This is a genomic window from Lelliottia wanjuensis (assembly GCF_030238365.1).
GTDB lineage: Bacteria > Pseudomonadota > Gammaproteobacteria > Enterobacterales > Enterobacteriaceae > Enterobacter > Enterobacter wanjuensis.
Genome location: NZ_JASSOT010000001.1, coordinates 400076 through 457746 on the forward strand (window position 1 = coordinate 400076; position 57671 = coordinate 457746).

Here is a 57671-nt window from a genome sequence, read left to right on the forward strand (position 1 = left end):
CTTACCGCAATAGCGCAGCACGGTAAACTCTGTGCCTGATAGCTGATGGTAGGATTTGATACCCAGGCGTTGATACATGACCTGTTTATCGCACTCGAAATAGGGGTACTGAGTGACCATCATGATCTTTTCCAGTTTCGCATTAATCTCGCTAAGGTTGAGGGTGTTGCAGACAAACGGGATATCCAGGGTATTCAATGTCAGTTCAGGGCCTGGATAGATTATGCTAGCAATATTTTGTCTAAAAAGGATACTTACCTGCCCTTGCACCTTTTTAATTCCTGGGGTTGGTTTTTCGAACTGATAGATGTGTGCGAGCATCTGATAAAGTCCAAATTTATAATAATAGTTATCACTGTCAATTTTAACATTTGCTATCGCGCTTTTCATAATAAGCAAAGACCTTCAAAAAAATCCATTTTAGATAATTCCAATATAACTGCCATACTGCATCCAGACCATACCAGATAACAATTATATTTTATAAATGTTAAACACTCACATTATCCGAATGTGTTGAATACCTCGTCACCTTGCGGTTACGCCTAAATAGATCTCAGACTTTTCTTGCCTGGCACTATCGCCACTGTGAAGCGATGTTTGCAGTTATATATACCATGATGTATTAATCTATCAGCATTGACTCAAAGCCAGCAAAAATATTATTTTTGACATAATAAATTAAGAATAATGCCCAAACCTATATCCTAAAATAGGTATCTCCGAAACAAGAAGTTACAGAAGTAAGCAGTAATAAATAATTACATCAATAGTCCATTCGGGGAAAACATTGCGCAGAGTGATTATCGTATTTTTGAAATTTAGTCTGCTGAACTGCACACCAGAGAAACGCCTGGAGTGAGCGAAGTCATGGATGCAAGGTGGGATAACTTTCAACAGGGAAATGAATACGAGCTATTTGAGGATGATACGTGTATGGTAGCAGGCCAATTACACAGGAAATGCCTATGTCCGATCGCAAAGATGGAAAAGCCCGCCGTAACTTTCTGATTAAATGCCCTTGCCCAAACTGCTCTAAAGACTCTGAACACAGCTATACGCGCGTTCAAAAAGGGTCACTGCTGGTTTGTCCTTACTGCAGCACGATGTTCAAATCCAACCAAAAAGTCTGATTTGTTGATCCTCTGCGATTCTGACTACTCAGGCTTACGCCCTCATCGTGGTTGCAGACTCGCAGAGATCAAAGCAGGTTAGTCGCGCAGAATCACGTTGGCAGCAGCCGGGCCTTTTGCGCCCGCTTCAATCACGAATTCCACTTTCTGGCCTTCAAACAAGGTTTTGAAATTATCGCCCTGCAATGCAGAGAAATGCACAAAAACATCTTTGCTGCCATCTACCGGAGAAATAAAGCCAAAGCCTTTATCTTCGTTAAACCACTTCACTAAACCAATAATTTTTGCAGACATATAAGGCTCCTTTTTTTTGGCCTTTCGGCTGGCAAAATTTTTTGCATTGTAAACGCTGGGCATTAATGCACGGCCACCCATATTTAGCAATGTTTATTTTTACCGCACATGTCAACAGTGGCTGAATTAATTGACGAAATAATTCTGCACTGACGCAAATATACAAATTTATTTTGTCTGCGACGATTTCGGTCGCAAATTCTCGTCAAACACCAGACGCGTTCTGCCCGGCTCCACTTCCCGCAGCGGCTCGACCTGATGCATCGTCATTTTGCAGCGTTCGACCAGCACCTGATATTCACGCGTCCCCTGCTTTTTCCACTCGAGTTCCTGATCGCTCAACTGACGAATGGCTTTTGCCGGGCTGCCGATAATCAGATAATTCGCTGGCATTTCTGCTTTGGCTTTCACAAACGCCGCCGCGCCGACGATGCTGTTTTCGCCGATCACCGCCCCGTCCATCACCACCGCATTCATCCCGACCAGGGCGTTTTTACGGATCACGCAGCCGTGCAAAATGGCGCTGTGACCGATATGGCCGTGCTCTTCCACCACCGTATCCTGCTCAGGAAAGCCGTGCATCACGCAGTTATCCTGAATGTTCGCCCCGTCTTTCACCACGATTCGGCCAAAGTCGCCACGCAGGCTGGCATTCGGCCCGACGAACACGCCTTTCCCTAAAATGACATCGCCAATCAGCACGGCCGTAGGATGGACATAGCTCTCATCGGGCACGACTGGGGTCAGTCCATCTATTTGATATACAGGCATACTTCCTCCGTTATGCGATATTCAGGCCGCCGAAGCGCTGGAAATAGAGCGTCCCCGGCACCGGCAGTTCGCCGACCGAGGTTTCGCCTTTTTCGCTGACAAACGCCAGGGCGCCCGGTGCCACGCGCTGATAGATATTGATGCACAGCTGGCGAGCGGTTTGTCCGGCCCAGTGCGCGGGGAGGAGCTCCTCCGGCAACAGCGGATCTTTCAGCACCACGCGGCGATAAAAATGGATCAGCAACAGCTGTATCTGGAAACAGCGCTCCGGCGTGAGTTCATCCGCGCCCGCCTCTTTCAGCAGCGGCAGCAAGGGCCGGAACGAGTCGATAAAGGTTTCATACATCACGTTCTGCTCGGTCAGCTGCCAGCACTCCTCCACGCGGGAGCGCAGCGCCGCGCGCGACAGCGCCAGCGGGGAGTGGGCTTCGAAGCAGATCACGTTCTCCGCCACGCCCGCCTCATGCAGCAGGGACTGCACATCGGCCATTTTCTGCGACGGCGAGGCCATCAGGCTGGAAGCAAGCGTCCCGAACCCCTGCCAGATCAGCTGTTTTTTCACATCCGCGAGCGTGGTTTTATCCAGCCCTTCCGAGAGCAATAACAGCCATTTTCCGTCCCACGCCGGTAACTCTGCGCGGTAAATTTTGTTCTCTGCGCGACGGGTCAGACGCAAACCTTTGTCGCTCAGGCGGTAGAAGCTGCGCCTGCCGATGCGGGAGACATCCAGCCACCCCTCTTTGTTGAGGCGGAACAGCGCGGTACGCACAAAACGCTCGCCAAATCCCATCCCTTCGAGCAGCGCCGCCAGGCTCCCGAGCCAGATTTCACCGCCGCGATGGGAGAGCGAATCGCCATACAGGGATGAAATCAGCGAGGTTCCGCTGATCGGCACAGAGCTAACGGCGTGCTGAATAAAAGTATCGAGTTTACTCATCTGATTCATTCTGTTGTGGTTTTTGTCCTGGATGAATCATAGCATAGAATTTTTGTGCGCCCATTACCCCTCACCCCGGCCCTCTCCCCTGGGGAGAGGGAGAAAACCGGACAATCCCCTCTCCCTTTGGGAGAGGGTTAGGGTGAGGGGAACAAATCGCACCCCACCTACCCGTTCGCCGCCACCTTCCGCAAATCAAACACCCGACACGCCTTACCTTCGGAGCGCGGAATGCTGCCGCAGTTGACGATCGTCACGTCGGTCGAGATCCCGACCATCGACTTAATGCGGTGGCGCAGCTGATGACACACCTGGCAGCGCTGCTCGTGGCTCAGCACCAGGCTGCTCTCTTTCAGCTCCACTTTCACCGAAAGTGAATCAAGATGTCCGCGACGGTTCACTTCCAGCTGGTAGTGCGGCGACAGATGTTCAAATTTGACGATCTCCTCTTCCAACTGGGACGGGAAGACGTTCACGCCGCGAATGATCAGCATGTCATCGCTGCGCCCGCTGATGCGGTCCATACGGCGCATAGTGCGCGCAGTCCCAGGCAGGAGACGCGTCAGATCGCGGGTGCGATAGCGGATCACCGGCAGCGCCTCTTTGGTGAGCGTGGTGAACAGCAGTTCGCCCTGCTGGCCGTCGGCCAGCGGTGTGCCGTCGTTCGGGTTGACGATCTCCGGGTAGAAATGATCTTCCCAGATGGTCGGGCCGTCGGCGGTTTCGATGCACTCCATCGCCACGCCCGGCCCCATCACTTCTGACAGGCCGTAGATGTCCAGGGCGGTGATCCCGAGGCGACGCTCGATCTCGTGGCGCATCGCCAGGGTCCAGGGTTCTGCGCCAAACACGCCGACGCGCAGGGAGCACTGGCTGGCGTCGCCGCCCATCTGGCGCTCCAGCTCTTCAATCAGGTTCAGGCAGTAGGACGGCGTCACCATGATCATATCCGGCTGGAAATCGCGGATCAGCTGCGCCTGTTTCTCGGTCTGGCCACCGGACATCGGGATCACCGTCGCACCCAAACGCTCGGCACCGTAGTGCGCACCCAGCCCGCCGGTAAAGAGTCCGTAACCATAAGCCACGTGAATTTTATCCTTGCGCGTGCCACCGGCGGCGCGCAGGGAACGGGCCACGATGTTGGCCCAGTTGTCGATATCGTTTTGCGTGTAGCCGACTACCGTCGGTTTACCGGTGGTTCCGGAGGACGCATGAATGCGCACCACTTGCTCCATCGGCACCGCGAAGGTGTCAAACGGGTAGTTATCCCGCAGATCCTGCTTGGTCGTGCAGGGGAATTTGTTGAGATCGGACAGCTCTTTAAAATCGTCAGGATGTACGCCCGCCGCGTCGAACTTACGCTTATACATCGGCACGTTGTTGTAAGCATGCTCTAGCGTCCACTTCAGGCGTTCGGTTTGTAGCGCCTGTAATTCGTCCACGGAGGCCGTTTCAATCGCATCAAGTTGTGTTGTTGTCGTTGTCATTTTGTAGGGTACTCGCAGGTAGTTTTGCTCAAACACGCTCCAGGATCAGGGCAATGCCCTGGCCCACACCGATGCACATCGTACAAAGCGCGTAGCGCCCGTTGCGTCGATGCAATTCATTGCTGGCCGCCAGCACCAGTCGTGCCCCGCTCATCCCCAGCGGATGGCCCAGAGCGATCGCGCCGCCGTTCGGGTTTACATGCGCGGCATTATCCGCTAACCCGAGCTGGCGCAGCACGCCCAGTGCCTGTGACGCGAAAGCTTCATTCAGCTCAATCACGTCCATATCGTTGATGCTCAGACCCGCGCGCTCCAGCACTTTGCGTGTTGCCGGAACCGGGCCAAGCCCCATCAGTCGTGGCTCGACGCCCGCGCTTGCCATCGCCACAATGCGTGCCCGCGGGGTTAATCCCTGCTGTTCGGCCATCTCACGGCTGGCGATAATCAGCGCCGCCGCGCCGTCGTTGACGCCGGAAGCGTTCCCCGCCGTCACCACGCCGTTTTTACGGAACGGCGTTTTCAGGGCGGAGAGCTGTTCAAGGGTGGTGTCGGCGCGCGGATGTTCGTCAATCAGCACTTCCGTGATGGCGCCCTTCTTGCCCGCCACGCTCACCGGCACGATCTCCTGCGCCAGGATCCCGTTCTGCTGGGCTATCGCCGTCCGCTGCTGGCTGCGCAGCGCGAAGGCATCCTGATCGGCACGGCTGATATTTAACAATTCAGCTACATTCTCTGCCGTTTCGGGCATGCTGTCAGTTCCGTATTGCTGATGCATGAGCGGATTCACAAAACGCCAGCCGATGGTGGTATCAAACATCTCCGCCTGGCGCTGGAACGGCGTGGTGGCTTTGCCCATCACAAACGGCGCGCGGGACATGGACTCCACGCCACCGGCGATCAGCAGATCCGCATCGCCCGCTTTAATCGCCCGAGCGGCAAAACCGACGGCATCAAGTCCAGATCCGCACAAACGGTTGATCGTCGTACCAGAAACCGTCTGCGGGAACCCAGCCAGCAGCGCCGCCATGCGCGCCACGTTGCGGTTATCTTCCCCGGCCTGGTTGGCACAGCCGAAGATCACATCGTCAATACGTTCTGCATCCAGTTGCGGATAACGCGCCAGCAGCGCGCGCAGCGGCACGGCTGCCAGATCGTCGGCGCGCATGCCCGACAATGCGCCGCCATAACGCCCCACCGGGGTACGAACACCATCACAGATAAATGCATCACGCATCAGGCTTCTCCTGTCACACTGCCGCCAATGCGGTGCGATTTACCGCGGAACAAGGCGACTGTTTTTTGTTGTTGGTTAGTTATTTCGATGTCGTACACGCCGGTCAGTTTGCCCTGGTGTTTTACCCTGGCGCTGGCCGTAAGCTTGTCTCCGGCAAAGCCAGGACGCAGAAAATCAATGGTGCAGGCCGAGGCCACCGCCGCCAACCCCTGGCTGTTGCAGGCGTAGGCAAACGCCGTATCGGCCAGGGAAAACAGCTGTCCGCCGTGGCAGGTTTTATGGCCGTTGAGCATCTGCGGGGTGATGGTCATCGTCACCACTGCGTAACCCTCGTCCATCTCGACGATGTCGATGCCCAGCGCCTGGGCGCAGGCGTCGTTTTCATACATGGTGCGGGCGTTGTGCCAGGCGTTATGACTCATAGCTACTCTCCAGAAGCGCACGCTGGCGCAGCAGGGAACAGGGGCGATAACGTTCTTCGCCGTAGTGACGTTGCAGGTTTTCCAGCAGGATCAGCAGGCGCTGCCAGCCGAGGCGTTCACCCCAGGCGATCGGCCCAACCGGGTAGTTCACGCCGAGGCGCATGGCGGTGTCGATATCCTGTTCGCTGGCGACCCCTTTTTGCAGGGCATCCAGCGCTTCGTTGATGATCATCGCCACGGTTCGCCAGAGAAGCAGGCCGGGATAATCGCTGATCTGCAGGACGCGTTTTCCCTGCTGCTGCAGGTGATAAATCGCTTTTTGGGTGGCGGAGTGTGGATTACCGGCCGCAGCGGCGATCACCACCGCGTCGCCGTCCATGCGGTCGACCACCACTACCGGGCGGTTATGGCGCAGAGCGAGGCTTTGCGCCGTTTCACCGGTGGTTTCTACCAGCAAGACATCATCTAATTCAGTGACACCGTCACTTCTCTTATTCGCGATAACCGGGCTAAAGGTCGCGCCAACGGCTGCAAGCCACTGGGCGGCAGGACGTTCCCTGTGCCAGTCGTACACCCCCTGCCCGGTTTTTTTGCCGAAACGACCGCCGAGCACCAGCTCCTGCTGGACCAGCGACGGCAGAAAACGGCGCTCCTGCCAGAAGGCGTTAAACACGGAACAGGTCACGACAAAGTTGACGTCCTGACCGATCAGATCCGTCAGTTCCAGCGGCCCCATCGGGAAACCGCCCCCTTCGCGCAGGGCGGCGTCAATGTCCTGCGCCGGAGCGACGTTCTCTTCCAGCGCGCGCCAGGCTTCGGAGTAGAACGGACGCGCGACGCGGTTGACGATAAACCCTGGCGTGGACTGGCAGCGCACCGGCTGTTTGCCCCAGTTCACCGCCAGCTCGCACAGCAGATCCGCCACTTCCGTGGAGGTCGCCAGCCCGCTTACCACTTCCACCAGTTTCATCACCGGCGCCGGGTTGAAGAAATGCAGCCCGGCGACGCGCTCCGGATGGCGCACGTCGGCCGCCACCGCGGTGATCGAAATCGACGAGGTGTTGCTGGTAAGTAAAGTCTGCGGCGGGCAGATCTCGCCCAGCTGTTTGAACAGCGCTTTTTTGACTTCAAGGCGCTCGGAGGCCGCTTCAATCACCAGATCGGCGGCGGCGAGAGCATGAATATCGTTGACCGGGAGCAGACGCGCGACGATTTTCTCGCAGGCCTCGGCGGTCAGTTTTCCGCGCGCCACGCGGGAGTCCAGTCGCGAGCGAATACCGTCGATGGCGCGGGCCACCACGTCAGCGGCGATGTCGTACACCAGCACCTGATGCCCGCTGCTGGCGGCCACTTCGGCGATCCCGGCCCCCATGGTGCCGCTGCCGATCACTGCGACGGTGTGAATTCTCATCGTCATCTTATTTCCCCGTGAAGTTCGGCGTGCGTTTGGCGAGGAACGCGCTGACGCCCTCGCGGTAGTCGTCGCTGCGACCGGCCATGCGCTGGTAATCGCGCTCCAGATCGAGCTGCTCGTCCAGCGTATTGGTTTCAGCGGCGTTCATCGCCTGCTTAATCAGACCCAGACCAAAGGTCGGCTGAGAGGCAAAATGGGTCGCCAGTTTCTGCGCCGTGGCGGAGAGCTCTTCGTCATCGACCACCTGCCAGATCATCCCCCAGGCGTGGGCCTGTTCGGCGCTGAGTTTATCGCCGAGCAGCGCCAGCCCCATCGCCCGCGCCCGTCCGGCGACGCGCGGCAGCAGCCAGGTGCCGCCGCAGTCAGGCACCAGACCCAGCTTGCTAAAGGCCATCATAAAGTTCACCGAACGGGCGGCGATCACCATGTCGCAGCCCAGCGCCAGCGTCGCGCCGGCTCCGGCGGCCACGCCGTTGACGGCGGCAATCACCGGTTTCGGTAGTTTCGCCAGACGACGCACCAGCGGGTTGTAGAAGGTTTCCACGGAGTAGCCCAGATCCGGCGCAGGGCCGTTCGGGTCAACGTTACGGTCGTTCAGATCCTGCCCGGCGCAGAACCCGCGCCCGGCCCCGGTGATCAGCAGACAGCGGATGGTGTCGTCCCGCTCAGCCTGTTTCAGGCATTCGGCAAGCTGCTGGTGCATCACATCGTTAAAGCTGTTCAGACGCTCCGGGCGGTTCAGGGTAATGGTCATCACGCCCTGCTCAACATGACTCAGAATAAATTCCACAATTAGCGTCCTTTAAAGTCGGGGGTGCGTTTTTGTAAGAAAGCGGCGATGCCTTCCCGGCGATCTTCCGTGGCAGAGAGCAGCGTAAACAGCTGGCGCTCCTGCGCCAGCCCGGCCTGCAATGGCACTTCCTGCGACTGGCGCAGCGCCTGTTTCGCGGCCTGCAGTGCCAGCGGCGAGTGGCGCGCCATCAGCGCGGCCTGTTTCAGGGCATATTCCAGCACCAGCGCCGACGGGAACACGTCGCTCACCAGCCCCGCCGCCTGCGCCTGCTGGGCGGTAATGCTTTCGCCCGTCAGCACCATTTTGCTGGCGAGAGATTTCCCGACGCAGCGGATCAAACGCTGGGTCCCGCCCGCCCCCGGCATGATGCCGAGCGTAATTTCCGGCAGACCGAAACGGGCGTTATCGCCTGCGATCACCACGTCGCACAGCAGCGCCAGCTCGCAGCCAGCGCCGAGCGCATAGCCGTTCACGGCGGCGATCAGCGGCTTGTTGAAGTTGTTGATGCGCGCCCAGAGCTGCGGGCGAACATCGTTCAGAGTGGCGGGCAGATCTTTCTCCGCCATCTCGTTGAGATCGGCTCCGGCAGCGAAGCAGCGCTCGTTGCCGTAAATTACGCAGGCGGAGATTTCGCCGTCCTGCGCCGCGCTTTCCAGCTCATCCGCGATGCCTGAGAGCAGCGCGTTGTTAAGGGCATTGCGCGCCGCCGAACGATTGAGCGTCAGGAGCAGCACGCGGCCATGACGGGTGACAATCAGCTCGCTCATGCCATCCCCTTCGCGTCAAAATCGACCACCACGTCGGCGGTCAGCGGGAGCGCCTGACAGCTCAACACGTATCCCGCGGCCAGTTCGTCCGGCTCGAGGCTGTAGTTGGTCGCCATATCTACTTTCCCGCGCAGCACCTTGCATTTGCAGGTGGCGCACACGCCGCCCTTGCAGGCATACGGCAGATCCGCGCCCTGACGCAGAGCCGCGTCGAGAATGCTTTCGTCGTCGGCGGTGAGCGTGATTTCGCGATCGCGCCCGTCCTGACGCACGGTGACTTTTTGCCCCTGAGCCTGCACCGTCGAGGCGCGTTTCACGGCGCTACCCGGCGTGTTAAAGCGCTCCAGATGAATGGTTTTCTCCGGCATCCCCAGCGCTTTCAGCGCCAGCTCGGCGTCGTCCATCATCGCCGACGGGCCGCAGATAAAGGCTTCGTCGAACAGGCTGAAATCGATCAGGGTTTTCCCCATCTGATGCAGTTTTTCGCCGTCGATACGCCCGTGCAGCAGCTCACTGTCGAGGGTCTCCTGGCTGAAAATATTCACCAGCTGCAGGCGCTGCGGGTATTTATCTTTTAGATCCGTCAGGGCCTGGCGGAACATCATGCTCTGGCTGCTGCGGTTGCCGTAGATCAGGGTGAAGTGGCTCTGCGGCTCGACCAGCAGCGTACTGGAGACAATCGCCAGCATCGGCGTAATGCCGGACCCGGCAGCGATCGCCAGATAGCGCCCGGCGCGCTCGGCCTGCGGCTGATAGCCGAAGTGGCCCTGCGGGACCATCACTTCCAGCGCCATGCCCTGTTTGATCTCATCCCGGGCATAGCGTGAGAAACGCCCGCCGTCGATGGCTTTTACCGCCACGCTGATTTCGCCCGGCGTCACGCTTCGGCAAATCGAATAGCAGCGGCGTAACTCTTCCCCCGCCAGCCGCGCCTTGAGCGTCAGATGCTGGCCAGGGCGGAAACGGTAGGCGTCCTGCAAAGTCTGTGGGATCGCGAAAGTGATGGTCACCGCATCGCGGGTTTCGGGTTCCACTTTTGCCACCGTTAAGGAATGAAACGTTGTCATGGCAACCTCAGATACATTTGAAATAGTCGAAAGGTTCACGGCAGGCGTTGCAGCGATAGAGCGCTTTGCAGGCCGTCGAACCAAATTCACTGATAACCGACGTGTTGGTGCTCGCGCAGCGCGGGCAGGTCACTTCGGCAGGCGCGTGGGCGTGACAGCTGTGGCCGACCGGCGGGCTGATGCCGTATTCACGCAGCCTTGCGCGGGCGTCGTCGGTCATCCAGTCGGTGGTCCAGGCCGGGTCGAGCTGCAGGACGATATGCACCGGGGTAAACCCGTGGGCGGTCATCGTCTCGCGAATGGCACCCAGCAGATGCTCCGTCGCCGGGCAGCCGGAGTACGTAGGCGTGAAGCCAATCACCCAGCCGCCCGCCTGCGCCGAAACGCTGCGTACCATGCCTAAATCGGTGATGGTGAGCACCGGCACTTCCGGGTCCGGGATCTGGCTTAACAGGGACCAGATTTGCGGAATTTCCGCCGGGGCGATCTCAGCGAGACGTTGCATAGGGACCTCCTGTTACCACTGCTGGCCGGGATACATGCGCTGGAGATACTGCATCTCCGCCAGCATCGGCCCCAGATGTTCGGTGTGCAGCCCTTTTTTGCCGCCGGTGCGGTACGCCGCTTCTTGCGGAACGCTCAGGCAGGCCTGCTCGAAACCGGCGAACACTTCCGCTTCCCACTCGGCGCGCAGCTCGCGCGGGTCAACGGCGATCCCTTCGGCGATCAGCTGTTGCTCCAGCGCATCGGCCTCGAACAGTTCGGCGGTGAAGCGCCACAGGGAATCAATCGCCTGCTGCATTTTGTGCGCCGAAACCTCGGTGCCGTTACCCAGACGCTCCAGCCAGCCGCGGCTAAAGCGCAGGTGGTAGCGCGCCTCTTTGATCGCTTTCGCGGCAATCGCCGCAATTTGCGCGTCGCGGCTTTGGGTCAGACGGGTAAAGAGCGCCACGTGCCAGGCGTCGATGAAATACTGACGCACCAGGGTGTCGGCGAAGTTGCCATTCGGCTGTTCTACCAGCAGCAGGTTGCTGAACTGGCGCTCGTCGCGGCCAAAGGCCAGCGTGTCTTCGTCGCCCTGACCTTCCAGCTCGGCGGCGTAGGTTAAGAAATTGCGCGCCTGGCCGAGCAGATCGAGGCCGATATTGGCCAGCGCCAGGTCGATCTCCAGCTCCGGCGCATGGCCGCACCACGCGCCGAGGCGCTGGGAGAGGACCAGACAGTTATCGCCCAGACGCAGGGCATATTGGGTAGTCGGTTTCATCGCCATCCTCACATGTGCTCGATGCCATCGGGGATGGTGTAGAACGTCGGGTGGCGGTAGACCTTGCTCTCCGCCGGGTCGAAAAACTCGCCGCGATCTTCCGGCTGCGAGGCGACGATTTCGCTCGCCTTCACCACCCAGATCGAACAGCCTTCGCTGCGGCGGGTGTAGGCATCGCGCGCGTTTTCCAGCGCCATGCGGTCATCGGCGGCGTGCAGGCTGCCGACGTGACGGTGGGATAACCCCTGTTTGCTGCGGACAAACACTTCATATAACGGCCAGTAGACATTGCTCATCTTGACTTCCTCTTACGCGGCGGTGCGGGCGTGTTGTTTTTCTGCGTGCGCCAGTGCGGCTTCGCGCACCCACGCCCCTTCTTCCCAGGCTTTGTTTTTTGCGGCGAGGCGTTCGTGGTTGCACACCCCGCGTCCGTTAATCACTTCTTCAAATTCCTGCCAGTCGATTTCGCCGAAACGGTAGTGACCGCTCTCTTCGTCGAAGTGCAGATCCGCATCCGGGACGGTCATGCCGAGCATTTCGACCTGCGAGACGGTGTTGTCGACGAAGCGCTGGCGCAGTTCGTCGTTGCCAAAACGTTTGATCTTCCACGCCAGGCTGCGGGCGCTGTTCGGGGAGTTGTCGTCGTTCGGGCCGAACATCATCAGCGCCGGCCACCAGAAACGGTTGATGGCATCCTGCAACATCTGGCGCTGGGATTCGCTGCCCTGCGCCAGCGCCATGCAGGCTTCAAAACCCTGGCGCTGATGGAAGCTCTCTTCTTTACAGATTTTCACCATCGCGCGGGCATACGGCCCGTAAGAGGTGCGGCACAGGGCCACCTGGTTAACGATGGCCGCGCCGTCTACCAGCCAGCCAATCACGCCGATGTCGGCCCAGCTCAGGGTCGGGTAGTTGAAGATCGAGGAGTATTTCATCTTGCCGTCGAGCATCTTCTGGTAGATGTCTTCCCGCGCGCAGCCCAGGGTTTCCGCCGCGCTGTAGAGATACAGCCCGTGCCCCGCCTCGTCCTGCACCTTCGCCAGCAGAATCGCTTTGCGGCGCAGGGTTGGCGCGCGGGTGATCCAGTTGCCTTCCGGGAGCATGCCGACAATTTCGGAGTGCGCATGCTGACCAATCTGGCGGATCAGAGTTTTGCGGTAGGCGTCCGGCATCCAGTCTTGCGGCTCGATGGCTGTCTCCTGTGCGATGCGCTGCTCAAAGCGTTGTTCTTCCGTCACGTCGTCACCTTTATGATTCGTTAAATCGCTAATCATCGTTTAATGATGAATCACTTCGTTTCTTAAAAGTTACACAAAGGTTAAATATAACCCCAAGGAGTGTTTGTCTATTTTGTGATGTCGCTCGCAAGGCTTTTGCATCAGGCCGCTGATGGCGGGCGCTGCTCGCCTGCGGATTCATCCGACAAGATCACATTGTTAACAAATCATTAAAACATCACTTGCTTTTTATGATTCATAATCAAACTATCTATAGTGAAATTACGTAACATTTGGAGAAGAGAGATGCAGCAGTTAGCCAGCTTCTTGTCCGGCACCTGGCAGTCTGGCCGGGGCCGTGAGCGCCACATTCATCACGCCATCAGCGGCGAAGCCCTGTGGGAAGTCACAAGCGAAGGTCTGGATATGGCGGCGGCGCGTCGCTTCGCCATCGAGCGCGGGGGTGAATCACTTCACGCCATGACCTTTATCGAACGCGCGGCGATGCTGAAAGCGGTCGCGAAACATCTGCTGAGTCAGAAAGAGCAGTTTTACGCCCTGTCGGCAGAAACCGGCGCGACCCGCGCGGACAGCTGGGTGGATATCGAAGGCGGGATCGGCACCCTGTTTACCTACGCCAGCCTCGGCAGCCGCGAGCTGCCGGACGACACCCTGTGGCCGGAAGACGAGCTGATACCCCTGTCGAAGGAAGGCGGATTTGCCGCGCGCCACGTGCTGACCTCGAAATCCGGCGTGGCGGTGCATATCAACGCTTTCAACTTCCCGTGCTGGGGAATGCTGGAGAAACTGGCCCCGACCTGGCTTGCCGGGATGCCTGCCATTATCAAACCGGCGACTGCCACGGCGCAGGTGACGCAGGCGATGGTGAAATCCATCATCGACAGCGGCCTGGTGCCGGAGGGTGCGATCAGCCTGATCTGCGGCGGCGCGGGCGATCTGCTCAACCATCTGGACAGTCAGGACGTGGTGACCTTTACCGGCTCCGCCTCCACCGGCCAGATGCTGCGCGTGCACCCGAACATCGTTGGCAAATCGATTCCGTTCACCATGGAAGCGGACTCCCTAAACTGCTGCGTGCTGGGCGAAGACGTCACGCCGGAGCAGCCGGAATTCGCGCTGTTTATCCGCGAAGTGGTGCGTGAGATGACCGCCAAAGCCGGGCAAAAATGTACGGCCATCCGCCGCATCATCGTCCCGCAGGGGCAGATTGAGGCGGTCAGCCAGGCGCTGATCGCCCGTCTCGAGAAAGTGGTGGTCGGCGATCCGGCGCAGGAAGGCGTCAAAATGGGCGCGCTGGTGAATGCTGAACAGCGTGCCGATGTGCAGGAAAAAGTGGATCTGCTGGTCGCCGCAGGCTGCCAGATCCGCCTCGGCGGCAAAGCCAGTCTTCAGGCCGCAGGCGCGTTCTTCCCGCCGACGCTGCTGTTCTGCCCGCAGCCGGACGAGTCCCCTGCCGTTCACGCCACCGAAGCCTTCGGCCCGGTTGCGACGCTAATGCCCTATCGCGACGCGGAACACGCCATGACCCTGGCGCGCGCCGGTGAAGGTAGCCTGGCGGGAACCCTGGTGACGGCGGATGCGCGTATCGCCCGGCAGTTTATTTCCGGTGCGGCGCGGGCGCACGGGCGTATTCAGATCCTCAACCAAGAGTCGGCGAAAGAGTCCACCGGCCACGGCTCCCCGCTGCCGCAGCTGGTTCACGGCGGGCCGGGTCGTGCGGGCGGCGGCGAAGAGCTGGGCGGTCTGCGCGCGGTGAAACACTATCTGCAACGCACGGCGATTCAGGGCAGCCCGTCGATGCTGGCCGCCATCAGCCAGCAGTGGGTGCGCGGCGCGCAGGTGCAGGAAGACCGCGTGCATCCGTTCCGCAAATACTTCGAAGAGTTGCAGCCGGGCGACAGCCTGCTGACCCCGCGTCGCACCCTGACCGAAACAGATATCGTCAATTTTGCCTGCCTGAGCGGGGATCATTTCTATGCCCACATGGACAAAATTGGCGCGGCGGAGTCGATCTTCGGCGAGCGCGTGGTTCACGGTTACTTTGTGATTTCGGCGGCGGCGGGTCTGTTCGTTGATGCGGGCGTCGGGCCGGTGATTGCCAACTACGGCATGGAAAACCTGCGCTTTATCGAGCCGGTGAAACCGGGCGATACCATCCAGGTGCGTCTGACCTGCAAGCGCAAAACCCTCAAGAAACAGCGCACGGCAGAAGAGAAACCGACCGGCGTGGTGGAGTGGGCCGTGGAGGTCTTTAACCAGCACCAGCAGCCTGTCGCGCTGTACTCCATTCTGACGCTCGTCGCTCGCCAGCAGGGCGATTTCACCGACTGATCCGTTCTTTTTACCGGGAAGGTCCCTTCCCGGTTTTTAATTTGGCAAGAGTGACAAATAACCTGGCAGGTGCAGGCAAACAGTTTGCGCCCGCTCCTGCCAGGATAAAGCTGCACGACACTAATAACACAATAATGATGAGGTCAACGATGGGAAGCCCTTCTTCTTTTTCTGCCCGTAAAACGGCACTGGCCATGGCAGTCGCGTTGTTATGCTCCTGGCAGTCACCGGTTTTCGCCCACGGCGGCGAAGCGCATATGGTCCCGATGGACAAAACCCTGGCCGAGTTTGGCGCCGATGTGCAGTGGGATGATTACGCCCAGATGTTCACCCTCAGCAAAGACGGCGCTTTTGTGAAGGTTAAACCGGGCGCGAAAACCGCCATCGTCAACGGCAAGCCGCTCACACTGCAGGTGCCGGTGGTGATGAAAGGTAAAAAAGCCTTTATCTCCGAAACCTTCATCAACGATGTCTTCCAGTCGGGGCTTGATCAGACCTTCCAGGTGGAAAAACGCCCGCACCCGCTGAACGCGTTGACCGCAGACGAAATTAAACAGGCCGTCGAGATCGTCAAAACCTCGGCGGATTTCAAACCCAATACCCGTTTCACCCAGATCGCGCTGGCCGAGCCGGACAAAGCCAAAGTGTGGGATTTTGTGCTGAACGGCACGGCGGTTGACGCTCCGCGCCAGGCGAACGTCACCATGCTCGACGGCAAACACGTGATTGAAAGCGTGGTGGATCTGAAAGACAAAAAAGTCGTGAGCTGGACGCCAGTCAACGATGCCCACGGCATGGTGCTGCTGGATGATTTCACCTCCGTGCAGCAGATTATTATGGCCAGCCCGGAATACGCCGAAGCGCTGAAAAAGCACGGCGTGACCGATCCGAAGAAAGTGATCGGCACCCCGCTGACCGTCGGCTATTTTGACGGCAAAGACGGCCTGAAACAGGAAGACCGCCTGCTGAAAGTGGTCAGCTATCTGGACACCGGCGACGGCAACTACTGGGCGCACCCGATTGAGAACCTGGTGGCGGTGGTCGATCTTGAGCAGAAAAAAATCCTCAAAATTGAGGAAGGTCCAGTGGTGCCGGTGCCGATGCTCGCCCGTCCGTATGATGGCCGTGACCGCATCGCTCCGGTGAAAAAACCGCTGGAGATCGTCGAGCCGGAAGGCAAGAACTACACCATCACCGGGGACATGATCCACTGGCAGAACTGGGACTTTCACCTGAGCCTCGACTCTCGCGTCGGGCCGATCATCTCCACCGTGACCTACAACGACAACGGCAAAAAACGCCAGGTGATGTATCAGGGATCGCTCGGCGGGATGATTGTGCCGTACGGCGACCCGGACGTCGGCTGGTACTTTAAGGCCTATCTCGATTCCGGTGACTACGGCATGGGCACCCTGACCTCTCCGCTGGTGCGCGGCAAAGATGCGCCGTCGAATGCGGTGATGCTCAACGAAACCATTCCGGATTACACCGGTGCGCCGATGGAGATCCCGCGCGCGATTGCCGTCTTTGAACGCTACGCCGGGCCGGAATATAAACATCAGGAGATGGGCCAGCCGAACGTCAGCGCCGAGCGCCGCGAGTTGGTGGTGCGCTGGATCAGCACCGTGGGCAACTACGACTACATCTTTGACTGGATTTTCCACGAAAATGGCACCATTGGCATCGATGCGGGCGCGACCGGTATCGAAGCGGTGAAAGGCGTGCAGGCCAAAACCATGCACGACCCGAGCGCCAAGGACGATACCAAATACGGCACCCTGATCGACCACAACATCGTCGGGACCACCCATCAGCACATCTACAACTTCCGTCTCGATATGGACGTGGATGGCACCAACAACCGTCTGGTGGCGATGGACCCGGAAGTAAAACCCAACACCGCCGGTGGCCCGCGCACCAGTACCATGCAGATCAATCAGTACAACATTGATACGGAACAGCAGGCCGCGCAGAAGTTTGACCCAGGCACCATTCGTCTGCTGAGCAACACCAGCAAAGAGAACCGCATGGGCAACCCGGTGTCGTACCAGATTATCCCTTACGCGGGCGGCACTCATCCGGTCGCCACCGGCGCGAAATTCGCCCCGGACGAGTGGATTTACCACCGCCTGAGCTTTATGGATAAACAGCTGTGGGTGACGCGCTACCACCCGAACGAGCTCTACCCGGAAGGGAAATTCCCGAACCGCTCGATCCACGACAGCGGTCTGGGCAAGTACAGCAAGGATAACGAATCGATTGATAATCAGGATGATGTGGTGTGGATGACCACCGGCACCACCCACGTGGCGCGCGCCGAGGAGTGGCCGATCATGCCGACCGAGTGGGTACACACCCTGCTCAAGCCGTGGAACTTCTTCGACGAGACGCCAACGCTTGGCAAGAAGAAGGACGAGAAGTAAGCAGATGCAGGCCGGGCACTCCCCGGCCTGTTTTATTTCATCCACTTGCCGAATGAGTTAGCCCGATTATAGTTAGTCATGCCTCCCCGCTTTATTTTCATCTCTTGAACCGTTTTTCAGCCAGGACACGAAGTTTCACACGCAACGTCGTACTTACTTCTGAGAGGTTTTAGAATGAGATTGAACGCCATAGCCACCAGCCTCGCGCTGGCGGGACTGTTTATTTCCTTCAGCCCGAACGCCCTGGCGGCAGAAGCGCCTAAGGACGCCACTGCCTCCACCCAACAGGCTAATAACGCACTCTACAGCCAGCTCCCGTTTAACGACAACACTGATTTTACCGATGCGCATAAAGGCTTTATCGCCCCCATTCCTCAGGACGTGATTAAAGGGGAACAAGGGAACGTGGTCTGGAATCCGCAGCAGTACGCCTTTATCAAAGAGGGTGACAAAGCGCCGGATACCGTCAACCCGAGCTTATGGCGTCAGGCGCAGCTGATTAATATCAGCGGTCTCTTCGAAGTCACCGACGGTGTGTATCAGATCCGCAACCTTGACCTGTCGAACATGACCATTATCGAGGGTAAAGAAGGCGTCACCGTTGTCGATCCGCTGGTCTCTGCTGAAACAGCGAAAGTCGGGATGGATCTCTATTTTAAAAATCGCGGCCAAAAACCGGTGGTGGCGGTGATTTATACCCACAGTCACGTTGACCACTACGGCGGCGTGCGCGGCGTCGTTGATGAAGCCGACGTCAAAGCCGGGAAAGTGAAAATTTATGCTCCCGCCGGGTTTATGGAAGCCGCAGTGGCGGAAAATATTATGGCCGGGAACGTGATGAGCCGCCGCGCCAGCTATATGTACGGCAATCTGCTGAAACCGGATCCGAAAGGTCAGGTCGGCGCGGGGCTGGGAACCACCACCTCTGCCGGGAACGTCACGCTGATCGCGCCGACCAATATCATTGAGAAAGACGGCCAGAAAGAGGTGATCGACGGCCTGACCTATGACTTCATGCTGGCGCCGGGATCGGAAGCGCCGTCGGAAATGCTGTGGTATATCGAAGAGAAAAAACTGATCGAATCCGCTGAGGATGTGACCCACACCCTGCACAACACCTACTCCCTGCGCGGGGCCAAAATCCGCGAGCCGCTGCCGTGGTCGAAATACATCAACGAGGCGATTGTGCGCTGGGGTGATAAGGCCGAGATCATCATGGCCCAGCACCACTGGCCGACGTGGGGGAATGACAACGTGGTCAAGCTGCTGAAAAGCCAGCGTGACCTCTATCGTTACATCAACGACCAGACCCTGCGCATGGCCAACGAGGGGCTGACGCGCGACGAAATCGCCGCCAACTTCAAGCTCCCGGATTCCCTGGCCCACACCTGGGCAAACCGCGGCTATTACGGCTCGGTGAGCCACGACGTGAAAGCCACCTACGTGCTCTATCTCGGCTGGTTTGACGGCAACCCGGCAACGCTCGACGAACTGCCGCCGGAAGAAGGCGCGAAGAAATTTGTCGAGTATATGGGCGGTGCCGATGCGATTTTGCAGAAGGCCAAAACCGATTTTGACCAGGGGAACTATCGCTGGGTGGCGCAGGTGGTGAGCAAAGTGGTGTTTGCCGATCCGAATAACCAGGCGGCGCGCAATCTGGAAGCTGACGCGCTGGAACAGCTCGGCTATCAGGCTGAATCTGGCCCGTGGCGTAACTTCTACCTGACTGGCGCGCAGGAGCTGCGTAACGGCGTGCAAAAACTGCCAACCCCGAACACCGCCAGCCCGGATACCGTGCGCGCCATGACGCCAGAAATGTTCTTCGACTATCTGGCGGTGCATATCAACGGGGAAAAAGCCGGGGATGCGAAGTCGGTGTTTAACATCGATCTCGGCAGCGACGGCGGAAAATATAAGCTCGAGCTGGAAAACGGCGTGCTCAACCACACGGCCAATGCCGAAGCCAAAGACGCGGACACCACCATTTCCCTCAACCGCGACACGCTGAATAAAATCATCCTCAAAGAAGTGACGCTGAAACAGGCGCAGGACAGCGGCGACGTGAAAGTGACCGGCGACGGCGCTAAACTCGATCAGATGCTGGGCTATATGGATAAGTTTGAATTCTGGTTCAATATTGTGACACCGTAACTTTACGGCAGACGAGCTGCTCGCCTGCCGCTTTTCTTCATCTGACACAGTGAATGTATGGAAAAACGTCACCCTCTCTCTTCTGTACTGACCTCATGGCCGACCCGCCAGGCGATGGTCTCGCGCGGTTTGACCATCAACTTGCCGTGGCTGGCGTTTGTGCACGTCAGCTTTGCGCTGATGATTTTGCTGCGTAACACGCTGGTGCACAATTTCGACCCCGCCCACGTCACCGGGCAGCCGATTTCATCCCTGGTCGATGCGGCGATGCTCGGGGTGATCGCCCTGTCGGCGGCGCTGATTGTCATGAGCTGGCGGCATATCACCGGGATTAGCCTGGTGCTGTTCACCTCGGGGCTGCTGTGGGCCCTGTGCTGCTACTGGTTTATCGTGGACTGGCAGCTTCCCCACGCCTGGCCTCTGTGCACCATTCTGCTGCTGACCGCCGTCACCGCGCTCTATTTCTATCCCGTGGGACTGCTCGCCTGCGTGCTCCCCCTGTGGTTTACCCTGCCGGTCGCCAGCGTGGTGCTCAATCACGGGTTGAACATGCGTTTTGCGGCGGTGTGGATTGTCTTTACGCTGATCCTTGTCTGCGGGCGTTTTATTCTCCTGCGCTGGTTCGACGAAGCCTGGCAGCGTAACCAGCAAAACCAACTGCTGATCGCCCGTCTCGACGCCCTGGCACATCAGGACCCGCTGACCGAAACCGCCAACCGGCGGGAGATGGAAAACGTGCTGGAGAGCGCGGTGAATCAGGGGAAATCCTTCACGCTTCTGATGCTGGATGTGGATTATTTCAAGCTTTACAACGATGCCTACGGGCATCAGGCGGGCGATGAGTGCCTGGTGCGGGTCGCGCAGGCGCTGAAAGCCTCGGTGCGCACGCCGGAGGATGTGGTGTCGCGCTACGGCGGCGAGGAGTTTTTATTGATCCTCTTCGATTGCCCGCCCGATGCGGCAGAACAAGTGGCGCAGCGCATTCAGGAGAATTTGCGTCAGGCGGCGATTGCACATAAGGCGTCGAAGGTGAGCGAATACGTCACCGCAAGTCAGGGGATTGCAGGAATGACGGCGGGGTTGACCGCCGACGAGACGGTGGCGCAGGCGGATGCGGCGTTGTATCGGGCGAAGGAAGCGGGACGAAACAAATGGTCCCGGTGAACGGTCTTGTCGGGTGGCGGCTTCGCCTTACCCGACCTACAAAACCTGAACGTAGGCCGGATAAGGCGAAGCCGCCATCCGGCAAAAAAACTAGTACCGCACGCACACCGACTTGGTTTCACACCAGCCATCCAGCCAGTCCGGGCCGAAATCACGCCCGGTGCCGGACTGTTTCATGCCGCCAAACGGCAGGTTGGCGTCGATCAGCGTATGGCTGTTCACCCACACCGTTCCAGCCTGCAGTCGGTCCGTATACTCCAGCGCTTTGCTGATGTTCTGCGTCCAGACGCTGGCCGTCAGGCCGTACTCAGTATCGTTCGCCAGTTGCAACGCCTCTTCCCCGTCCGCCACGCGTACCAGGTTAACCACCGGGCCAAACACCTCTTCGCGGGTCAGGCGCAGGCTGGCATCCGGGTTCACCACCAGCGTAGGCGCAACGTAATAGCCCTGTTTATCCGGGCCGCTGTTGCCGGTAATCAGCTCAGCGTGGCTGGACTGCGCTTCGTTGAGGAAAGTCTGCACTTTATCACAGTGGGCGCGGGAGACCAGCGGGTTGATGTGCGCTGTCGGCGACATGCCCGGCCCGACGCTCAGGGATTTCACCGCCTGCTCGAAGTGGCTCACCAGGTTGTCGAACAGCGGCGCTTCGATGTAAATGCGCGAGCTGGCGGCGCACACCTGCCCCTGATTGAGGAAACTGCCGGTCATCAGCCCTTCCACCACCCACGCCGGATCGGCATCTTTCAGCACGATGGCCGGGTTTTTACCGCCCAGCTCCAGGGTCACGCCCGTCAGGGTATCGGCGGCAACACGCGCAATCTGCTTACCCGTCGCCGTCGAGCCGGTAAAGCTCACTTTGGCGATATGCGGATGCGAGGTCAGCGCCGCACCACACACCGCGCCGCTCCCGGTGACGACGTTAAAGACGCCATCGGGCACGCCCGCCTCGCAGGCCAGCTCCGCCACCCGCAGCAGCGTCAGCGGCGTAGTTTCCGACGGTTTGATCACGATGGAACACCCGGCGGCCAGCGCCGGCATCACTTTCCACATGCCGATCATCAGCGGGAAGTTCCACGGCACAATCCCGGCGACCACCCCGACCGGCTCTTTGCGGGTCCACGCCTGATAGCGCGCGCCCTGCGGCAGCGGAATGGACAGATCCAGAGTTTTACCGGCGATTTTGGTGGTTAAACCGGCGGTGTAGCGCATCCAGTTCAGAGTGCAGCCCACTTCAAAGGCGCGGGAGATATTGATCGATTTGCCCTGCTCCAGGGTTTCGAGTTGGGCGAGTTCTTCCGTGTGCTGCTCCACCAGATCGGCAAAGCGCAGCAAAATGCGTTCACGTTCCGCGGGCAGTTTTCCGGCCCAGCTGCGGGAGACAAAGGCACGCCAGCCGGACATCACCGCGCGATCCACATCGTTCACGCTGGCATCAGCCGTGGAGGCAATCACTTCACCCGTTGCCGGATTGAACACGTTCAGGCGCTTTTCGCTGTCAGACGCGGACGGGCGGCCCTCAATCCACAGGCCATGTTGGCGGTCTAAAAACTGCTGCACGCTCGGCAGAATAGCGGTCTGTGACTCAGACATGGGGTGCTCCTTCATTATTATTCGCAGGGTGTCAACGCAGTCTAAGATGGGTTTGCGAAACGCGCTTTTATCTGTGTGACATTCGTTTTGCCACCTGTGACAGCCCCCGCAAATCACGATAATTCCGGCTTATAACACTATTCTCAGCGAGTGTTCTTTCCTATAGTCAGCCCAGACCTCTGACAAAATGCAACACAAATGCAACAATGCAAAAACATTAAGTGCAGCGAGATGAAAGATGGCGTGTGCAAGCGAGCAGGAAAAATATCAGCAGTGGCTGGCGCAAATTAATCAGGTGTGTGGCAGCTTTGCCGCGCGTCCGCTGGCCGGTCCGTTCCTCGGCGAACTGGAAACCAGCTACGCCAGAAGTCTGAAACTCAGCACCGTCACCGCGGCGGGCGTTAACCTGTTCCGCACCCGTCAGGAGATCAAAACCAGCAACGACGCGTGGTTTTACACCGTATTTCAGCTGGAAGGCAACGCCACCCTGGAGCAGGACGATAAGCAGATTGTGATCGAAGCGGGCGACATTACCCTGATCGACGCCTCGCGCCCCTGCTCGATCTACTGGCACGACAAATCGCGCCAGATTTCCCTGTTACTTCCGCGTCAAATTCTGGAGCAGCAGTGCCGTTTTCAGGAGGTGAGCTGCGCGCACAAACTGTCGCGCACCCTGCCGACCGTGCAGCTGAGCTACCGGCTGTTGCAGGAGAGTATGGATAACGCCCAGTTGAGCGATATGGAGAGCGAAGCGGCGCTGGAGGCGATGGTGTGTCTGCTGCGCCCGGCGTTTCAGCAGCGTGAAACCGCGCCGCCGCGCAAAGAGCGTCAGTTCCAGAATGTGCTGTCGCTGATTGACTCCCACATCCAGTCGGAAGCCCTGCGCCCGGAGTGGATCGCCACCGAGAGCGGAATGTCGGTGCGCAGTCTGTATCGCATGTTTGCCGATAAAGGGCTGGTGGTGGCGCAGTACATCAAAAACCGGCGGCTGGACCTGTGCGCGCAGGTGTTACGCGCGACAGGCGATGATGAAAAACTGGCGGGGATTGGCTACAGCTGGGGCTTTGCCGACCATAGCCACTTCTCGACGGCGTTCAAACAGCGCTTCGGCGTGTCGCCAGGCGAGTACCGCAAGCGCTATCGCTGATCACTTCTTCAGCCACTTCCCGTTAATGCCCTTCACGTATTCGCCCGGCTGCGCGCGGGCCACCAGTTTTTGTCCGGCCATTTTCGCCACCTCATCCACCGGCAGGTTATTGCTGTCCGCCAGTTTCTGATAGCTTTCCGTGCGCGCGGCGTTGATTTCGTTCACCAGCGCAAGCGTCTGTTTGTCCTGGCGTAGCGGTGCTATGTAGCCGCTCAAGGTTTCGCCGACCAAGCCCTGCGCGCGGGCTTCATTCAAGGTGATCGCCTGCGCCTGAACGCTTACGCCTAACACCAGCAGACCGATTGCAAGAAGTCGTTTCATGGCATCCTCAGAACAGATCGCTGCGCGATTTCAGCAGGGTTTCGACGTCTTTATCCACTTTGATGTGGATCTCGTGCTCGATTTTGACGTTCATATTGATGGTGATCGGCTCTTTCGGGGCCGCGACTTCAATACGCGGCGTACAGCCCGAGAGCATGGCGACCATGATCACGCCGGCCAAGCCTGCCAGATTTTTCATTGTTGTTCCTCACATTCCTTGCCTGCCTGACAGCGGGCATCCGGTAACGCCGCGTGTTGCTCAAGCCATGCCTGTAAATTATCCCCATAGCGCAGGCTGCGCCACAGGGTAAAAAGATTCTCTTCGTGGGTGTAATTGAGGTGCACGGTGTTGCTTTTTCCGTCGACGCGGCTGATGCCGCTGATGGCCGACTGCATGGTCAACACACCCAAATTATCTACATTGATTTTCGTCCACGAGCGAGAAATTTCCATATAGCGGAGCCAGTTAATCGCTACGCCTGCCGCCATGTTGTCTTTGACGATCGCATCCGCCGTATCTTTGTCGATACGCAGGGTCATCGGACCGGGGTTAGTCAGCCAGCCGTCTTTGATGATCCATTTTTCGTTCTCCAGCCAGAACGGCAGCGCACCGCTCACCGGGCCGGACATGGCAAACTGCTTCGGATTCACGGCGCTGATCAGCTCGCTGGCGGAGATATTCTGCACCCGCAGCAGGGCCGGATCGTGCTGCGGCATCCGCAACTGCTGCATGGTGATTTTCCCGCCCAGCACGTCGGTGCTGACGTTGGTCAGCAGCAGCGGGTTCTGTTCGCTCCACGGATAATCGCCCTGCAGATCCGCGGTGATATTGCGCGCGGTCACCTGATTGACCACCTCGGCGATACGCAGCGTGACCGGGCCGCGAGTGCCCAGCGACCAGGTGCCTTCGCTGAAACGGAACGGCAGGACAAAATCGACGCCGTTGATTTGGTTATCCGGCATCCAGACGCTGCCGCTTTTCAGCACGCCGTGACCGCCCGCTTCAAACCCCTGACCGGCGGCGGCAGAAAACGCCACCTGGGCGTAGAGCTCGCCGTCGCGCAGGTTCATTTTCCAGTCTGGCGGCACCAGCGGCTGGAAGACCGTCAGGGACTGTTTCGGCCACCAGGCCTGACCGCGCAGACGCTCCCCGTCCCAGCGACCGTTCACCTGAACCGGGCCGATGTCTGCCGCGTGCAGATCGCCTTTGAACTGGAAGAAGGTCGGGTCCGTGCCGTCGACGCTGAATTTCAGGGTCGACGGCGGGAGCACGCTGCCGCCGGAGAACGAGGTCTGCTCCGCATCCAGCGAAAGCGCTCCGCTAAAGTGTGGATTGTTTGCGTCGCGCTGCCAGCGCACCGGCTGATCCAGCACCAGGCGCGGCTTGTTCACCAGCATGGTGCCGTACTGCAGTTTGTCGAACCCGGTCGACAGCTGCGTCAGTTCGATGGCGCTGTCGCGCCATTCGCCTTTGCCAGCCACGTCCCAGCGGGCGTTCATCGGCGTGAAATGGCCGTCGCCCCAGTAACGCCACTGCCACAGGCCGCTGTCCGGCAGGAAGTCGTTCGCCTGTCCGTCGAGATGCAGGACAAAATCGCCCATTTCGTTTTCATGGGCTTTGAGAATGGCTTGTAAACGCCCGTCCACGCCCTTCTGCGAGAGTTTGACGCCGGCCAGCGGCCAGCGGATTTCGTCGATATTCAGAGAATCAATCACCCGACCGCGCGAGCGCAGCAGCGCGCCGGGTTCAAAAGAGAGGAGCGGATCGGCGAGGCTGCCCGTCAGCTGCGCAGGAAGAATGGCGTAGAGGATCAGATCGCCCTGCTTGGCTTCGCCCGTCACCTGCAGCGGCATGGCGCTGTTGTCCATGCTCAGCTTGCCCGGCCCGAGGGTCAGCACGGCGTTGCCTTTCCCCGCATCGCCCTGAGTCAGTACGTTCAGACGACCGGTGAAAGTGGCGTTTTCCAGCCCCTGCTGCCAGTTGTCGACTTTCAGCCCTACGCGCCCGCTTAACGGCAGACCGGTGAGATCCCAGTGCCAGCGCCCGTCGCTGATCGTCAGCTGTTCGGCGGTGAGCTTCCACGGCAAATCCAGCAGCGGATCGGGGTTATCGCGGGCGGTCAGGACCAACTGGCCACGGTTTTCTTCCCAGTCGAGATCGGCATCTACCGGAGACGGGATTTGCGGCACGGTCAGGGTCGCTTCCGCGTGGCCTTTCACCGGCACGCCGTCCGGGATCAGCGGCAGCGTGAATTCCCCTGCCAGGCGGATCGGCTGCGGATAATCCGGAAGATGAACTTCGAATTCGCTGACCGTCAGGTCTTGTCCGCGAAGTTTCCCGCGCACTTTCACCTGTTCGCCCTGATAGGTGACTTCCTGGACGGAGGGCGTTAATGAGACCTTGAGTTGGCCCTGCCACTGCTGCCATGGCGAGAGCGTTAAGCGATCGATTGTCAGCCAGGTATTGGGCAGCATCGACTGCCATTCGGCGAGGGTTTTGGGTGCGGTGTTGGCCTGCTCCGCCTGCGGGAGTTTGCTCAGGCAGGCGGTATTGAGATCGAGCGCACCAACGTCCAGCTTCCAGCGGCTGGGGTGCGACAGGGTGGCGTTTTCCACGCGGGCGATTTCGCAGTCCTCCACGAGGTAGCGAAGATCGGGGATCACAATCTGGTTGCGGGTCAGGCGCGGGCTTTTCTCGAAGGCAATGCGCGTCCCCACGGGGAGCCAGATCCCGGCAAGGGTCGGCACCCACTGGGCGAGCGTCATCAGCAGCGTCAGCGGCAACAAAATGATCAACAGCAATAGCGCAATTGCGGCTTTGTATTTACCCCTCATGGGCAGTTAATATCCTGATTTAGCGAAAAAATAAGCCGACAGTGCCCGTCATTGTGGCATGTTTAGCCAGTCAGTTGAAGTCAACGCCAGTTTTAAGGATAGTTGCTCTAGAATTATTGATAGAACTTATTGAATTCAATAAATTTTTATAAATTGTAAGATTATTTTAATCATGCTAACGTGATGGTAAAATCACTGGAGAAAGTCTTATGAAACTCGCGGTATATAGCACAAAACAGTACGATAAAAAGTATCTGCAACATGTTAACGAGGCTTACGGATTCGAGCTCGAATTTTTTGACTTTCTGTTGACCGAAAAAACCGCCAAAACGGCGAACGGATGCGAAGCGGTGTGTATTTTCGTCAACGACGACGGCAGCCGTCCGGTGCTGGAAGAGCTGAAAAAGCACGGCGTGAAGTACATCGCGCTGCGCTGTGCGGGCTTTAACAACGTCGATCTGGACGCGGCGAAAGAGCTGGGTCTGAAAGTGGTGCGCGTCCCGGCCTACTCCCCGGAAGCGGTGGCGGAACATGCCATCGGCATGATGATGTCCCTCAACCGACGTATTCACCGCGCCTATCAGCGCACCCGTGATGCCAACTTCTCTCTCGAAGGGCTTACCGGCTTTACCATGTACGGTAAAACGGCGGGCGTGATCGGCACCGGTAAAATCGGCGTTGCGGCGCTGCGGATCCTGAAAGGTTTCGGGATGCGTCTGCTGGCGTTTGATCCGTACCCAAGCGCAGCGGCCCTGGAGCTGGGCGTGGAGTATGTCGATCTGCCGACCCTGCTTTCCGAATCCGACGTTATCTCCCTGCACTGCCCGCTGACCGCAGAAAACTATCACCTGCTGAATCAAAGCGCGTTTGAGCAGATGAAAGACGGCGTGATGATCATTAACACCAGCCGTGGCGGTCTGATCGATTCGCAGGCGGCGATTGAAGCCCTGAAAACGCAGAAAATCGGCGCGCTGGGGATGGACGTGTACGAGAACGAACGCGATCTGTTCTTTGAAGACAAGTCTAACGACGTGATTCAGGATGACGTGTTCCGCCGTCTGTCCGCCTGCCACAACGTGCTGTTTACCGGGCACCAGGCGTTTTTGACCGCTGAGGCGCTGATCAGTATTTCGGAAACGACGCTCGGGAATCTTAAGCAGCTCGAGAACGGCGAAGATTGTCCGAACGAAGTGGCTTAGGCATTAGCGAGCGCAGTTCCCCCTCACCCTAGCCCTCTCCCTCAAGGGAGAGGGAACCGCTCGGAGTTCTCCCTCAAGTACGGACCGGTTTTCTCCCTCTCCCCGTGGGAGAGGGTCGGGGTGAGGGCACCAGACCGCAGAATGCTACTCGCTCAACCCACGATTCTTCAACATCGGCTCGATCAACGGATCGTGCCCTCGCCAATCGCGGTACAAGGCTTCCAGATCGCTGCTGTTTCCGCGCGACAAAATCGCCTCACGGAATCTCTGCCCGTTTTCACGCGTTAACCCGCCCTGCTCGACAAACCACTGATAGCCGTCGTCGGCCAGCATCTGCGTCCACAGATAGGCGTAGTACCCCGCCGCATAGCCGCCGCCGAAAATGTGCGCGAAATAGCTGCTGCGATAGCGTGGTGGTACGGCAGGCAGGTCCAGCCCCTCTTTTTTCAGCGCCGCGGATTCAAACGTATCAACATCCGCAACATTTTCCTGCGCCCCAATGCCGTGCCAGTTCATGTCCAGCAGCGCGGCGCTCAGCAGCTCCGTCATGTCGTAACCTTTGTTGAACTGCGTCGCGCTGAGCATTTTCTCGCGCAGGGCATCCGGCATCGGCTCGCCGGTCTGATAGTGACGGGCATAGTGGGCGAACACCTGCGGATGGCTGGCCCAGTGCTCGTTAATTTGCGACGGGAATTCCACAAAATCGCGCGGCGTGTTGGTCCCGGAAAGCGTGGCGAAGCGCTGATCGGCAAACAGACCGTGCAGCGTATGGCCGAACTCGTGGAACAGGGTGATCACATCATCCCAGGAGAGCAGCGCCGCCTGGCCCGCGGCGGGTTTCTGGTAGTTGCAGACGTTGTAGATCACCGGACGCGCGGTGAATTCGTGAGATTGCTCGACGAAATTCCCCATCCACGCCCCGCCGCCTTTGGAATCCCGCGCGAAGAAATCACCGTAGAACAGCGCCATGCCTTCCCCGGTGTGGTCGAAGATCTCCCAGACGCGCACGTCCGGGTGGTAAACCGGAATATCGAAACGCTCGACAAAGCGAATGCCGAACAGCTGGCTGGCTGCCCAGAACACACCGTCGCGCAGAGTGGTGTCCAGCGCAAAATAGGGTTTGATCTGCGACTCATCGAGAGCGTATTTCTCCAGACGCACGCGCTCGGCGTAGTACGCCCAGTCCCAGGCCTGAACGCTGAAGCCTCCCTCAATGACTTTCTGGATATCCGCCTGTTCGCGCTCGGCACGCGCCCTTGCGGCCGGAACAATTCCGCGCATAAATTTCAGCGCCGCATCAGGCGTTTTCGCCATTTGATCGGCGGTGCTCCAGCTGGCGTAGCTGTCGAACCCCAGCAGCTCTGCGCGGCGGGCGCGCAGTTGTGCCAGCCTGATCACGATTTCGCGAGTGTCGTTTTCGTCGCCCTTTTGGGTGCGAATCCAGCCTGCTTTGAACAAATTTTCCCGCGTCTGACGATCGTTAAGCGCCGCCAGCGCCGGTTGTTGCGTGGTATTGAGCAACGGAATCAACCAGCGATCGGCCAGCCCTTTTTCAGCGGCGGCACGCGCGGCAGTCGCAATTTCATCCTCGCTTAGGCCGTCAAGCTGATGAACATGATCCACCACCAGACCGCCCGCTTTGTCGGCGGCCAGCAGCCGCTGGTTGAACTGGCTGGTGAGCGACGCCGCTTCGGTGTTTAGCGCTTTGAGCTCCGCTTTTTGTTCATCGGTGAGCTGTGCGCCCGCCAGAATAAAGCGCTGGTGGAGCTCTTCCACCAGCCTGCGCGACTCTGCATCCAGAGAATCGCGCCCTTCCCATACCGACTCCACGCGGGCAAACAGCGTGTTATTGAGCCAGATATCGTTGGACAGCCCCGCCAGCTCGGTGGAGAACGCTTCGTCGAGCTCCTGTAAATAGTCGTTGGTATGCGCCGAGGTCATGGCGAAAAACACGCTGCTGACGCGGGAAAGCATCGCGCCGCTTTTTTCCAGCGCCAGAATGGTATTGGCGAAATCGGGTGAGGCGGCGTTGGCAATAATGGCATCAATTTCTGCGCGCTTCTGGCGCATCGCCTCGTCAAACGCCGGGCGGTAGTGGCTCTCTTCGATGAGATCGAATCGAGGCGCCTGATAAGGCAATACGCTCACTTCAAAAAACGGATTGGAAAACGACATCGTTGACTCCTGGGCACACAATAATCCACCCAGAGTAGGACAGGCCGCGGCGGGCTGCAATGCTTCGCATACGTCAGGTAACAAAAGTCGTCTTAACGCACTCCCCACCAGCATGCTATGGTTACACAACACAAAAAGCGTTGAGGAACAGTGAGATGATCGTATTAGTTACCGGGGCAACGGCGGGTTTTGGTGAAAGCATCACGCGTCGCTTCGTCGCCAACGGACACAAAGTGATTGCAACGGGCCGTCGTCAGGAGCGTTTGCAGGAGCTGAAAGATGAGCTCGGCGACAGCATTTTGACCGCACAGCTTGACGTGCGTAATCGTGCGGCCATTGAAGAGATGCTCGCCAACCTGCCCGCAGAGTGGCGCGCCATTGATATTCTGGTGAACAACGCCGGGCTGGCGCTGGGTCTGGAGCCTGCGCACAAAGCCAGCGTGGAAGACTGGGAAAACATGATCGACACCAACAACAAAGGTCTGGTGTACATGACCCGCGCGGTGCTGCCGGGCATGGTTGAACGTAATCGTGGGCATGTGATCAACATCGGTTCGACCGCAGGAAGCTGGCCTTATGCGGGCGGGAACGTGTACGGGGCGACCAAAGCCTTTGTGCGTCAGTTCAGCCTGAATCTGCGCACCGACCTGCACGGCACGGCGATCCGCGTGACGGATATCGAGCCGGGTCTGGTGGGCGGGACCGAGTTCTCCAACGTGCGTTTCAAAGGTGACGATGCGAAAGCAGGCAAAACCTATGAAAACACCGAGGCCCTGACGCCGGAAGATGTGGCCGAAACCGTCTGGTGGGTCGCGACGCTGCCAAAACGCGTCAACATCAACACCGTGGAAATGATGCCTGTCAGCCAGAGCTTTGCCGGTTTAAGCGTGCATCGCGGCTGATCCTTCCCTGCCCGGCCTGCGGGTCGGGTATGGGATGCCCTGCAAAAGAATGGTAGTATTAGAGCGTTAACTCTTTGAGAAACCACATCCCATGGCCGCCGAATCGCAACTGAACCCTACCCAGCCTGTTAATCAGCAAATTTATCGCATTTTACGGCGTGATATCGTTCATTGCCTGATCCCGCCGGGCACCCCGCTCTCTGAAAAAGAGGTTTCGGTTCGCTTCGACGTATCGCGTCAGCCGGTTCGTGAAGCCTTTATCAAACTGGCCGAAAACGGTCTGATTCAGATCCGCCCCCAGCGCGGCAGCTACGTGAATAAAATTTCCCTCTCGCAGGTGCGCAACGGCTGTTTCGTCCGTCAGGCGATCGAGTGCGCGGTGGTGCGCCGGGCGGCATCGCTGGTTGACGATCATCAGTGCTACCTGCTGGAACAGAATCTCCACCAGCAGCGGATTGCGATTGAACGTAAGCAGCTGAATGACTTTTTCCAGCTCGACGACGAATTCCATCAGAAGCTGGCGCAAATTGCCGACTGTCAGCTGGCGTGGGACACCATTGAAAATATTAAAGCGACGATGGACCGCGTTCGCTATATGAGCCTCGATCACGTCTCGCCGCCGGAAATGCTGCTGCGTCAACACCACGATATATTCGCCGCGCTGGAAAAGCGCGACGGTGACGCAGTCGTTAAAGCGATGACCGTGCATTTGCAGGAAATTGGTGAGTCGGTGCAGCTTATTCGCCAGGAAAATAGTGACTGGTTTTCGGAAGATTAATCATGACCGCACCCCGACTGTATTCCGGGATGCGGCGTAAGAATTAACGCACGACTAAGACCGGTATTTTGGCGTAGCGGATAACAGATTCCGCATTAGAGCCGAGTAAGTGGCTGGATATTCCCGGCGTCTTTGAGCCGATCACAATCACCTCATAATCCTCTTTATTACTGATACTGATAATCTCATCGCGGACATTACCGAAGCGCACTTCGGTGCGAATATTCTCCGGCGCGATATCAAATAACCGTTTTAATTCATTCATCTTTTTCTCTGACTCAGCGATCATATAGGCCTCAAACTTTTTGATGTCAGAGTTGAAGCCGCGCAGCAACGAACGGCTGCTGAGCGGCAGGATATTCAGCAAGGTGATGGTGGCGTTATCCGCCTTCGCGAGGAACTCGGCGTGGCGCACTGCTTTATCGCTGAGGTTCATTTCAAATACATCAACAGGCATTAATATTTTCTTGTACATAAGCCCTTCCTTATCCAAATAAAATAATTACTTATCTGACTTAAGAGTGACATGGCTATTTGAAACAAAGGCTAAACCGTTCACTGGCGGAACTATCAATAAACGAAAACAATTGTCCGTTTTGTCAATTTGCGTCGGCGCGGGTCAGCGCGGATAAAATGCAGACAAAAAAGTGTGAGCTTGATCAAAAACAAAAAAATGTTGTCGCAAGAGGCGTATTTATATTCTCCCGTCAGCGGCTGCAAAAAGAGAGCCGTGATGTGTAGAGAAGAGGAGAAATAACCATGATGACTTACGATCGCAACCGCAACGCTATTACCACCGGCAGCCGAGTGATGATTAACGGCACCGGCCACACCGGAATTATCCGCGCTATCCATGCCGAAGGTCTGGATGCCGCGCAGGTTCGCCGCAGCAAAACGGTTGAAGTGGAAGGTTGTGAAGGCAAGTTCGAACCGATTGAACTGATTCGTCTTGGCATGCACTGAGTGTGCAATGACATGCCGCCGCACGCGGCGGCATGATAAGAGATTACTTCTGAGAAAGTACCTGCGCCACGGTCGCCTTCGCGCCCTGCTCCAGCAACATCTTGTACGCGCTCATGACCGCATCCACAAAGCGGGCTTCCAGCGGCAGTTCATTGCCGAAAATCGCCTCGATACCTAACAGCGCTTTCACGCGGCTTTCGCCCTCTGCGCTACCGTTAACCGCCGCCTGAATGGTGGTCAGCAGCGGATCGCAAACTTCAATCGCGTTTCCGCTTTCATCCACACCGCCGACATAACGCATCCAGCCTGCTACGCCCAGCGCCAGCAGCGGGAAACTGTGCTGATGCGCCAGATGCCAGCGCACAGAATCGAGCATACGTTGCGGTAACTTCTGGCTGCCGTCCATCGCGATTTGCCAGGTGCGATGACGCAGCGCCGGATTGCTGTAGCGCTCGATAAGCAAATCAGCGTAACGGGCCAGATCAACACCCTTCACTTTCAGGGTTGGCGCCTGTTCGTTCAGCATTAACGCATGCGCGGCATGACGATAATTCTCGTCTTCCATACAGTCGTTGATGTGCTGATAGCCCGCCAGGTAGCCGAGATAGGCGAGGAAAGAGTGGCTGCCGTTGAGCATGCGCAGTTTCATCTCTTCGAACGGGATCACGTCTGCCACCAGCTCAGCACCCGCTTTTTCCCACTCAGGACGCCCGGCGACAAAGTTGTCTTCCACCACCCACTGGCGGAAGGGTTCGCAGGCTACGCCAGCCGGGTCGCGCACGCCGGTAATGTGTTCGATTTTATCCAGCGTTTCGGCGGTAACAGCAGGAACAATACGATCCACCATCGTCGACGGGAACGTTACGTTCGCTTCGATCCAGTCTGCCAGTTCAGCGTTGACGGCGCGGGCATAGGCGCAGGTGACGTTACACATCACATGGCCGTTCTCCGGCATGTTGTCGCAGGACATCACGCTGAACGCCGGTAAACCTGCCGCTTTGCGGCGTGCCAGGGCTTCAACCACGACGCCGGGCGCAGATTTTGGCTGATGCGGGTTTTGCAGATCGGCGGCGATCAGCGGGTGATCGAGCATCAGCTGGCCGGTCGCCGGGGCGTGGCAGTAGCCTTTTTCGGTAATGGTGAGCGAGACAATCGCCACCTGCGGCTCGCACATAGCGGCCAGCACGCTTTCCAGACCATCCACCTGCGCGTGAAGCGCCTTTTTCACGACGCCGACCACGCGTGCGGTCCAGGCGTCGGCAGACATTTCTGCCACGGTATAGAGGTTATCCTGGGCCTTAAGATCGGCAATCTGCTGCTCGCCGCCAATCAGGTTCACTTCGGTGTAGCCCCAGTCGCTGCCGTGTTCAGCCGCGAGGATATCGGTATAAACCGCCTGATGGGCACGGTGGAATGCGCCAAAACCAAGGTGCACGATGCGAGGCACCAGGTTGTTACGGTCGTAGGCAGGAAGTGACGCTTTGGCATTCAACAATTTATTATTCATGAGGAGGCTCATTTTAGTGAGGAGTCGTCGAATCTGAGGAGGTAGACCATCTCACGCAATTGGTATGACATCTTTGATTTCCATCAACTACCATACAAGAAGAGAAGAAAAGGCGGGATCGACCTTCCCGCCCTCCTCACACTTACAGATTCACCCTGTGGCCCAGAGGCACCTCGGAAACCGCTTTTTCGGCGGCGTCTTCTGCGAGGCTCAGATCGCGGTCGCGCACTTCCGGCATCAGCACGGCTGACACCAGACCAATGACGGAATAGACCACCATCATCGCCACAATCGGCCACCAGGATCCGGTCATGTTACAGAAAATCCCCGCCAGCACCGGGCCGAAACCGACCGCCACCAGACCGCCGGCCTCTTTCGAAATCGCCATACGGGTAAAGCGATTGCGCGAGCCAAACATCTCCGCCATGGTGATGTTTTCCAGCGCGAACAGCCCCAGCACCGCAAAGTTATGGATAACGATGATCGACAGCATGATCACCCCCGGACTGTAGCTTTTATCGACGATAATCGACAGCATCGGGTACGCCAGGATAATGGCGGAGATGTTGAGCAGAATGTACGGCAAACGGCGCCCGACTTTATCCGACAGCCAGCCCAGCAGCGGGATGGAGATAAACCCGAGAATGGAGCTGATCATCAGCGCGTCGGTCGGGATGCTTTTATTAAACAGCAGCGTCTGCACCAGATAGCCCGCCAGGAAGGTCTGGATCAGACCCGAGTTTCCCGCCTGACCAAAACGCAGCCCCGTCGCCAGCCAGAAGGATTTGCTTTTGAACATCGCGCCAAGGGAGGTTTCTTCCGCCGTCACCACCGGGCTGCTTTCGTCGTTCACCTTCTCAAACACCGGACTCTCTTTGAGGTTCATTCGCAGCCAGATGGCGAAGATCATCACCACCACGCTTGCGAGGAACGGCACGCGCCAGCCCCAGGCCACCAGCTCTTCGCGGTCAAGAGCAAAGAACATCACCGCCCAGATCGCCGTGGCGCTCAGGGTGCCGCAGTTGGTGCCCATCGCCACCAGGGACGAAATAATGCCGCGTTTGCCCTTCGGCGCGTACTCCGCCAGCATGGTTCCCGCGCCGGAAATCTCGGCTCCCGCGCCCAGCCCCTGGATAATACGCAGCGTCACCAGCAGCACCGGGGCAAAAATCCCGATCTGTGCGTAGGTCGGCAGGACGCCAATCAGCGTGGTGCAGATCCCCATCATGGTGATGGTGATAAACAGCACCTTTTTACGCCCGATGCGGTCGCCCATTTTGCCGAAGATAAAGGCCCCGACGATGCGCGCAATATAGCCCGCGCCGTAAGTCCCCATCGCCAGAATCAACGCCATCGCGGCGGACTGCTCCGGGAAGAAGATCTCGTGAAAGACCAGCGCCGCACCCAGCGAATAGAGCTGGAAATCCATGAATTCCAGCGCGGTGCCGAGCCAGCCGGACACCGCGGCTTTCACCAGATCCGACGTCGTTCTTTGAGGTTGTGTCTGAGTCATAATGGCTATCTCTGAATGTAGGTAAGATGCGTACCACTTAGCCGCGTTTGTTGTTATTGGCCGAACGTGAGCAAGACCTTGCAGCACTGCCGCTGGTCTTTCTCAAACAGTTCGATGGCGTCGGTGACGTGGTGATAGTCAAAAGAATGAGTGATCAGTTTATCCGGGTCGATCAGCCCCTTTTCCAGCCAGTCGATGACCACCGGGAATTTGTTGGCGTTGAGGCGCGAGGAGAATATCGACAGCTCTTTGCCGGTGATCCCCTGCTGCGCGACCTGACTCGGTTCGCTGGAGAAGCCCATCAGCACGATGCGCCCGCCCGGCGACGCGAGGGTAATCGCCTCCTGGAGGATCGTCGGATGACAGGCGGCATCAACGATCAAAGTCGGTTTAATCCCCTTCTCCTCCAGCGCCGCCTGCAGCGACTGCTCTGCGTTGTTGAACGTCCAGTCCGCGCCGCTGCGTTTCGCCATCTCCAGCCGCTCGTCAATCCGGTCGACCACGATCACCTGCTTCACCTTGTTGACACCTTTCAGCGCCTGAACGGTGACGAGGCCCATCGGACCGGCACCGTAGATCAGCGCGATATCCTGGTCCGTCGGCTGCGCGTGTCCGGTGACGTTAGCCGCAATGGTGAAGGGCTCCACCATCACCGCGTGGCGGTCGGGAATCGCATCCGGGATCGTCCACGCATTTTTTGCCGGAACGACGGCGTATTCGCTGAACCCGCCGTCACGATGCACGCCCAGCACCATCAGCGAGGTGCAGACGTTGGGTTTGCCGACCGAGCACGGCCAGCAGTGTCCGCAGCTGATCACCGGATCGACGGAGACGCGCTGCCCCAGACGCCCGGCCTCCACGCCTTCACCGGGGGCGTCAATCACGCCGAAGAACTCATGCCCGATGACGCGCGGATATTTGGCGAACGGGTTATGGCCGCGATAGATATGGCTGTCGGAACCGCAGATCCCGGCGAGGCTGATTTTGACCCGCACTTCCCCTGCGGCGGGTGCAGGCAGCGGGCGTTCTTCAATCAGCAGCGCGTTCGGTTTTTGAATCACAATACTTTTCATGGTTGCTCCTGGCGGATCTCACTCATTGTTATAGAGAACTTAATCAATCCGGTGTTTCACAATAAACAGGTAACACATCGCCCCGACAAAGGTGACGCAGGCCGCGACCACCAGGGCGAGATTAAAGGAGTGCGTTTTGTCGACGATCCAGCCGGTGACGATGGGCGCGAAGGAGGCGAAGACAAAACTGCCGAAGTTTTGAATGGCGGCCACGGAGGCGACTTTGCTTTCCGAGACCATCACCTGCACCAGCCCCCACGCCGAGGTACCGGCAAAATGGACGCAGAACAGCGCTAACGAAATAAAGGTGACGGCTTCCGCTGGAGACGAGGATTGCACCACCAGCAGCGTGCCTAACGCCGACAGGATCAAGCCCACCACAATCGCCGTTTTGCGCGTTCTGGCGAGGTCGTAGCCTTTTTTGGCGAGGGCATCGACCACCAGCCCGTTGACCCACATCCCGACGGCGGCCGCGAGGAACGGGATCGCCGAGACCCAGCCGGTCTTCGCCAGGCTAAAGCCCTGCTGTGCCTGCAGATAGCCGGGCAGCCAGGCGATATACAGCCAGCCGGTGTAGTTCACGCCGGAGAAACCTAAGATCATCCCCCAGGTGGTGCGGCGTTTGAACAACGCAATCCACTCGCTGAACTGTAACGTCGGACGCGGTTTGACCGGCGCGGAAAGGTATTCACGTTCGTCGGGCTGGAACGCGAACTGCGCGCGGTTGCGATACCAGGCGTACCAGCAAATCCCGACCGCCACCCCCAGCAGACCGATGATCACGAACATCGCCCGCCAGCCCCAGAGGATTTGCATCGTCACCAGGATTGGCGGGGCAATCGCCTGGCCTAACACCGTGGAAGAGTTAAAAATCCCCAGCGCCGTCCCCCGCTCTTTCTGCACATACCAGTCGGTGATCGATTTCACTCCGGCAGGCATAAAGGGCGCTTCGCCGATGCCTAAGCCGATGCGCAATAAGATGAAATGGCTAAAGGAGTTCACCATGCCCGTCAGGGCCTGCATCAGTGACCAGAAGATCACCCCGGCGCCCAGCACCAGCCGCGGGCCGTAGCGGTCGAGCAAGATCCCTGACGGCAGCTGCGCCAGTCCGTACGAGAGTGAAAATGCGGAAAGCAAAAAGCCAAATTCCGTGGCGGATAGCCCCATCTCGCCGCGAATCGCTTCCCCGGCCACGCTCAGCGAGGAACGGTCGAGAAAATTGACAATCCCGGCCAGAAATAACAGCACCAGCGTGATGGTCTGTATTTTTTTGATTCGGGCAGGCTTGGTTAAGCTTTCAGTATTGATGGTTTCAGTTGTCATACGGACTCCCGATCTCAATTTACCAGTTCCACAGGGTGCCATCTTCCAGGCGCGCGACCGGGAGATACGCCGGGTCATACGGGTATTTCGCAGCCAGTTTTTCGTCGAACTCGATGCCGATCCCCGGTTTGTCGCCCGGATGCATATAGCCTTTATCGAAGGTCCAGCTGTGCGGGAACACTTCCAGCATTTGCTCGGAGTAGCCCATGAACTCCTGAACGCCGAAGTTCGGCACCCACAGGTCGAAATGCAGCGCGGCGGCGTGGCAAATCGGTGACAGATCCGACGGGCCGTGCGAACCGGTGCGGACCTGATACAGGGAGGCGAAATCGGCGATCCGGCGCATCCCGGTGATCCCGCCCGCGTGGGTGATGGTGGTGCGGATGTAATCGATCAGCTGCTCTTCAATCAGCTGTTTGCAGTCCCAGATGCTGTTGAACACCTCCCCGACAGCAATCGGCGTGACCGTGTGCTGGCGGATCAGGCGGAAGCACTCCTGGTTTTCGGCAGGCGTCGGATCTTCCATCCAGAACATGCGGAACTCTTCGATGCTCTTGCCAAAGCGCGCGGCTTCGATCGGGGTCAGGCGGTGGTGCATGTCGTGGAGCAGATGTTCGTTGAAGCCAAACTGGTTGCGCACGGCGTCGAACAGTTTGGGGGTGAAATCGAGGTATTTTTCCGTGGACCAGAGTTGCTCTTCCGGCCAGTGGCCTTTGGTCGCCGGTTCGTAGGCCAGCCCTTTTCCTTTCGCCATCCCGTAGGTGGTTTTCATCCCCGGCACGCCGCACTGCACGCGGATGGCTTTGAACCCCAGCTCTTTGTGACGGGCATAATCTTCCAGCACATCGTCAATGGTATGCCCAGTGGTGTGGCAATAAACCATGACACCTTCGCGCGATGCGCCGCCCAATAACTGATAAAGCGGCATACCGGCGGCTTTGGCTTTGATATCCCACAGGGCCACATCGACGGCAGAAATCGCCGACATGGTGACCGGCCCGCGCCGCCAGTAGGCGCCTTTATAGAAGAACTGCCAGATATCTTCGATGCGGTGCGCATCGCGGCCAATCAGCTGCGGGCAAACGTGATCTTTGAGGTAGGAGGCAACGGAGAGCTCGCGTCCGTTTAAGGTGGCATCACCCAGGCCGACGATCCCGTCGTCGGTGGTGATTTTCAGAGTGACAAAATTACGCCCCGGGCAGGTGACAAAGACTTCGGCCCCGACAATTTTCATGATCCAGTTCCTTACATCGCTCGTTGTGATGCAAGAAACTTACGCAATTACGCGACTACCATACAAGTATAGCGATCAAAAAATCATCCATGGATCACAAATAAAGACGCTTATGCGCGTCCCCAGCCCGCCACGATGATCAACATCCCGCACAACGCAATCAGCGCCCCCGCCCAGTCATAGGCGCTGAGCTTCACGCCATCAACGACCCGCAGCCAGATAAGCGCCGTGCAGACATATACGCCGCCGTAAGCCGCATAGACCCGCCCGCTGGCCGCCGGATGTAAGGTCAGTAGCCAGACAAACAGCGCCAGTGCAATCCCCGCAGGGAGCAGCAACAGCACGGACGCCCCGCGTTTCAGCCACAGCCACGGCAGGAAGCAGCCGATGATTTCGCACAGCGCAGTCGCAAAGAAAAGTAAGGTTGTTTTAATCATTTTGCCGAGTGAGTGAGAATAGGTTTAACCATGATACGCGATAATGGCGCGACCTTTTCCATCCCTGCCGCGTGGGTATGCCACCTTTTCGGATTGGTGTAGAATTGGCAACGGGTACACCCACTACAAGGAACATGCAATGAGTACATTAAGCCAACGCCTCAGCCTGGCGGCGATGCTCACCCTGACGGCGTTTGCCTTCAGCGCGCCAGCGTCTGCCGATACCAGCAAACTGATCATTGAATCCGGTGACAGCGCGCAAAGTCGTCAGAATGCTGCCATGGACAAAGAACAATGGAATGACACCCGCAGCCTGCGTCAGAAAGTGAACAAACGCGCCGAAAAAGAGTGGGACAAAGACGACGTCGCCTTTGATGCGCGCGATAACTGTCAGCAAAGCGCGAACGTGAACGCCTACTGGGAGCCAAACACCCTGCGTTGCCTGGATCGTCGCACCGGCCGCACGGTAGCACCTTAATTTCCACAGCCAGAAAGGATGATTATGGCCAGCCCGTTAACGGTAAAACTCAGACCGCTGGAGCGCGAGGATTTGCGCTTTGTTCACCAGCTCGACAATAACGCCAGCGTGATGCGCTACTGGTTTGAAGAGCCTTACGAGGCGTTTGTCGAGCTGTCAGATCTGTACGATAAGCATATTCACGACCAGAGCGAGCGCCGTTTCGTTGTCGAGTGTGACGGGGAAAAAGCCGGTCTGGTCGAACTGGTTGAGATCAACCACGTCCACCGCCGGGCGGAGTTTCAGATTATTATTTCGCCGGAATACCAGGGCAAAGGCCTTGCGACGCGCGCAGCCAAACTGGCGATGGACTACGGATTTACGGTCCTCAACCTGTATAAGCTGTATTTGATCGTGGATAAAGAGAACGAAAAAGCCATCCATATTTACCGTAAGCTTGGGTTTATGGTGGAAGGCGAACTGATTCATGAGTTCTTTATTAACGGCGAGTACCGCAACACTATTCGTATGTGTATTTTCCAGGACAAATATCTGGCAGAACACAAAGCGGCAGGTTCTCACCTCCTGAAGCCTACGGCACAGTGATACGTTTGTTGCCGGGTGGCGGCTTTGCCTTACCCGGCCTACAAAATCCACACTATATGGCGTTGTAGGCCCGGCAAACGAAGTGCCGCCGGGCGGTTTTACAAACCGCGCATTCGCCGACAATCAATAATATTCAATACTGTTTTTAATCGTGTACTTGTGCTCGATCGCCGGTTTGACGCTGTCGTCCGTCATCTGCAACTCACAGCTCACCGGGTTGTCGTGACGATCGTAATCACAGCTCTGCTTCACCGTGCCCAACGGTTTGTCGTTGAGCAGGCTGATGGCGGAATAATCGAGCTTCTTACGCTTGTCTTTCGACGGCGTGGCCGATACCGACAGATGCTGATCGCCTGACACCGTGGTTTTACCCAGCGGATAACCGTCCGCGTCGTAGCGATACTTCACTTCCATCGCCTTGCCGTGAGCGGTCACGATAAAACCATTATCGTCCGTATCCCAGGTCACGCCTGCGGCCGGGAGTTCAGCCAGCTGGCATTTCCCCTGTAGCTTAATTTTCTGCTGCTGGGTTTCGCCATCAAGATAAAAATTGGCGTCCAGCACCAGCGCCACGCCGGTGTTGGCGTCAAGATCGTGCAGTTCGAGGGTATCGAAACACCCCTCCTGCGAGAGCGATCCCGTGACGCGTTTGCTCACTTCCCCTTTCTCATTGAACAGCGTCTGGGTGAAGTCTTTTACCGGCCCGCGCAGGGGATCAAAATCAAATTCGTTCGAAAAGCTCGCCATTTCCGGCGTAAACGACAGCGGCGCGGAGCTGTTATCGCATCCTGCCAGCACACTTGTCAGCCCAATCATTACTGCTAGTTTCTTCACATTCTCACCGATGCGTGGAAGTTAATCCCAATCATTTTAGCCAATTTAGATGTCAACATTATAGCGAAACCGCACCGGCAATTTATGACTTTACGTGTGACCAGCCTCAGGCCAGAACCGCCTCCACAATCGACAGATAGGACGGTGTATGAATGACCCGATTAATTTTCAGCCCCACTTCCCCTAACATGTGTGCATACTCTTTCTCCGTACGAGCGCGTCCGCCGTCGAAACCCGACAGCAGGATAAGATCCATCTCATACCTCCCTTGTTCGTTATCCTGATCTTTAATCATCGGCTCGAGAATTAATAAACGGGAGCTGGGTTTCATTGCTTTGCGGCAGGTTTTTAATATCTGGCTGGCTTTGTCGTCCGGCCAGTCCATCAAAATATATTTCAGCATATAAATATCCGCGACCGGACAAGCTTCAAAAAAACTCCCGGCCACGGTTTCCCAGCGCGAATCATCCCCCAATAAATGCAGACTATTTTCAGTGAGCACGTTTGGGCGATCGAATAAAATACCGTGCAGCGTTGGATTGCGGCGTAAAACTGTTAACAGAAGATTCCCCAGCCCACCGGCAATATCCACGACCGTGGCATGTTCCGGGAAGGGATAATTATCCACCAGAATATCGTTTTCAACGCTCGACATGGATGCCATCCCGGCGTGAAAACCGTCGTCGCCTGACGGCGTTTTTTTCGTCCCCCAGTATTCGTAAAAAGGCATACCAAATAATTCGTTAAAGACCGGTTTGCCTTTGACGATATCCGTCATTTCGCCTGCGGGCTGCCACATGGTTTTATCCGTCAGCATCAGCACCCCTTCACGCAGGGAGTACGGGGTGTCTGATCGCAGAAACTCGGCGGCGGGCGTGAGGCTGAACAGACCGTCGTCGGTCATTTTAAATACGTCGCGCGAAGCCAGGGTTCGCAACACCCGATATAAAAACCCGGCATCCACGTGCAGCTCCTGCGCAAGCTGTTCGGCGGTTTTCGCTTCCTCTTTAAGATGATCCGCAACCCGTAATAACGCCGCGGTGCGCAGTGCAGCCTGCCAGACAAACCCCATGCTTTGCTCTAAAACATACATACCATCCCGACGTTCTTTATTCGATAAACTTTTTTGGTTTAACATTTTGTTTCTCCTGTGACGATAATTTAAAAGTACAGAATGAAAATGAAACGTCCGCCAACAAGCCTAATGGGATTAAATAATTTAGCCATCAAATAACTTTTATTCTTTTTTATCACCATGGCAATTTAAATCCACGACCTGATGAACCCTGTACAGGAATATGGCCAACAATTAGCTTTATTAGAAGGCTACTCATCGCCGAAATAAATAATCACAGAGCGCACATAATAATGATAAATTGACCTCTCAGATTTTTCAGAAAATTTCTCTGCAATACAGCTATTTACATTATCCCTGCTAAAATAAAGTCCACACACAGAGATAAGGAGCAAGATATGAAACGGTTACCCTGGATTACCGCGCTGCTGTTAACCAGTATTTCTCCTGCGGTGCTGGCCGCCCCCGACTCCTGCGAGCGCGTGAAAAGCGATATTCAACAGCGCATTATTAACAACGGTGTCCCTGAGTCGGGCTTTACTCTGAACATCGTCCCTAACGACCAGGCCGATCAGGCTGATGCCCAGGTGGTAGGCCATTGCGCCAACGATACCTTTAAAATTCTCTATACCCGCACCGGCAGCAGCAGCGCGCCAGCGGGCGGTACCGGCACGCAGGATAACGCTCCGGCCGAACCGCAGTAATTTCTCTGCGGGATTTCCCTTAGCTTGATAAGGATTAAAGTTTATTACCCCTGAATGAGTAACACTCACTCCATCTGTCGCCCGGTTGTATTCGTGGGTCAATCTCATACGTAATGACAAAGATGGAGTGAGTCATGTCCGATGTCGAACATCACGGCGGGATCAGCCGTCGAGCTTTGGTGAAATCCACTGCAATTGGCTCTCTGGCACTCGCTGCCGGAGGGCTCTCTCTCCCCTTCGGCCTGAAAAGCGCCGCCGCTGCCGTGCAACAGGCGGTTCAGCCTGCCGCCGATAAAGTGGTGTGGGGTGCCTGCTCGGTCAACTGCGGGAGCCGCTGCGCCCTGCGACTGCACGTCAAAGACGACGAAGTTTACTGGGTCGAAACCGACAACACCGGCGAAGATATCTACGGCAACCATCAGGTTCGCGCCTGTCTTCGTGGCCGCTCCATCCGCCGCCGTATCAACCACCCCGATCGCCTGAACTATCCGATGAAACGCGTGGGCAAACGCGGCGAAGGCAAGTTCGAGCGCATCTCCTGGGATGAAGCGCTGGATACCATCACCAAAAGCCTGAAAGGCGTGGTCGAGAAATACGGCAACGAAGCCGTGTACATCAACTACTCCTCCGGGATTGTCGGCGGCAACATTACGCGCTCTTCGCCTTACGCCTCGCTGGTGGCGCGCCTGATGAACTGCTACGGCGGCTTCCTCAGCCATTACGGCACCTACAGCACCGCGCAGATCGCCTGCGCCATGCCTTACACCTACGGCACCAACGACGGCAACAGCACCTCGGATATCGAAAACAGCAAACTGGTGGTGATGTTCGGCAACAATCCGGCGGAAACCCGCATGAGCGGCGGCGGGATCACTTACTTCCTCGAGCAGGCGCGTGAACGCTCTAACGCGCGGATGATCGTCATCGATCCGCGCTACACCGACACCGCCGCCGGGCGTGAAGATGAGTGGATCCCTATCCGTCCTGGCACCGATGCCGCGCTGGTCGCCGGTATCGCATGGGTGTTAATCGACGAAAACCTCGTCGATCAGCCGTTCCTCGACAAATACTGCGTCGGCTACGACGAAAAAACGCTGCCTGCCGATGCGCCCGCCAACGGCCACTACAAAGCCTACATTCTTGGTCAGGGCGAAGACGGCACGGCGAAAACGCCTGAGTGGGCGTCGCGCATCACCGGTATTCCCGCCGACAGAATCATCAAACTGGCGCGCGAAATCGGCAGCGCCAAACCCGCTTATATCTGCCAGGGCTGGGGACCGCAGCGCCAGGCCAACGGCGAGCTGACCTCCCGCGCCATCGCCATGCTGCCGATTCTGACCGGCAACGTGGGGATCAACGGCGGTAACAGCGGCGCGCGTGAATCCACCTACACCATCACCATCGAGCGGATGCCGCTCCCGGATAACCCGGTTAAAACCCAGATCTCCTGCTTTAGCTGGACCGATGCCATTGTCCGTGGCCCGGAGATGACCGCCACTCGCGACGGCGTGCGCGGGAAAGATAAGCTGGATGTGCCGATCAAATTCATCTGGAACTACGCCGGGAACACCATCACCAACCAGCACTCCGATATCAACAAAACCCACGACATTTTGCAGGACGAAACCCTGTGCGAAACCATCGTGGTGATCGACAACTTCATGACCTCGTCGGCGAAATACGCCGATATTCTGCTGCCGGATCTGATGACCGTCGAACAGGAAGACATTATTCCGAACGACTACGCGGGCAATATGGGCTATCTGATTTTCCTCCAGCCCGTCACCGCGCCGAAGTTCGAGCGTAAACCGATCTACTGGATCATGAGCGAAGTGGCGAAGCGCCTGGCGCCGGATGTGTATCAGCAGTTCACCGAAGGCCGCACCCAGGAAGAGTGGCTGAAACTCCTGTACGCCAAAATGCTGGAGAAAGACCCGAAACTGCCGTCCTACGAGGCGCTAAAAGAGATGGGGATTTACAAGCGCAAAGATCCGAACGGTCATTTCGTGGCCTATAAAAAATTCCGCGACGACCCGGAAGCCAACCCACTTAAAACCCCGTCGGGCAAAATTGAAATCTACTCCAGCCAGCTGGCGAAAATCGCTAACAGCTGGGAGCTGGAAAAAGACGAGACCATCAGCCCTCTGCCGGTGTACGCCTCGACCTTTGACGGCTGGGACGCGCCGGAGCGTAGCCAGTTCCCGCTGCAGATGTTTGGCTTCCACTTTAAGGCCCGGACTCACTCCAGCTATGGCAATATTGATATCTTACAGGCGGCCTGCCGTCAGGAAGTGTGGCTGAACCCGGTCGATGCCGGTCAGCGCGGCATTAAAAATGGCGATCTGGTGCGCGTGTTTAACGCCCGCGGCGAGCTGCGCATCCCGGCGAAGGTGACGCCGCGCATCATGCCTGGCGTGAGTGCGATGGGCCAGGGCGCATGGCACGAGGCCAACATGACCGGTGACCGCGTCGATCATGGCTCCTGTATCAATACCCTGACCACACATCGCCCTTCGCCGCTGGCGAAAGGCAACCCGCAGCACACCAACCTGGTGCAGATCGAGAAGGTTTAAAGGAACGTTGTTATGAATGAAGTTTTACCGCGTGAGTCGTTTGCATTGTCTGCCCGGGTGCTGGGAGCCTTGTTTTACTTTTCTCCGGACAGCGAGCAGGCCGCGCCGCTGGTTTCGGCTCTGACCACCAGCGACTGGCATCAGGACTGGCCGCTGGATCAGGCCAGCTTACTGCCGATTGCAGAGACCCTGCGCACCCCGTCCGACGAACCGCTGCCCGACGCCTGGCAACGTCTGTTTATCGGCCCGTGGGCGCTGCCCGCGCCGCCTTGGGGCTCCGTGTGGCTGGATCGTGAATCGGTGCTGTTTGGCGATTCAACCCTCGCCCTGCGCCAGTGGATGCGGGAAAACAATATTGCGTTCGAAATGCAGCAGAACGAGCCGGAAGACCATTTCGGCACCCTGCTGATGCTGGCCGCCTGGCTGGCTGAAAACGGACGTGACGCCGAGCGCGATCAACTCCTGGCATGGCATTTGCTGCCGTGGAGCCAGCGCTTCCTGACGGTGTTTATTGAGCAGGCCGGGCATCCGTTTTACACCGGTCTGGCCCAGCTTGCCCGCCTGACGCTGGCTGACTGGCAGTCGTCACTGTTAATTCCCGTTTCCGATAAACCTCTGTACCGCTAATCCGCTCTTCGCACGGCGCATCTGCCGCCGTGCGAAACACTGATTTGTTACGGTGTCACTTTCCCCATTATACCTTTAGGACTATTCTGCCCGCCCCCTGCTCAGGCCTTATCCCATAAGGCGTAACACCCTGTTTACATTGTTATCTTCTGTGAACTGATTTAGCGCTTCGCTGGAACCCTTCCCAATCGCTTGCTATAGCTCATGTACCCCTGCCGAAACATGGCATAACAACAGGCAATCAATGGGTTGCTATAACGAACGCATGCGCACAGGGAGACACACCGCAATGCACTCATCATTAGTCAAACGTACGCTGCTTTTCATCGCCGCGATTGTTGCCGTTCTTGCGCTCCTCGCGTGGGGAATTGGGCTGGATACAATCAAAGCGCGCCAGGTTGACCTGCTGTATCTCGGTCAACAGCACCTGATTTTGGTTTTCTCTTCGATGTTCTTTGCCCTGCTGGTCGGTATTCCGAGCGGGATTTTGCTGAGCCGCCCGGCGGCACGCGGCACCGCCGAATATGTGATGCAAATCTTTAACGTCGGCAACACGCTGCCACCGCTCGCCGTTCTGGCGCTGGCGATGGTGGTGCTCGGTATCGGCGACAAACCGGCGATCATCGCCCTGTTCCTCGCCTCGCTGCTGCCGATTGTGCGTAACACCTACGCGGGATTGTGCTCAGTGCCTGCTTCGCTGCTGGAAGCGGCGAACGGGATCGGGATGACCAAATGGCAACGCCTGCGTCAGGTGGAGATCCCTAACGCCTGGCCGGTGATGCTCTCGGGCATCCGCATTGCCACGGCGATTAACGTCGGTACCGCGCCGCTGGCGTTCCTGATTGGGGCCAGCAGCTACGGCGAGCTGATTTTCCCCGGCATCTATCTGAACGATTTCCCGACGCTGATTCTGGGTGCGGCGGCCACAGCGCTCTTTGCGCTGATTCTGGACACGCTTCTGGCCGCACTGGGCCGTCTGATGAGCCCACATCTCGCACGATAACAATAACAAGGAGCTTTTATGAGACTGTTTTCACGCCTGGCGGCGCTGGTGGCCGCCGCGTTTCTGGTGAGCCAGGCCCAGGCCGCCCCGCTGATTCTGGCGACCAAGAGCTTTACCGAGCAGCATATCTTGTCCGCCATGACCGTTCAGTATCTGCAAAAGAAAGGGTTTCAGGTTCAGCCCCAGACCAATATTGCGACGGTGATTTCCCGTAACGCGATGATCAACAAACAGATTGATATGACGTGGGAATACACCGGGACGTCGCTGATTATCTTCAACCACATCAACAAACGCATGTCGCCTCAGGAGTCCTACGACACGGTGAAACGCCTGGACGCGAAACACGGTCTGGTGTGGCTCAAACCGGCGGACATGAACAACACCTACGCCTTCGCCATGCAGCGCAAACGCGCCGACGCGGAGCACATCAATACGATGTCCGAGCTGGTCGCCAAAATTGAGCAAGTCCGTAAAACCGATCCGGACAACAACTGGATGCTGGGCTTAGACCTTGAATTTTCCGGGCGCAGTGACGGCATGAAGCCACTGCAGAAAGCCTACCAGATGGATCTGGATCGCCCGCAAATCCGCCAGATGGACCCCGGTCTGGTTTATAACGCCGTGCGCGATGGCTTTGTCGATGCCGGTCTTATCTACACCACCGACGGGCGCGTGAAAGGCTTCGACCTGAAAGTGCTGGAAGATGATAAAGGCTTCTTCCCGAGCTACGCGGTGACGCCGGTGGTGCGCAAAGACACGCTGGAAGCCAATCCGGGCCTGGAAGAGGCGCTGAATACCCTCTCCGGCCAGCTCAACAACGACGTTATCACCGAGCTCAATAAAAAGGTTGATATCGACCATCAGTCACCGCAGCAGGTCGCCCGTGATTTCCTGCGTAGCAAGCAGCTGCTGTAAGGAGGCGCTATGGAGACCATTCACTACATCATTGATAACTGGGATTATTTGTTGACGCTGACCTTCCAGCACCTGTGGCTGGTGGCGTTAGCGGTCGGGCTGGCGATTATCATCGGCGTACCGCTGGGGATTTTAATCGTGCGTCACAAATGGCTGGCGACGCCGGTGCTGGGCATCGCCACCATCGTCCTGACGATCCCGTCGATTGCCCTGTTCGGCCTGATGATTCCGCTCTTTTCGCTGATCGGTCAGGGTATTGGCGCCCTGCCCGCCGTCACCGCCGTGTTCCTCTACTCGCTGCTGCCGATTGTGCGTAACACCCACACCGCGCTCGACAGCCTGCCGCCCGGTCTGCGTGAAGCCGGACGCGGGATCGGCATGACCTTCTGGCAGCGTCTGCGCTGGGTGGAAATCCCGATGGCCCTGCCGGTGATTTTCGGCGGCATTCGTACTGCCGTGGTGATGAACATCGGCGTAATGGCCATCGCCGCGGTGATCGGCGCAGGTGGTCTGGGCCTGCTGTTACTCAACGGTATTGGCGGGAGCGACATTCGCATGCTGATCGCCGGTGCCTTAATGATTTGTCTTTTAGCTATTGTGCTCGACTGGCTGCTGCATCGTCTGCAGGTCGTGCTGACTCCGAAGGGGATTCGATAATGATAAAACTGGAAAACCTCACCAAACAATTTTCACAGAAAAACGGTCAGACTTTTAAGGCTGTCGATAACGTCAATCTGAACGTGCCCGAAGGGGAAATGTGCGTTCTGCTGGGGCCGTCCGGGTGTGGGAAAACCACCACCCTGAAGATGATCAACCGGCTGATCGCCCCGAGCAGCGGCAATATTTTGATTAACGGCGAAAACACCAACGAAATGGACACCGTCACCCTGCGCCGCAATATCGGCTACGTGATCCAGCAGATTGGTCTGTTTCCGAACATGACCATCGAAGAGAACATCACCGTAGTGCCGCGAATGCTCGGCTGGGACAAAGCGCGCAGCAAAGCGCGGGCCGAAGAGCTGATGGATATGGTGGCGATGGACCCGCACAAGTTCCTCAACCGCTACCCGCGTGAAATGTCCGGCGGTCAGCAGCAGCGTATCGGCGTGATCCGTGCCCTGGCGGCAGATCCTCCGGTCCTGCTGATGGATGAACCTTTTGGCGCGGTGGACCCGATCAACCGTGAAGTGATTCAGAACCAGTTCCTCGAGATGCAGCGCAAGCTGAAAAAGACGGTGATGCTGGTCAGCCACGACATCGACGAAGCGCTCAAACTTGGGGATCGTATCGCCGTGTTCCGTCAGGGCCGTATCGTGCAGTGCGCGAGCCCCGACGAACTGCTGGCGAAACCGGCGAATGAATTTGTCGGTTCCTTTGTCGGCCAGGACCGCACGCTGAAACGCCTGCTGCTGGTCTCGGCGGGAGACGTCACCGATCAGCAGCCGACCCTCACCGTGCGTGAATCGACTTCCCTGCCGGAGGCGTTTGCCACCATGGATGATAACGATATTCGTGCCATCACCGTGGTCGATGACAACGGGAAACCGCTGGGCTTTGTGAAGCGTCGTGAAGCGCGCCACGCCACGGGCGCCTGCGCCGACATGCTGCATCCATTCCGGATGACCGGCAAAGCGGAAGACAACCTGCGCGTGGTGCTGTCGCGTCTGTATGAGAGCAATACCAGCTGGATGCCGATCGTCGATGAAGAGGGACGCTACAACGGTGAGATTTCGCAAGATTATATTGCGGAGTATCTGAGTTCAGGCCGCACGCGTCGTGCGCTGAATATTCACGAGAGCTAATGTCAGATGCGGGCAGTCAGGATGGCTGCCCGCTTTTGGCGTTACGCGACGACCTTCTCAACGGAAAAGCTGCTGTCTAACATCGTCAGATCGATGTAACGCGCCAGATCGCGCTGCTCAGCGCGCGGCAGATACGGCAGTTCACCCACCAGCGGGCCCTGCAGCTTTTTGCTTAACACCTCGATGATTTCGGCGTAATGCGCAAGGCCTGGATTGATGCGGTTCGCCACCCAGCCAATCAGCGGTAAACCGTCGTTGGCGATGGCCTGCGCGGTCAACAGCGCATGGTTGATGCACCCTTCCTGAATACCCACCACCATCAGCACGGGCAGCTGTTCCTGCACCACCCACTCGGACAATGGACGCAGATCGTTCATCAGGCTGCGCCAGCCGCCGGTGCCTTCAATCACCACGTGATCGACCTGGTCACCGAGATTCGCCAGCCCGTTGGACAGCAAGGAATAGTTGATCAGACCGCTGTGCGCGACGCTGCTTTCGTCTTCACTCAGCGCAATCGGGTTGATGGCCTGATAAGGCAGCTCAAGGCTAGAAACGCTTTGCAGCACCAGCGCATCTTTATTGCGTAGTCCTTCTGGCGTCTCTTTACTTCCTTTCGCGACCGGTTTATACCCTGCCACACTCTTACCGCCTGCCGCCAGGGCCTGCAGCAAAGCGCGGGACACCACCGTCTTGCCGACAGAAGTATCAGTACCCGTTACAAAGAAACGCTTAAGCATCACTTACTCCACCTTTTGGGCATATGCTTTGAAAATATAAACCAAGTAAATAATTCAGTGGAGTGAGTCTAAGGTATGCGCCATCCCTTCAGTTTGAGATAGCGCAATTTTTATGAGATCAGCGAAAAATAGCCTTAACCCTGCAGGAGACGGATCAATAGTGAGCCGTTATACATCGCGTCTTTGACCAGCGCGGCTCCGGCCATGGTGCCCTGATTGGAAAACTGCGTGCTCTCGACCACCATGTTCTTGCTGTAGGCCGGAAGGGATTGCTGGCGAATACAGTCGGAAATTGCCGGGAAGAGGATGTCAGCGGCCTGATTCAGCGGCGAACCAATCAGGATTTTTTGCGGGTTAAACAGGTTCACCATAATCGCGAGGATCCGCCCGACGTTGTTGCCCACGCCGGTAATAATATCCTTCGCCAGCAGATCGCCCTGCCGCGCCGCGCCGCATAAGGACTCGACGGTCAACGGCTGGCCGTGCAGCGACGAGCTCATCGACTGACTCAGACGCAGCTGCGCCAGCTCCATCACGCTCTCGACGCTGGCGATAGTCTCCAGGCAGCCGTGGTTGCCGCAATAGCAGCGCTTGCCGTAAGGGTCGACCTGAGTATGGCCAATCTCCACCAGGCTGCTGCTGCCCGCGTGTAACAGGCGGCCGTCGGTGATAACGCCAGCCCCGACGTTGTGGTCGATCACCACCTGAATCACGTCGCGCGCGCCGCGAGAGGCACCGAACAGCGCCTCGGCCATCGTCCAGGCGCTGATATCATGCTGAATATAGACCGGCACGCCGGTGTGATTCTCCAGCACTTCGCCAAGCGGCATGTCTTTCACGTCGTCGTAAAACGGCATGCGATGCACAATACCATTCTCCGTATCAATGATTCCCGGCATGGTGATGGCAATAGAGGTCAGACGCTCCAGCTTCTGCTGGTGGCGAATAAAGAACTGATCGATATGGGCAATAATGCGTTCAAGCAGGGTTTGTTCTGACTGGAGCGGCAGCTCGAGGCGGTCTTCCACCACCAGTTTACTGCTTAAATCGCGCAGGGCGAGGATCACTTCCGCGCGGCTGATGCGGATCGACAGATAGTGCCAGGCTTCCGTTTCCACCACCAGCCCGACGGCAGGACGGCCACGACTGCCCGGCTCCTGGATCTCCGTCTCCTGCACCAGGTGAGCTTCCAGCATTTCACGCACAATTTTGGTAATACTGGCTGGCGCAAGTTGAGCCAGTCGAGAGAGATCGATACGCGAGACCGGGCCAAGCTGATCAATCAGGCGATAAACGGCGCCCGCATTGGTCTGCTTAATTTGATCAATATGTCCTGGCTGACTATCAGCAACCACCGCTTACATCCTTATTTTTCGCGCTTCGAAATAAACTTTGGGCTATGGTGAAGCACTTCGCAGGCAGTCGTCAAATTTAAACTTAGCCATGTGATTTACCGCACATTTTTCGCCCTTTTTCAGGCCGTTACTGGACGCTTTGAGGCGGCAATCAGTTGGTTTTTGAAACGCTGTGCCGCATTGCTCTGCTCATGGTGTTTCGGCCATACCAGCCACATCTCAGAGATCGCATCCTCTTCCGCTATCGGCACCCAGCGCATTTCGCTCAGCTGAACGCGTTTAAATGACGCCGGAAGAATCGACACCCCCAGGCCCGCCGCGACCAGACCAATAATCGTCATCGCCTCGCCGACCTCCTGGGTGATGACCGGCGCCAGGCCGTAGCGGCGCATCAGACCAAGGATATCATCATACAAACCGGTTCCCACATGCGGATCGAAAAAGACAAACGGCTCCTGCGCCAGTTCCGCCAGAGTGACCGCATCCAGCGAGGCCAGCGGGTGATCGCGCGGGATCATCGCCAGCAGCGGTTCGCGGAGGATCACTTCCCAGGCCAGGGTATCGGGCAGATGGGTGTTGCGCATCAACCCCAGGTCCAGGGAGCCTTCGTTGAGCGGAACGATCTGCTCGCGGGTGTTGATCTCGCGGGTCTGGATATGTACGTCAGGATAATGACGGCGAAACGATGACAGGGTATCCGACACCGCGCTGATAAACGGGGCCGACGAGGTAAACCCAATGCGCAGCTCGCCCGTCTCTCCCAGATGCAGGCGCTCGGCGCGGGCCGCGGCGTCATCGACCAGGCTCAGGATCTGGCGGCTGTCGGCCAGAAACTGCCTTCCCGCTTCCGTCAGGCTGACGCTGCGGTTGGTCCGGGCCAGCAGGCGCGCCCCGACCTGCTGCTCGAGGATCTGGATCTGCTGGCTCAGAGGGGGCTGGGAGATATTCAGCCGCGCCGCCGCGCGCCCAAAATGCAGCTCTTCGGCGACGGCGATAAAGTAGCGTAAATGGCGCAGCTCGATATTCATATTTTTAACGTATCATTTGAGATTATTAATATATTAGACAGAATATTTACAATTTCCTACCCTGATCTTGTGGTCATACCCGTCACCAGAAATCACGGGGATGTTTAAGCAAGGAACTTTTGTGAGTCGTACATCTACCGTTGATATCGCCCCGGCAAGCGACATTGATGATTTACCTGCAGCACCCGCCGCCACTCAGTTTATCAAACGGGGCACCTCCCAGTTTATGCGCGTCACGCTGGCGCTGTTTTCCGCAGGCCTCGCGACCTTCGCCCTGCTGTACTGCGTCCAGCCGATCCTCCCGGTTCTGTCTCATGAGTTTGGCGTGTCGCCCGCCAGCAGCAGTATTTCCCTGTCGATCTCAACCGGGATGCTGGCGATCGGGCTGCTGTTTACCGGCCCGCTCTCCGACGCCATCGGCCGCAAACCGGTGATGGTGACCGCCCTGCTGCTCGCCTCAGTGTGCACATTACTTTCGACGATGATGACCAGCTGGCACGGGATTCTGGTGATGCGCGCCCTGATTGGTCTGTCCCTGAGCGGCGTGGCGGCGGTCGGGATGACCTATCTCAGCGAAGAGATCCACCCGAGTTTTGTGGCGTTTTCGATGGGGTTGTATATCAGCGGGAACTCGATTGGCGGCATGAGCGGACGTCTGCTGAGCGGGGTGTTTACGGATCTGTTTAGCTGGCGCATCGCCCTGGCGGTGATCGGCTGTTTTGCCCTGGCGTCGGCGCTGATGTTCTGGCGCATCCTGCCCGAGTCCCGCCATTTCCGCCCTACTTCCCTGCGGCCCAAAACGCTGTTCATCAACTTCCGTCTGCACTGGCGCGATAAAGGGTTGCCGCGTCTGTTCCTGATGGGCTTCCTGCTGATGGGGTCGTTCGTCACCCTGTTTAACTATATTGGCTACCGGCTGATGCTCTCGCCCTGGCACCTGAGCCAGGCCTTTGTCGGCCTGCTCTCCGTGGCCTATCTCACCGGGACCTGGAGCTCGCCGAAAGCGGGCGCGATGACCGCGCGCTTCGGTCGCGGCCCGGTGATGCTGGTCTCGACCAGCGTGATGCTGGCAGGTCTGCTGCTGACGCTGCTTTCATCCCTGTGGGTGATTTTTGCAGGGATGCTGCTCTTCTCCGCAGGCTTCTTCGCCGCGCACTCGGTCGCCAGTAGCTGGATCGGCCCGCGCGCCCGTCGCGCCAAAGGCCAGGCCTCCTCGCTGTATCTGTTCAGCTACTACCTGGGCTCCAGCATCGCCGGGACGCTCGGCGGCGTGTTCTGGCACAACTACGGCTGGAATGGCGTCGGCGGGTTTATTGCGCTGATGCTGTGTGCCGCGCTGCTGGTGGGGATGAGCCTCCACAAGCGTCTGCACTAAGGGCACTGTAGGCCGGATAAGCGTCAGCGCCATCCGGCTTTGTATTTTTCAGGACGGCAAAAAAGGATAAAACCGAATTGGCGGAGGAACTAACGCCATAGGCCAGGCGCGGGATCTTGAGTCAATGGGCTCATATGAACGAAAAATGGGCATGGATGGGGGAATGTTGATAACGTTTACCCCAGTGGGATGCTACTTCCGATAGAGATTCAAATGGACTACCAAAAGGCACTGAAGAAAATATTGTCAGATGATCCTTTAAGGATGAAGGCTCTTTCTGCGGTTCGGGCATTAGAACTGAATGATAGCTGGATTGGCGCGGGGTTTGTACGAGATGCCGTCTGGAATCACTTACATGGATATGAGCCGAGTCGTGCTTTAGGTGATGTGGATGTCGTCTGGTTTGACCATGAACACTGTTGCCCAGATCGTGATAGCTACCTCGAGAGTAAGCTTAAACAACAACTGCCTTCGTTAGTCTGGTCGGTGAAGAATCAAGCCAGAATGCATCAACGTAATGGCGATCGTCCCTATACCTCAACAGAAAATGCTCTACTGCATTGGCCAGAAACTGCTACGGCTGTCGCTGTCAGATTGGGAGGCAATGGTCTTGATATCATTGCTCCTTATGGACTCTCTGATCTATTCGAACTACTGCTAAGACCGACCCCCACCTTTGAGCGTGATAAGTTTTATGCTTTTGAACAACGGGTCACCACAAAGCGCTGGCTGGAACGTTATCCAGGGCTACAGCTTATCGTTCCTGCATAACCGCAATAGTTAACTATCTCTTGTGCATGCTTCTCGATCGTAAGAATTCCAGTCCGGGTCTGGTAGAGAGCTGACTCCCGGTCTCAGATCTCATATAAGCCAAAAAAAAGCCGGATGGCGCTAGCGCTTATCCGGCCTACGGCTTTTGTTTGGTGCGCAGTTTGCTGGCAGAGCAACTGGGTCCAGCGCGAGTTTGTACGTGTATTCATGGCAGATCCGTGCGCACGACATAAAAAGGCGCAGACTCGTCGGCGTAGCGTCACAAAGAAGACTCAGGGGGCTTATATCCAGTAGGCTGGATAAGCGCTAGCGCCATCCGGCTTTGTATTTTTCAGGAAGGCAAAAAAGGATAAAACCGATAGACCGCCACCATCGCCGAGATACTCACGATCACACTGACGACAAACCAGGTTTTGAACGGCTGCTTTTGCGTTTTATGACGGAAGAGTTGTTGACCCACAATCGCGCCCGGCCACCCTCCGACAACCCCAAACACCAGCAACGTGGATTCCGGCACCCTGCGCCAGGCCTTGCGCGCCGCCATTTTGTCTGCGCCGTAAATCAGCAGCGTCAGTAGATTGGCGAGTAAGAGCCAGGTGGCAACGGGGTGCGGGGTAAAGATGCTGCCGATGGCGGAGAGGATTAGGAGTAAGTAGCAGAAGCGGTTGAGGTTCATAGGGGTTGGTTTGGGTCGTTTTGTGGGTGTGTTTGGGGGGATTATATGTGGTGGAGATCGGGGACGAAATAGATACCTGGAGTCTGAAATCGAGTCTTTCATTGGTTCGGCTTTGGCTGATGTGAAGAGCAGATGTTGATAGCACTTCACTTTCCCTAAGAATAAAATATGTAGAGTACGGGTTATGAAACTTTAGCTGCCTTGGGGGGCAGTTAAGTGATGAGCACATATTTAACACAGGCTATTGACTGTTATTGGATTGTTTAATAACCTGCTTAACAGGTTATGCGCAGACCTGTCAGCCTGTAGACAAATCCGCCAACGCGCTTTTTACCCTTTAGTTTTCAGAGCATATCCTTTTAACTTTGCTCTGTGTTTACAGGCCGCAGAGTATTTGTAAAAGGAACATGCAATGCTCCCACGCATCAATGTTAACGATCACCGTTATGTCCCCTCACTCGATCAGCTTCGCAAACAGGCCCGTTTCCTCAGGGATCACTGCAATGTTCAATTGAACCATGCCTATGAGATGGTCGCGTATTTTTATCGATTTTCTTGCTGGGGAGATCTGCTAAATCACACCACCAGTGATAAAGCTATCGAAGATCAGCAAATCGTTGCTCACATGCGAGAAGAACTCCAGACATACAGAAACCGTCTGCCATCATCTGACCTTCAGAGATTATCTCAATTAGCAGCACTGAAGGGCACCTTAACAGAGGCTGTGGTGAATGACCGTATAAAGACATTAAACGATCTGGATATCGTTCAGGTCTATAATTGCCTGTATAACGAAGAATACTGGGGAGAGCCAGCTCCTGTTTCCTGTTATGAAGTACTCGATGAAACAGACAGATGTTTAGTGTTGCTTGCTAAACGGACAGCTCTGGCGGGCCGTACCAAAACAGTCAATCCTCATATTAGCTTTCCATGGTTCGGATTCAGAATGTATGGATATTTATACATTGATGGAAACACACTGAACTACAACTGCAGGGAACTGGACAGCTACCTATGGCCCTCAGATAAAAAATACACAGCGGTATTCGGCAGGCCGTGGTTTGCTGCGTATGTCAGTGGCTTCATCCGTATGCAGCTTCATTCACTATGCAGTTCTGGCTTCTCAGGGAAAATGTCATTTGAGAGAATAAATAATGTCGATTTGGTTGCAGGACCTGTAAGACAACCATACTTCAATGATGAAACACCAAGCTCATCAATAAACACTATTGTTGAAAATTTA

General features: G+C 57.2%; 55 protein-coding genes (2 of these 55 running past the window's edge). 22 read left to right on the forward strand and 33 right to left on the reverse strand.

The window, feature by feature from the left end; all coding sequences use genetic code 11:
- Positions 1–390 carry the 5' portion of a helix-turn-helix transcriptional regulator gene (locus QQF33_RS01860; protein ID WP_285150435.1) on the reverse strand. 174 nt of this gene lie to the left of the window's left edge, so the window shows 390 of its 564 coding nt (coding positions 1–390); the start codon lies at positions 388–390; its stop codon lies beyond the left edge, outside the window.
- Between the two features lie 578 nt (positions 391–968).
- On the opposite strand from QQF33_RS01860, the gene QQF33_RS01865 reads away from it, so the two are divergent.
- A complete protein-coding gene (locus QQF33_RS01865; protein WP_282493143.1) occupies positions 969–1133 on the forward strand; it encodes a YnfU family zinc-binding protein in 165 nt (54 codons plus the stop codon).
- A 78-nt stretch (positions 1134–1211) separates the two neighbouring features.
- Here QQF33_RS01865 and QQF33_RS01870 read toward each other — a convergent pair whose 3' ends face one another.
- The 14 genes from QQF33_RS01870 to paaA form a co-directional block, all read right to left on the reverse strand.
- Positions 1212–1427 carry a cold shock domain-containing protein gene (locus tag QQF33_RS01870; RefSeq protein ID WP_095281955.1) on the reverse strand — a complete coding sequence of 72 codons (216 nt, stop codon included), beginning with the start codon at positions 1425–1427 and terminating at the stop codon, positions 1212–1214.
- A 168-nt stretch (positions 1428–1595) separates the two neighbouring features.
- Positions 1596–2198 carry a phenylacetic acid degradation protein PaaY gene (gene paaY / locus QQF33_RS01875; protein WP_285150434.1) on the reverse strand — a complete coding sequence of 201 codons (603 nt, stop codon included), beginning with the start codon at positions 2196–2198 and terminating at the stop codon, positions 1596–1598.
- A 10-nt stretch (positions 2199–2208) separates the two neighbouring features.
- Positions 2209–3144: a phenylacetic acid degradation operon negative regulatory protein PaaX gene (gene paaX / locus QQF33_RS01880; RefSeq protein WP_282493144.1), complete on the reverse strand. Its 936-nt coding sequence runs from the start codon at positions 3142–3144 to the stop codon at positions 2209–2211.
- Positions 3145–3302: 158 nt separating this feature from the next.
- A complete protein-coding gene (gene paaK / locus QQF33_RS01885) occupies positions 3303–4622 on the reverse strand; it encodes a phenylacetate--CoA ligase PaaK (RefSeq protein ID WP_285150433.1) in 1320 nt (439 codons plus the stop codon).
- Positions 4623–4650: 28 nt separating this feature from the next.
- On the reverse strand, positions 4651–5856 hold the full coding sequence (gene pcaF / locus QQF33_RS01890) for a 3-oxoadipyl-CoA thiolase (RefSeq protein WP_285150432.1): 1206 nt from the start codon (positions 5854–5856) through the stop codon (positions 4651–4653).
- Positions 5856–6278, reverse strand: a complete 423-nt coding sequence (gene paaI, locus QQF33_RS01895; protein WP_282493147.1) for a hydroxyphenylacetyl-CoA thioesterase PaaI — start codon at positions 6276–6278, stop codon at positions 5856–5858. Before paaI ends, pcaF begins: the two co-directional genes overlap by 1 nt.
- Complete coding sequence (gene paaH / locus QQF33_RS01900) at positions 6268–7695, reverse strand: 3-hydroxyacyl-CoA dehydrogenase PaaH (protein ID WP_285157290.1); 1428 nt, start codon at positions 7693–7695, stop codon at positions 6268–6270. Before paaH ends, paaI begins: the two co-directional genes overlap by 11 nt.
- Position 7696: 1 nt before the next feature.
- Positions 7697–8485, reverse strand: coding sequence for a 2-(1,2-epoxy-1,2-dihydrophenyl)acetyl-CoA isomerase PaaG (paaG, locus tag QQF33_RS01905; RefSeq protein ID WP_285150501.1), 789 nt, complete (start codon positions 8483–8485; stop codon positions 7697–7699).
- A complete protein-coding gene (gene paaF / locus QQF33_RS01910) occupies positions 8485–9252 on the reverse strand; it encodes a 2,3-dehydroadipyl-CoA hydratase PaaF (protein WP_285150429.1) in 768 nt (255 codons plus the stop codon). The genes paaG and paaF overlap by 1 nt, the downstream gene beginning before the upstream one ends.
- Positions 9249–10319, reverse strand: coding sequence for a 1,2-phenylacetyl-CoA epoxidase subunit PaaE (gene paaE / locus QQF33_RS01915; RefSeq protein WP_285150428.1), 1071 nt, complete (start codon positions 10317–10319; stop codon positions 9249–9251). The genes paaF and paaE overlap by 4 nt, the downstream gene beginning before the upstream one ends.
- Positions 10320–10326: 7 nt before the next feature.
- Complete coding sequence (paaD, locus tag QQF33_RS01920) at positions 10327–10824, reverse strand: 1,2-phenylacetyl-CoA epoxidase subunit PaaD (protein ID WP_285150427.1); 498 nt, start codon at positions 10822–10824, stop codon at positions 10327–10329.
- A gap of 12 nt (positions 10825–10836) precedes the next feature.
- A complete protein-coding gene (gene paaC / locus QQF33_RS01925; protein WP_282493152.1) occupies positions 10837–11583 on the reverse strand; it encodes a 1,2-phenylacetyl-CoA epoxidase subunit PaaC in 747 nt (248 codons plus the stop codon).
- An 8-nt stretch (positions 11584–11591) separates the two neighbouring features.
- On the reverse strand, positions 11592–11879 hold the full coding sequence (gene paaB / locus QQF33_RS01930) for a 1,2-phenylacetyl-CoA epoxidase subunit PaaB (protein ID WP_282493153.1): 288 nt from the start codon (positions 11877–11879) through the stop codon (positions 11592–11594).
- A gap of 12 nt (positions 11880–11891) precedes the next feature.
- The gene (paaA, locus tag QQF33_RS01935) at positions 11892–12821 is read right to left on the reverse strand and encodes a 1,2-phenylacetyl-CoA epoxidase subunit PaaA (protein WP_285144558.1); all 930 of its coding nucleotides are present in this window, start codon (positions 12819–12821) and stop codon (positions 11892–11894) included.
- 285 nt (positions 12822–13106) lie between these two features.
- Between paaA and paaZ the strand changes: the two genes are divergently transcribed.
- From paaZ to QQF33_RS01955, 4 genes are all read left to right on the forward strand, one after another.
- Positions 13107–15152 (forward strand): phenylacetic acid degradation bifunctional protein PaaZ, encoded by a 2046-nt coding sequence (paaZ, locus tag QQF33_RS01940; protein ID WP_285150425.1) that lies wholly within the window; start codon positions 13107–13109, stop codon positions 15150–15152.
- Positions 15153–15301: 149 nt separating this feature from the next.
- Complete coding sequence (gene tynA / locus QQF33_RS01945) at positions 15302–17575, forward strand: primary-amine oxidase (protein ID WP_285150424.1); 2274 nt, start codon at positions 15302–15304, stop codon at positions 17573–17575.
- Between the two features lie 174 nt (positions 17576–17749).
- Positions 17750–19726, forward strand: coding sequence for an alkyl/aryl-sulfatase (locus QQF33_RS01950; protein ID WP_285150423.1), 1977 nt, complete (start codon positions 17750–17752; stop codon positions 19724–19726).
- A 57-nt stretch (positions 19727–19783) separates the two neighbouring features.
- The gene (locus tag QQF33_RS01955) at positions 19784–20890 is read left to right on the forward strand and encodes a GGDEF domain-containing protein (RefSeq protein ID WP_285150422.1); all 1107 of its coding nucleotides are present in this window, start codon (positions 19784–19786) and stop codon (positions 20888–20890) included.
- Between the two features lie 90 nt (positions 20891–20980).
- On the opposite strand, the gene QQF33_RS01960 is transcribed toward QQF33_RS01955, so the two are convergent.
- Positions 20981–22480 (reverse strand): aldehyde dehydrogenase family protein, encoded by a 1500-nt coding sequence (locus QQF33_RS01960; RefSeq protein WP_285150421.1) that lies wholly within the window; start codon positions 22478–22480, stop codon positions 20981–20983.
- A 238-nt stretch (positions 22481–22718) separates the two neighbouring features.
- Between QQF33_RS01960 and feaR the strand changes: the two genes are divergently transcribed.
- On the forward strand, positions 22719–23627 hold the full coding sequence (gene feaR, locus QQF33_RS01965; protein WP_285144566.1) for a transcriptional regulator FeaR: 909 nt from the start codon (positions 22719–22721) through the stop codon (positions 23625–23627).
- Here the strand turns inward: feaR and QQF33_RS01970 are convergent, their stop codons facing one another.
- Genes QQF33_RS01970 through QQF33_RS01980 form a run of 3 tightly spaced genes read right to left on the reverse strand, consistent with a single transcriptional unit; the run spans position 23628 to position 26783 of the window.
- Entirely contained in the window at positions 23628–23948 is a 321-nt protein-coding gene (locus QQF33_RS01970) for a YdbL family protein (protein ID WP_285150420.1), read from the reverse strand.
- 7 nt (positions 23949–23955) lie between these two features.
- Complete coding sequence (locus QQF33_RS01975; RefSeq protein WP_282493163.1) at positions 23956–24147, reverse strand: YnbE family lipoprotein; 192 nt, start codon at positions 24145–24147, stop codon at positions 23956–23958.
- On the reverse strand, positions 24144–26783 hold the full coding sequence (locus QQF33_RS01980) for a YdbH family protein (protein ID WP_285157291.1): 2640 nt from the start codon (positions 26781–26783) through the stop codon (positions 24144–24146). Before QQF33_RS01980 ends, QQF33_RS01975 begins: the two co-directional genes overlap by 4 nt.
- 209 nt (positions 26784–26992) lie before the next feature.
- Here QQF33_RS01980 and QQF33_RS01985 point away from each other — a divergent pair, with 209 nt between their 5' ends.
- Entirely contained in the window at positions 26993–27982 is a 990-nt protein-coding gene (locus QQF33_RS01985; RefSeq protein ID WP_285150418.1) for a 2-hydroxyacid dehydrogenase, read from the forward strand.
- A 144-nt stretch (positions 27983–28126) separates the two neighbouring features.
- On the opposite strand, the gene dcp is transcribed toward QQF33_RS01985, so the two are convergent.
- Entirely contained in the window at positions 28127–30157 is a 2031-nt protein-coding gene (gene dcp / locus QQF33_RS01990) for a peptidyl-dipeptidase Dcp (protein WP_285150292.1), read from the reverse strand.
- Between the two features lie 155 nt (positions 30158–30312).
- Here dcp and ydfG point away from each other — a divergent pair, with 155 nt between their 5' ends.
- Together ydfG and QQF33_RS02000 are read left to right on the forward strand one after the other, a co-directional pair.
- Positions 30313–31059 carry a bifunctional NADP-dependent 3-hydroxy acid dehydrogenase/3-hydroxypropionate dehydrogenase YdfG gene (gene ydfG, locus QQF33_RS01995; RefSeq protein WP_282493167.1) on the forward strand — a complete coding sequence of 249 codons (747 nt, stop codon included), beginning with the start codon at positions 30313–30315 and terminating at the stop codon, positions 31057–31059.
- 91 nt (positions 31060–31150) lie between these two features.
- Positions 31151–31837 (forward strand): GntR family transcriptional regulator, encoded by a 687-nt coding sequence (locus QQF33_RS02000; RefSeq protein ID WP_285144572.1) that lies wholly within the window; start codon positions 31151–31153, stop codon positions 31835–31837.
- Between the two features lie 43 nt (positions 31838–31880).
- Here the strand turns inward: QQF33_RS02000 and QQF33_RS02005 are convergent, their stop codons facing one another.
- On the reverse strand, positions 31881–32312 hold the full coding sequence (locus QQF33_RS02005) for a universal stress protein (protein ID WP_285150291.1): 432 nt from the start codon (positions 32310–32312) through the stop codon (positions 31881–31883).
- Positions 32313–32596: 284 nt separating this feature from the next.
- Between QQF33_RS02005 and ydfZ the strand changes: the two genes are divergently transcribed.
- The gene (gene ydfZ / locus QQF33_RS02010) at positions 32597–32800 is read left to right on the forward strand and encodes a putative selenium delivery protein YdfZ (RefSeq protein ID WP_282493170.1); all 204 of its coding nucleotides are present in this window, start codon (positions 32597–32599) and stop codon (positions 32798–32800) included.
- 43 nt (positions 32801–32843) lie between these two features.
- On the opposite strand, the gene QQF33_RS02015 is transcribed toward ydfZ, so the two are convergent.
- From QQF33_RS02015 to QQF33_RS02040, 6 genes are all read right to left on the reverse strand, one after another.
- Positions 32844–34307 (reverse strand): mannitol dehydrogenase family protein, encoded by a 1464-nt coding sequence (locus QQF33_RS02015; protein WP_285157292.1) that lies wholly within the window; start codon positions 34305–34307, stop codon positions 32844–32846.
- 142 nt (positions 34308–34449) lie between these two features.
- On the reverse strand, positions 34450–35820 hold the full coding sequence (locus tag QQF33_RS02020; protein WP_285150289.1) for an MFS transporter: 1371 nt from the start codon (positions 35818–35820) through the stop codon (positions 34450–34452).
- Between the two features lie 53 nt (positions 35821–35873).
- A complete protein-coding gene (locus QQF33_RS02025; RefSeq protein ID WP_285157293.1) occupies positions 35874–36893 on the reverse strand; it encodes a Zn-dependent oxidoreductase in 1020 nt (339 codons plus the stop codon).
- A 39-nt stretch (positions 36894–36932) separates the two neighbouring features.
- The gene (locus QQF33_RS02030; RefSeq protein WP_285150287.1) at positions 36933–38216 is read right to left on the reverse strand and encodes an MFS transporter; all 1284 of its coding nucleotides are present in this window, start codon (positions 38214–38216) and stop codon (positions 36933–36935) included.
- A 19-nt stretch (positions 38217–38235) separates the two neighbouring features.
- A complete protein-coding gene (gene manD, locus QQF33_RS02035) occupies positions 38236–39450 on the reverse strand; it encodes a D-mannonate dehydratase ManD (RefSeq protein ID WP_285150286.1) in 1215 nt (404 codons plus the stop codon).
- Positions 39451–39560: 110 nt separating this feature from the next.
- Positions 39561–39887 carry a YnfA family protein gene (locus tag QQF33_RS02040; RefSeq protein WP_285144578.1) on the reverse strand — a complete coding sequence of 109 codons (327 nt, stop codon included), beginning with the start codon at positions 39885–39887 and terminating at the stop codon, positions 39561–39563.
- Between the two features lie 139 nt (positions 39888–40026).
- Between QQF33_RS02040 and QQF33_RS02045 the strand changes: the two genes are divergently transcribed.
- Both QQF33_RS02045 and speG read left to right on the forward strand, forming a co-directional pair.
- Complete coding sequence (locus QQF33_RS02045) at positions 40027–40365, forward strand: DUF1283 family protein (protein WP_282493177.1); 339 nt, start codon at positions 40027–40029, stop codon at positions 40363–40365.
- 24 nt (positions 40366–40389) lie between these two features.
- Positions 40390–40950 carry a spermidine N1-acetyltransferase gene (gene speG / locus QQF33_RS02050; RefSeq protein ID WP_285144579.1) on the forward strand — a complete coding sequence of 187 codons (561 nt, stop codon included), beginning with the start codon at positions 40390–40392 and terminating at the stop codon, positions 40948–40950.
- Positions 40951–41073: 123 nt separating this feature from the next.
- Here the strand turns inward: speG and QQF33_RS02055 are convergent, their stop codons facing one another.
- Together QQF33_RS02055 and QQF33_RS02060 are read right to left on the reverse strand one after the other, a co-directional pair.
- Positions 41074–41784: a YnfC family lipoprotein gene (locus QQF33_RS02055; RefSeq protein ID WP_285150285.1), complete on the reverse strand. Its 711-nt coding sequence runs from the start codon at positions 41782–41784 to the stop codon at positions 41074–41076.
- 106 nt (positions 41785–41890) lie between these two features.
- Positions 41891–42922 (reverse strand): methyltransferase, encoded by a 1032-nt coding sequence (locus QQF33_RS02060; RefSeq protein ID WP_285150284.1) that lies wholly within the window; start codon positions 42920–42922, stop codon positions 41891–41893.
- Between the two features lie 335 nt (positions 42923–43257).
- Here QQF33_RS02060 and QQF33_RS02065 point away from each other — a divergent pair, with 335 nt between their 5' ends.
- The 7 genes from QQF33_RS02065 (at position 43258) to osmV (ending at position 50486) form a co-directional block, all read left to right on the forward strand.
- Positions 43258–43563, forward strand: coding sequence for a DUF1161 domain-containing protein (locus QQF33_RS02065; RefSeq protein ID WP_285150283.1), 306 nt, complete (start codon positions 43258–43260; stop codon positions 43561–43563).
- A 134-nt stretch (positions 43564–43697) separates the two neighbouring features.
- Entirely contained in the window at positions 43698–46136 is a 2439-nt protein-coding gene (gene ynfE / locus QQF33_RS02070; RefSeq protein ID WP_285150282.1) for a selenate/tellurate reductase subunit YnfE, read from the forward strand.
- Positions 46137–46148: 12 nt separating this feature from the next.
- On the forward strand, positions 46149–46763 hold the full coding sequence (dmsD, locus tag QQF33_RS02075; RefSeq protein WP_285144583.1) for a Tat proofreading chaperone DmsD: 615 nt from the start codon (positions 46149–46151) through the stop codon (positions 46761–46763).
- A 289-nt stretch (positions 46764–47052) separates the two neighbouring features.
- Positions 47053–47766 carry an osmoprotectant ABC transporter permease OsmY gene (osmY, locus tag QQF33_RS02080; RefSeq protein WP_285144584.1) on the forward strand — a complete coding sequence of 238 codons (714 nt, stop codon included), beginning with the start codon at positions 47053–47055 and terminating at the stop codon, positions 47764–47766.
- Positions 47767–47784: 18 nt separating this feature from the next.
- Positions 47785–48684, forward strand: a complete 900-nt coding sequence (gene osmX / locus QQF33_RS02085; protein WP_285150281.1) for an osmoprotectant ABC transporter substrate-binding protein OsmX — start codon at positions 47785–47787, stop codon at positions 48682–48684.
- Positions 48685–48693: 9 nt separating this feature from the next.
- A complete protein-coding gene (osmW, locus tag QQF33_RS02090; protein ID WP_282493186.1) occupies positions 48694–49341 on the forward strand; it encodes an osmoprotectant ABC transporter permease OsmW in 648 nt (215 codons plus the stop codon).
- Complete coding sequence (gene osmV, locus QQF33_RS02095; protein WP_285144586.1) at positions 49341–50486, forward strand: osmoprotectant ABC transporter ATP-binding protein OsmV; 1146 nt, start codon at positions 49341–49343, stop codon at positions 50484–50486. Before osmW ends, osmV begins: the two co-directional genes overlap by 1 nt.
- Positions 50487–50527: 41 nt before the next feature.
- Here osmV and bioD read toward each other — a convergent pair whose 3' ends face one another.
- The 3 genes from bioD to QQF33_RS02110 all read right to left on the reverse strand — a co-directional run bounded on the left by bioD (position 50528) and on the right by QQF33_RS02110 (position 53606).
- Positions 50528–51223 (reverse strand): dethiobiotin synthase, encoded by a 696-nt coding sequence (gene bioD, locus QQF33_RS02100; protein ID WP_282493188.1) that lies wholly within the window; start codon positions 51221–51223, stop codon positions 50528–50530.
- Between the two features lie 134 nt (positions 51224–51357).
- Complete coding sequence (gene mlc, locus QQF33_RS02105; protein WP_282493189.1) at positions 51358–52578, reverse strand: sugar metabolism global transcriptional regulator Mlc; 1221 nt, start codon at positions 52576–52578, stop codon at positions 51358–51360.
- A 119-nt stretch (positions 52579–52697) separates the two neighbouring features.
- Positions 52698–53606, reverse strand: coding sequence for a LysR family transcriptional regulator (locus QQF33_RS02110; RefSeq protein ID WP_285150280.1), 909 nt, complete (start codon positions 53604–53606; stop codon positions 52698–52700).
- Between the two features lie 121 nt (positions 53607–53727).
- On the opposite strand from QQF33_RS02110, the gene QQF33_RS02115 reads away from it, so the two are divergent.
- Positions 53728–54981 (forward strand): MFS transporter, encoded by a 1254-nt coding sequence (locus QQF33_RS02115; protein ID WP_285150279.1) that lies wholly within the window; start codon positions 53728–53730, stop codon positions 54979–54981.
- Between the two features lie 213 nt (positions 54982–55194).
- A complete protein-coding gene (locus tag QQF33_RS02120) occupies positions 55195–55752 on the forward strand; it encodes a nucleotidyltransferase family protein (RefSeq protein WP_285150278.1) in 558 nt (185 codons plus the stop codon).
- 331 nt (positions 55753–56083) lie between these two features.
- Here the strand turns inward: QQF33_RS02120 and QQF33_RS02125 are convergent, their stop codons facing one another.
- Complete coding sequence (locus tag QQF33_RS02125; protein WP_285150277.1) at positions 56084–56428, reverse strand: DUF1294 domain-containing protein; 345 nt, start codon at positions 56426–56428, stop codon at positions 56084–56086.
- A 412-nt stretch (positions 56429–56840) separates the two neighbouring features.
- Between QQF33_RS02125 and QQF33_RS02130 the strand changes: the two genes are divergently transcribed.
- Positions 56841–57671: the 5' portion of a hypothetical protein gene (locus QQF33_RS02130; RefSeq protein ID WP_285150276.1), read on the forward strand. The gene runs 75 nt beyond the window's last position; 831 of the gene's 906 nt are visible here — the first part of the coding sequence; it begins with the start codon at positions 56841–56843; its stop codon lies off the right edge, out of view.

Coding starts and splice junctions, on each gene's coding strand:
- QQF33_RS01865 (WP_282493143.1), top strand. CDS start 969: ATGTCCGATCGCAAAGATGGAAAAGCCCGCCGTAACTTTCTGATTAAA.
- QQF33_RS01870 (WP_095281955.1), bottom strand. CDS start 1,427: ATGTCTGCAAAAATTATTGGTTTAGTGAAGTGGTTTAACGAAGATAAA.
- paaY (WP_285150434.1), bottom strand. CDS start 2,198: ATGCCTGTATATCAAATAGATGGACTGACCCCAGTCGTGCCCGATGAG.
- paaX (WP_282493144.1), bottom strand. CDS start 3,144: ATGAATCAGATGAGTAAACTCGATACTTTTATTCAGCACGCCGTTAGC.
- paaK (WP_285150433.1), bottom strand. CDS start 4,622: ATGACAACGACAACAACACAACTTGATGCGATTGAAACGGCCTCCGTG.
- pcaF (WP_285150432.1), bottom strand. CDS start 5,856: ATGCGTGATGCATTTATCTGTGATGGTGTTCGTACCCCGGTGGGGCGT.
- paaI (WP_282493147.1), bottom strand. CDS start 6,278: ATGAGTCATAACGCCTGGCACAACGCCCGCACCATGTATGAAAACGAC.
- paaH (WP_285157290.1), bottom strand. CDS start 7,695: ATGACGATGAGAATTCACACCGTCGCAGTGATCGGCAGCGGCACCATG.
- paaF (WP_285150429.1), bottom strand. CDS start 9,252: ATGAGCGAGCTGATTGTCACCCGTCATGGCCGCGTGCTGCTCCTGACG.
- paaE (WP_285150428.1), bottom strand. CDS start 10,319: ATGACAACGTTTCATTCCTTAACGGTGGCAAAAGTGGAACCCGAAACC.
- paaD (WP_285150427.1), bottom strand. CDS start 10,824: ATGCAACGTCTCGCTGAGATCGCCCCGGCGGAAATTCCGCAAATCTGG.
- paaC (WP_282493152.1), bottom strand. CDS start 11,583: ATGAAACCGACTACCCAATATGCCCTGCGTCTGGGCGATAACTGTCTG.
- paaB (WP_282493153.1), bottom strand. CDS start 11,879: ATGAGCAATGTCTACTGGCCGTTATATGAAGTGTTTGTCCGCAGCAAA.
- paaZ (WP_285150425.1), top strand. CDS start 13,107: ATGCAGCAGTTAGCCAGCTTCTTGTCCGGCACCTGGCAGTCTGGCCGG.
- tynA (WP_285150424.1), top strand. CDS start 15,302: ATGGGAAGCCCTTCTTCTTTTTCTGCCCGTAAAACGGCACTGGCCATG.
- QQF33_RS01950 (WP_285150423.1), top strand. CDS start 17,750: ATGAGATTGAACGCCATAGCCACCAGCCTCGCGCTGGCGGGACTGTTT.
- QQF33_RS01955 (WP_285150422.1), top strand. CDS start 19,784: ATGGAAAAACGTCACCCTCTCTCTTCTGTACTGACCTCATGGCCGACC.
- QQF33_RS01960 (WP_285150421.1), bottom strand. CDS start 22,480: ATGTCTGAGTCACAGACCGCTATTCTGCCGAGCGTGCAGCAGTTTTTA.
- feaR (WP_285144566.1), top strand. CDS start 22,719: ATGGCGTGTGCAAGCGAGCAGGAAAAATATCAGCAGTGGCTGGCGCAA.
- QQF33_RS01970 (WP_285150420.1), bottom strand. CDS start 23,948: ATGAAACGACTTCTTGCAATCGGTCTGCTGGTGTTAGGCGTAAGCGTT.
- QQF33_RS01975 (WP_282493163.1), bottom strand. CDS start 24,147: ATGAAAAATCTGGCAGGCTTGGCCGGCGTGATCATGGTCGCCATGCTC.
- QQF33_RS01980 (WP_285157291.1), bottom strand. CDS start 26,783: ATGAGGGGTAAATACAAAGCCGCAATTGCGCTATTGCTGTTGATCATT.
- QQF33_RS01985 (WP_285150418.1), top strand. CDS start 26,993: ATGAAACTCGCGGTATATAGCACAAAACAGTACGATAAAAAGTATCTG.
- dcp (WP_285150292.1), bottom strand. CDS start 30,157: ATGTCGTTTTCCAATCCGTTTTTTGAAGTGAGCGTATTGCCTTATCAG.
- ydfG (WP_282493167.1), top strand. CDS start 30,313: ATGATCGTATTAGTTACCGGGGCAACGGCGGGTTTTGGTGAAAGCATC.
- QQF33_RS02000 (WP_285144572.1), top strand. CDS start 31,151: ATGGCCGCCGAATCGCAACTGAACCCTACCCAGCCTGTTAATCAGCAA.
- QQF33_RS02005 (WP_285150291.1), bottom strand. CDS start 32,312: ATGTACAAGAAAATATTAATGCCTGTTGATGTATTTGAAATGAACCTC.
- ydfZ (WP_282493170.1), top strand. CDS start 32,597: ATGATGACTTACGATCGCAACCGCAACGCTATTACCACCGGCAGCCGA.
- QQF33_RS02015 (WP_285157292.1), bottom strand. CDS start 34,307: ATGAATAATAAATTGTTGAATGCCAAAGCGTCACTTCCTGCCTACGAC.
- QQF33_RS02020 (WP_285150289.1), bottom strand. CDS start 35,820: ATGACTCAGACACAACCTCAAAGAACGACGTCGGATCTGGTGAAAGCC.
- QQF33_RS02025 (WP_285157293.1), bottom strand. CDS start 36,893: ATGAAAAGTATTGTGATTCAAAAACCGAACGCGCTGCTGATTGAAGAA.
- QQF33_RS02030 (WP_285150287.1), bottom strand. CDS start 38,216: ATGACAACTGAAACCATCAATACTGAAAGCTTAACCAAGCCTGCCCGA.
- manD (WP_285150286.1), bottom strand. CDS start 39,450: ATGAAAATTGTCGGGGCCGAAGTCTTTGTCACCTGCCCGGGGCGTAAT.
- QQF33_RS02040 (WP_285144578.1), bottom strand. CDS start 39,887: ATGATTAAAACAACCTTACTTTTCTTTGCGACTGCGCTGTGCGAAATC.
- QQF33_RS02045 (WP_282493177.1), top strand. CDS start 40,027: ATGAGTACATTAAGCCAACGCCTCAGCCTGGCGGCGATGCTCACCCTG.
- speG (WP_285144579.1), top strand. CDS start 40,390: ATGGCCAGCCCGTTAACGGTAAAACTCAGACCGCTGGAGCGCGAGGAT.
- QQF33_RS02060 (WP_285150284.1), bottom strand. CDS start 42,922: ATGTTAAACCAAAAAAGTTTATCGAATAAAGAACGTCGGGATGGTATG.
- QQF33_RS02065 (WP_285150283.1), top strand. CDS start 43,258: ATGAAACGGTTACCCTGGATTACCGCGCTGCTGTTAACCAGTATTTCT.
- ynfE (WP_285150282.1), top strand. CDS start 43,698: ATGTCCGATGTCGAACATCACGGCGGGATCAGCCGTCGAGCTTTGGTG.
- dmsD (WP_285144583.1), top strand. CDS start 46,149: ATGAATGAAGTTTTACCGCGTGAGTCGTTTGCATTGTCTGCCCGGGTG.
- osmY (WP_285144584.1), top strand. CDS start 47,053: ATGCACTCATCATTAGTCAAACGTACGCTGCTTTTCATCGCCGCGATT.
- osmX (WP_285150281.1), top strand. CDS start 47,785: ATGAGACTGTTTTCACGCCTGGCGGCGCTGGTGGCCGCCGCGTTTCTG.
- osmW (WP_282493186.1), top strand. CDS start 48,694: ATGGAGACCATTCACTACATCATTGATAACTGGGATTATTTGTTGACG.
- osmV (WP_285144586.1), top strand. CDS start 49,341: ATGATAAAACTGGAAAACCTCACCAAACAATTTTCACAGAAAAACGGT.
- bioD (WP_282493188.1), bottom strand. CDS start 51,223: ATGCTTAAGCGTTTCTTTGTAACGGGTACTGATACTTCTGTCGGCAAG.
- QQF33_RS02110 (WP_285150280.1), bottom strand. CDS start 53,606: ATGAATATCGAGCTGCGCCATTTACGCTACTTTATCGCCGTCGCCGAA.
- QQF33_RS02120 (WP_285150278.1), top strand. CDS start 55,195: ATGGACTACCAAAAGGCACTGAAGAAAATATTGTCAGATGATCCTTTA.
- QQF33_RS02125 (WP_285150277.1), bottom strand. CDS start 56,428: ATGAACCTCAACCGCTTCTGCTACTTACTCCTAATCCTCTCCGCCATC.